Genomic DNA, 54,773 nt, shown 5'->3' on the forward strand with positions numbered 1-54,773 from the left:
CACCGACAACCACCTGATGCTGATCAGCCTGGTGAAGCAGGGGCTGACCGGCAAGGCCGCCGACGCGGCGCTCGGAGCGGCGCACATCACGGTGAACAAGAACGCCGTGCCGAACGATCCGCAGAGCCCGTTCGTCACCTCCGGCATCCGCATCGGCACCCCAGCGGTGACCACTCGCGGTTTCCGCGAGGGCGAGTGCCGAGAACTGGCCGGCTGGATCTGCGACATCCTCGACGATATCGACAATCCCGAGGTCGGCGAACGGGTCAGGGGCCAGGTCGGCGAATTCTGCCGGCACTTCCCGGTCTACGCTGATTGAACAGGAACGCCGCCGTGGTGGCGGCCAATCCGCAAGCGGAGACGAGCATGTCCCTGAGTGTCTTCGATCTGTTCAAGATCGGCATCGGGCCGTCCAGCTCCCACACCGTGGGGCCGATGCGTGCCGCCGCGCGCTTCGCCGAGGGGCTGAGGCGCGAGGGGTTGCTGGAGGCCACTGCCAGCGTCAAGGTCGAGCTGTACGGCTCGCTCGGCGCCACCGGCAAGGGCCACGGCAGCGACAAGGCGGTACTGCTCGGCCTGGAGGGCGAGCAGCCGGACACGGTGGATACCGCCGCGATTCCCGCTCGGCTCGATGCCATCCGTTCCAGCGGCGAGCTGCGCCTGCTCGGCGAGCGGCCGATCCGCTTCGTCGAGAAGGAACACCTTGCGCTGATCCGCAAGCCGCTGGCCTACCATCCCAATGGCATGATCTTCCGTGCCTTCGACGCCGCCGGCCTGCAGGTCCGCAGCCGCGAGTACTACTCGGTGGGCGGCGGTTTCGTGGTCGACGACGAGGCCGCCGGCCTCGACCGCATCGTCGAGGACCGCACGCCGCTGGCGTTCCCCTTCAAGACCGCGCGGCAACTGCTCGACCATTGCGTCCGCGAAGGCCTGTCGATCAGCCAGTTGATGGCCGAGAACGAGAAGGCCTGGCGCCCCGCCGAGGAAACCCGTGCCGGCCTGCTGCGTATCTGGCAGGTGATGCAGGATTGCGTCGAGGCCGGCTGCCGCAACGAGGGCATCATGCCCGGCGGACTGAAGGTCAGGCGCCGCGCGGCGGCGCTCCACCGCCAGTTGTGCCAGCGGCCGGAGGCCGGTCTGCGCGACGCCCTCAGCGTGCTCGACTGGGTCAACCTCTACGCCCTGGCGGTGAACGAGGAGAACGCCAGCGGCGGCCGCGTGGTGACCGCGCCGACCAACGGCGCGGCGGGGATCATTCCGGCGGTGCTGCATTACTACGCGCGCTTCATCCCCGGGGCCGACGACGACGGCGTGGTGCGCTTCCTGCTCACCGCGGCGGCGATCGGCATCCTCTACAAGGAAAACGCCTCGATCTCCGGCGCCGAGGTCGGTTGCCAGGGCGAGGTCGGCGTGGCCTGCTCGATGGCTGCCGGGGCGCTCTGCGAAGTGCTCGGCGGTAGCGTGCAGCAGGTCGAGAACGCCGCCGAGATCGGCATGGAGCACAACCTCGGGCTGACCTGCGACCCGGTCGGCGGGCTGGTCCAGGTGCCCTGCATCGAACGCAACGCGATGGCTTCGGTGAAGGCGATCAACGCGGCGCGCATGGCCCTGCGCGGCGACGGCCAGCACTTCATCTCTCTCGACAAGGTCATCCGCACCATGCGCCAGACCGGCGCCGACATGAAAAGCAAATACAAGGAAACCGCGCGCGGCGGCCTCGCCGTGAACATCATCGAATGCTGAACCGCGCCGCTGCGCCGGCGCTTCTTTTCTCTTTCCCGACAATCGATCGCGGCTCTCCGGCAGACAGGAGGCCGGGATGCCATGGAGTGAAACATGACCGCAGAAACCCTCGCCAAGACGCCCCTGCACGCCCTGCACCTGGAACTGGGGGCGAAGATGGTGCCCTTCGCCGGCTATGACATGCCGGTGCAGTACCCGGCCGGGGTGCTCAAGGAGCACCTGCACACCCGCGAGCAGGCCGGTCTGTTCGATGTCTCGCACATGGGCCAGATCCGCCTGGTGGGCGCCGATGCGGCGCTGGCCCTGGAAAGCCTGGTGCCGGTGGACATCCTCGACCTGCCGGTGGGCCAGCAGCGCTACGCGTTGTTCACCGACGAGCAGGGCGGGATCCTCGACGACCTGATGGTGGCCAACCTCGGCGATTGCCTGCTGCTGGTGGTCAACGCCGCCTGCAAGCACCAGGACCTGGCGCACCTGCGTCGTCACCTGGAAGACCGTTGCAGCGTCGAGCCGCTGTTCGAGGAGCGTGCCTTGCTCGCCCTCCAGGGACCGGCGGCGGTGCGGGTGCTGGAGCGCCTGGCGCCGCAGGTGGCGCAGATGACCTTCATGCAGTTCGCCCGCGTCGAGCTGCTCGGCCAGGACTGCTACGTCAGCCGCTCCGGCTATACCGGTGAAGACGGCTACGAGATCTCCGTGCCCTCCGCCCATGCCGAGGCCCTGGCGCGGCGCCTGCTGGCCGAGCCGGAAGTGGCGCCGATCGGCCTCGGCGCGCGCGACTCGCTGCGCCTGGAAGCCGGCCTGTGCCTCTACGGCCACGACATGGACAGCGCCACCACGCCGGTCGAAGCCAGCCTCGGCTGGGCCATTTCCAAGGCGCGCCGCGCCGACGGCGTGCGCGCCGGCGGCTTCCCCGGCGCCGAGCGGATCTTTGCCCAGCAGGCGCAGGGCGTTGCCAGCAAGCGCGTCGGTTTCCTGCCGCAGGGGCGGATGCCGGTGCGCGAGGGCGCCGAGATCGTCGATGCCCAGGGGCGGGCGATCGGCAAGGTCAGCAGCGGCGGTTTCGGTCCGAGTCTCAACGCGCCGCTGGCCATGGGCTACGTGCCGAGCGAGCTGGCCGGCCTGGGCAGCGAGGTGACGGCGATGGTGCGCGGCAAGCCGGTGACCCTGGTGGTCAGCAAGATGCCCTTCGTGGCGCAGCGCTACTACCGCGGTTGAGCACTGGCCCTCTCTCGCCTCGGCGGGAGAGGGCGGCGACCGGCCTCACGGGTGTTTCGGCCGCTGCCGTTGCAGGCCCAGCTTCTTGGCCCGGTGGAATACCGCTGCGCGGGTCTTGCCGGTCTGCTGCGCACACCATAGCGAGCCGCGCTGCTGGTAGTGCTGGCGCAACAGATCTTCCTCGGACTTGCTCCAGATCGCATTGTTGCGGTCGCGCCCGCTGTGCGGGGAAAGCTCCTCGGCCTTGCTGGCGACACTCTGGTAGCTGCGGCCGAGCATGTAGGCGCACCAGGCCAGGCTGCGCTTGCTGCCGTGGCGGCGGATGAACTCGACTTCTTCGCTGGACCAGGCGGCCGGTGCCTTCGGCGGCGCCTTGCGGTCCAGCGAGCGGGCGAGGGCGGCGCGGGCGCGCGCCACCGCCTGGTCGCCGGGATTGTTGCGGCGGGTCACGCCGAGGGCGCGGCGCCAGCGCCCCACCAGGCTCGGACTGAAACCCCACCAGAACTGCACCGACTCGGCGCATTCGGTACGTACCGCGCGCAGCAGGTCGCCGCAGAGAATCGGCGAAGGGCGGCCGCTGCGCTTGCGCGTCGGCCAGCGGAACAGGCCGTCGGTGAAGCCGCCGACCTCCACGGCGCCTTCCAGCTCGTCGACCAGCCAGTCGCCGGGGATCACCAGTGGGCTGGTGTAGGGCGCGCCGAGCAGCAGGTGGTTGATGGTAGCGACAGAGGTAGGGGTGTCTGCAGTCATGGGACGATCCTTGCTGATACCGGGCCAGCTGGGCTGGCCATATCCCTGAGAGCGGCGTCGCTGCGGCATGGCGGGCGACGGCGCGTTCGCTTCCCGTGGTTCGGGCGGTCTTCCGGCGGAGGGCGACTGCCTGTCGCGCCTCCTTGGGAACGGGCTGGAAGCCATGCTCATGGGCGGGCTCCACGATAGATGTGCCAGGCCAGCCGGCCGGGACGGGCGGCGATCGCCGCATCCACCTCGATGCGCGGCAGGTCCAGCGGGTCGCAACGGGTATCCACCAGGCCATTGCGCGCGCCGAAGGCGAAGCGGTAGCCAAGCCGACCGAGGGCGGCGCGCAGGCCGGGTTGCGCGGCGGGTGTGGTACGAGCTTGGCAGAACACCGGCAGGGGGGCGGCGCAATGCTGCTGGAGCTGGCGGTGGGCGCGGCCGAGACAGTCCTCGGCGCAAAGGCCTGCCGATGGGTGCGGCTCCTGTCCGCGCAGGCCGAAGCGAAGCAGGCCGCTGTTTTCCAGGCGGCGGACCCGCTCCCAGTCGCCAGCGCTGTACGGTGCGGGAACCGGGCAGGCCGCGTGCAAGGCCTGCTGCGAGGCCGGGTCGAGGCGTTCCAGCTTGCGCAGGAGGAGGTCGAGGTTGCGGCTGCGACGCTGGTCGTCGCCGGTGCGTTCGAACACCGCCATGAGTGCCGCGCCGCTGTAACCCTCCAGCAGTTCCAGCAAGGGTCCGGCGGCAGTCGCATCGGCCTGCCAGAGCGTCTCGGCCACCGCTTCGCGCCAACTGCGCGGGTCACCGCCGATGAAGGCGCTCGCCGGCATTTCGTAGCGTTCCAGCAGCGGATAGACCTGCTCGGCCAGTTCCGCAGGGTTGCCGTCGACGCTCAGGGCGATCCGCAGGCAGGCTGGAGCGGGGCCTTCGAGCAGGTGTTCCAGGGGCACGCAGAGGAAGTGCCGCTGTAGCCATAGCAACAGGGTTTCCAGGTCCTGACGATCGAGGCAGTGGCCTTGCCGGTGCGGCAGGGTCGCGCGCCGGCGATCCGCGACTACCGGTCCCAGGCGCAGCACGATACCGTTCTGGCGCAGCCGGCGCTGGCCTACGGAGGAGTTCAGGAACGTCATCCCGATCAGGCTTCGCATGGCTTCCCCCGGCTCATCGACGATCCGTCACCGGCGATCGTTCCCTGCGCGCGGCAGGGCTTTCGCCAGCCTGTCCGGAGGCTGTGCCATGGACTCCGGCCCCGGCAGTCGATTCGGTCATGGGCGAGCCTCCTGGGGTAATCCGCACAAACGTTTGCTGCGACCACGCAATGCGTGGCTCGAACCGGGGCTTGGCGAGGCCCCGGCGGTTGTTCGATAAGGACTGCATGGCACCGGATAACGCTACAAAGGATCGATATGATTCTTTTTTGACGCTATCACAGTCGATGGTCGGATTATTGACGCTCTGCCGCTGTTATAAAACCGTCAGGCTATGCGAAAAGGCCTGCCGGCTACGCGTCGAGGCCCGGAATGGCGTGCCTTTGCGGGGGAGATGAGGGCTCCGGTAGGCCTATGCGGATTGGTTATAAGAAATCCGATTTGAATGAGAATTGCCGACGAATGGTCGTTTGCACGGATGTCCGGTGGTTTTTCCCGGCTGCTTAGAACCTTTCGATTGGTTAGGTGTTGCCCAGGGTGCTGCACACAGACTCTCGTCTTCCAGTCAAGAGCCTTGGGATGCAGACTGTTTTTCAAATCATGACAACTTCTTAACGCGCATTGTTATAAAGTTGCGGGCGTTTGCGCCGGCCTGGCCGGTACCTTCGAGTTTTGCCTGGAGTGAAGATGAGAGTCGACCTGGACGCCGAGGGCGTCGCCGCCGAATCGCTGCCGCGTTTCCAGCAGGCGCCCCGGCAGTTGCGCCAGCTGTGGCGATGGGCAGCGGCCAGCGTCGCCTTGGCCGCCGCCTGCGCCGTGCTGGGGTTCTTCATCGGCCTGTTCGCCGCCGACTCGCTCTGGCCGCCGCTGCTGTACAACCTCGGCGCGGCCTGGCTGGTCCTGTTCGCCGGTCTGCACGCGGCCTACCGGGTCGCGGCCTGGCGTTGCGTGGTCCTCGGCGCGGAGGCCAGCGCGCGGCCTGCCTGGCTGTGCTGGCAGCGGGACGAACCCGACGCCACCGCCGACAGCGCCTATGAACGGCTGCTGGAGCGCCTGGGCCAGGCCATCGCCCACGGCCTGGCCCAGCTCGGGCACGCTGCGCTGTGGCTGGCGGCGAGCGCGGCGCTGGCGTTGTGCCTGGTAGCCGCCGGCTGGCGTCTCGACCTGCCGCCGGCCAGTTCCGGGCAAGCGGCCGACCTCGCCATCGGGATCTGCCTGCTGCTGGCCTTCGCGGTGCTGGTGCTGGAACGTCGCCTCGCCAGCCAAGGGCCGGTGCAGTGGCCGGAAGCCCCGGTCCTCGGGCAACTGGCGCGGGCGTTGATCGGTACCCTGGTGCTGGCCGCCCTCTGTCTGTTCCTGGCTCGCCAGGGACACCCCTGGGCCCCGCGCCTGGCGGTACTGCTCGGCCTGTTGCCGGCGGCGCTGGCGCTGGAGTTGCTGGGCAGGGCGATCCTGGCGATGTTCGCGCCGCAGCGTGCCGGCCTCGAACCGCGCCTGGTCGCCACCAGCCTGCTGGCCGACCTGTTGCGCTGGCCGCCGCGTCCCCTGCAGGGTCTGCAGCATGAGTTGCACCAGCGCTTCGGCATCGACCTGCGCCAGGTCTGGGCCTTCGGTTTCATGCGGCGGGCGTTCCTGCCGGTGCTGGCGGTGGTGTCGCTGAGCGGCTGGCTGCTCAGCGGCGTACGCGAGATCGGCATGGATGCACGGGGTGTCTACGAGCGCTTCGGCAAGCCGGTCGCGGTGCTCGGCCCCGGCCTGCACCTGGGGCTACCCTGGCCGCTGGGGCGGGTGTTGGCGGTGGATAACGGGGTGGTCCACGAGTTGGCCACCAGCGTCGCCGCCGGCGACGGCGGAGCCGAGCCGCTCGCGCCCGCCGAAGGTCCGGCCCCGGATAGCGCCAACCGCTTGTGGGACGCCTCCCACGTCAGCGAGAAATCGCAGGTCATCGCCAGCCTGGCCGACCATCGGCAGAGCTTCCAGATCGTCAACATGGACGTGCGCATCGTCTACCGCATCGCTCTCGACGACGCATCGGCGCTGGCGGCGACCTACCGCAGCGCCGACGTGCCGACGCTGGTGCGCAGCACCGCCAGCCGCGTACTGGTGCATGCCTTCGCCTCGCGGACCCTCGACGAGGTCCTCGGCGAGCAGCGTGCGGGCCTGGCCGAGCAGATCGGCCAGGCCGTGCAGGCCGATCTCGATCGCCTCGGCAGCGGCGTCGAGGTACTGGGCGCGGCGGTCGAGGCGATCCATCCGCCGGCCGGTGCGGCGAATGCCTACCACGCGGTGCAGGCCGCGCAGATCACCGCCCAGGCGCTGATCGCCCGCGAGCGCGGGCAGGCCGCCGCGCAACGCAACGAGGCGCAACTACAGGCCAGCGTGGCGCACGACCGGGCCAGCGCGCAGGCCCGCGAGACCCTGGCCGCCGCGCAGGCCGCCGACCGGCGCTTCGCCGCCGAGCGGGAAGGCTATGCCGACGCCGGCCAGGCTTTCCTGCTGGAGGCCTACTACCGCCAACTCGGACGCGGCCTGGGCAAGGCCAACCTGCTGCTCATCGACCACCGCATCGCCGGCGCCGGCGCGCCGACCATCGACCTGCGCAGCTTCGGCCTCGGCCGCCTGGATTCCCCGTCTTCGTCCCGTCCGTCCGCCGCTCCGGCGTCCGCGGCCGGGCAATCCGCACCATGAGGAGAGCGCTCTTGAGCCTCGGTCACTCCCACTCGCACAGCCACCACGAGCATCATCACGATCACGATCACGATCACGATCACGATCACGGCCATGGCGCACAGGCCGCGCCGCCCTGGCGCCGGCTGCTGGTCGCCGCGCTGCTGGTGCTGTTCGCCGTCGCCGCCGCTTGCCTGGTGCAGGTACGTTCCGGCGAGGCGATGGTCATCACCCGTTTCGGCAACCCGGCGCGGGTCCTGCTCGAACCGGGCCTGGCCTGGCGCCTGCCGTTGCCGTTCGAGAGCGCGATCCCGGTCGACCTGCGCCTGCGCACCACTTCCAGCGGCCTGCAGGACGTCGGTACCCGCGATGGCCTGCGGATCATCGTCCAGGCCTACGTGGCCTGGCAGGTCCAGGGCGACGCCGACAACGTGCAGCGCTTCATGCGCGCGGTGCGCAACCAGCCGGACGAGGCTGCCCGGCAGTTGCGCACCTTCGTCGGCTCGGCGCTGGAAACCACCGCCAGCGCCTATGACCTGGCCGACCTGGTGAATACGGAGGCGTCGCGGGTGCGTATCGGCGACTTCGAAGCGCGCCTGCGCGAACAGATCGACCATCAGTTGCTGGCGACCTACGGGGTCAAGGTGGTGCAGGTCGGCATCGAGCGCCTGACCCTGCCCAAGGTGACCCTCGGCGCCACCGTCGACCGCATGCGCGCCGAGCGCGAGACCATCGCCACCGAGCGTACCGCCGAGGGCCGTCGCCAGGCCGCGGAGATCCGTTCGGCGGCGGAGCGCGACGCCCGGGTGATCCAGGCCGAGGCTTCGGTGAAAGCCGCGGAGATCGAGGCCCAGGCACGGGTCGAGGCGGCGCGCATCTACGGCAAGGCCTACGCCGGTTCGCCGCAGCTATACAACCTGCTGCGCTCGCTGGACACCCTCGGCACCATCGTCAACGGCGATACCCGGCTGGTCTTGCGCACCGATGCCGCACCGTTCCGCGTGCTGGTCGACGGGCCGCCGGCGCTCCCCGCCGAAGCGCCGGCCAACGGGCGCCGGCCATGAGCGACGAAGCGCACGAGGGGCTGCGCAGCCCCTGGCTGCAGGCCGGACGCCTGGCGTTCCTCGCACTGTTCGGCGTGACCCTCCTGGCGGCGCTGGCCTGGGCGTTTTCCAACGTCCGCCAGATCGGCCCGGAGAACCGCGCCGTAGTGCTGCGCCTGGGCGCGCTGGAGCGCCTGGCCGGTCCCGGCCTGCTGCTGGCCTGGCCGCAGCCGCTGGAGCAGGTGGTGCTGCTGCCGTCCGCCGAACAGGTGATCGAACGCCGCGTCGAGGGCCTGCTGCGTTCCGAGCAGGCGCGTCGCGCCGACCTCGACGTCAGCCTGTCCAGCGACGCGCTGGCCGGCTCCGGCTACCTGCTGACCGGCGACGCCGGGGTGGTGCAACTGGACGTGCGGGTGTTCTACAAGGTCGACGACCCGTACGCCTACGTCCTCCAGGGTGCCCACGTGCTGCCGGCGCTGGACCGGCTGGTGGCGCGCAACGCCGTGCAGGTCTGCGCCGCGCGCGACCTGGACACCATCCTGGTGGCGCGCCCGGAGTTGCTCGGCAACGACAGCGCGGTCGCCGAGCGCCGCGAACGCCTGCGCGGCGACCTGGTGCAGGGCATCAACCACAGCCTGGCGGCGTTGGCCGCGGCCGGCAGCGGGCTGGGCATCCAGGTGGTGCGGGTCGACGTGCAGTCGAGCCTGCCGCGCAATGCGGTAAGCGCCTTCAACGCGGTGCTGACCGCCAGCCAACTGGCCGAGCAGAACGTCGCCAAGGCGCGCACCGAGGCGGAGAAACTCACCCAGGCCGCCACCGAGGGGGCCGACCGCACCCTGCAGCTCGCCCGCGCCGAGGCCGGCGAACGGCTGGCCCAGGCGCGCCGCGACACCGCCAGCATCGTTGGCCTGGCCCCGGCGCTGGGTGCGACCGATCCCGGCCTGCTCTGGCGCCTGTACCGCGAACGGGTGCCGGCGATCCTCGGCAAGGCCGGTTCGGTCGGCAGCGTCGATCCGCGCGACGATGGCCGCCTGATTCTGCAAGGTGGGCAGCCATGAGCCGCTGCCCGACGGTGCCCTTCGCGGGCTGTGAAACAATGGACGGACAAGCGAACGTGAAACGGCTACCCTGCGTCGGCATCAACCTTCGGTACGCGCTTCCGCCAGCGGAACGCGGCGCCGAGTCGAACAACCAGGCGAACGGGACGGGCAATGACGGCAGGCGGTATTCCATTCACGGGCAACGGTGCGCGGCTATCACCGGGCAGGGCCCTGCTGTGCGGGCTGGCGCTGTTGCTGTGCGGCGGCGAGGCGCTGGCGCGGCAGTTGCCGAGCGACATGCTGGTGGGCTTCGTGGCCAGCGCGCAGTACCCGGTCATCACCCTGAAGAAGCCCAAGCAGAGCCTGCTGCGCAGCGTGCTTACCCTGGGGCTGGGGAAGAAGACCGTCAGCTATTCGGTGGCGCCGTCGGTGCGCATCCGCACGGCGCAGAACCTGTTCATCGTCTATGGCCGCATGCCCCAGCTCGAGGGCAGTTTCGTCGGCCTGAAGAGCGACAACAACGGGCAGGTCAAGCAGATCTGGGAACTCACCGAGAAGGAAGCCCTGGACTACGTACGCCGGCCGGACGCGCGCTTCCCGCAATAGCCGCCGCGGCTCGCCCCGGGAGGTGCGCATGAGCGAGCCGTCCGCCCACGGCAGCCATGGCGGCTGCGCGCATCATCATCACCTGCCGTTCGGCGGCGGCCTGCTCAGCCGCGACGAGCAACGCCGCGCCGCCCGCCAGCTGAGCCTGGCGATGCTCGCCCTTGGCCTGTTGCTGCTCGGCCTGGCCTGGCGCTGGCTGGCGGCGGACCAGGCCGGGGTCAGCCAGATCCTGCTCGGCGTCGCGTCGCTGCTGGTGGCGCTGCCGGTGGCCCGCTCGGCCTGGGACAGCCTGCGGCATCCGAGCCTGCACGGCGTCACCGACCAGTTGATCGCGCTGGCCATGCTCGGCGCCTGGGCCAGCGGCGACCTGCTGACCGCCGCGCTGCTGCCGATCATCATGATCTTCGGCCACGTGCTGGAGGAGCGCAGCGTGATCGGCTCCCAGGAGGCCATCGCCGCCCTCGGCGAGCTGACCCGCAGCCATGCCCGGCGGATCGAGGCCGACGGCAGCCTGAGCGAGGTGGACAACGCCAGCCTGCGGCCGGGCGACCAGGTGGAAGTGCGCGCCGGCGACCGGGTTCCGGCCGACGGGCGGGTCCTGCAAGGCCAGGCCAGTCTCGACACCGCGCCGATCACCGGCGAGTCGGTGCCGCTCGAGGTGGCGCCGGGGATGGAGGTCTACGGCGGCGCGATCAACCTCGACGGCCTGCTGCGCATCGAGATAACCCGTACCGGCGAGGCCTCGACCCTGGGCAAGGTGATCGGCCTGATGCAGCAGGCCGAGCGCGCCAAGCCGCCGATCACCCGCCTGCTGGAGCGCTACGCCGGGCAGTACATGTTGCTGGTGTTGCTGATCGCCGCGGTCACCTGGTTCGTCACCAACGATGCCCAGGCCATGCTCGCCGTGCTGGTCGCCGCCTGTCCCTGCGCCCTGGTGCTGTCCGCCCCGGCCACGGCTATCGCCGGGATCGCCGTGGCCGCCCGCCACGGTATCCTGATCCGCAGCTCGGCCTTCCTCGAGGAGCTGGCGGACCTGACTTCGCTGGTGGTCGACAAGACCGGCACCCTGACCCATGGCAGCCTGCGCCTGCAGGCGCTGCGCCTGGCCGATGCCGCCGAGGAGGCGTCGGTGCTGCGCCTGGCCGCTAGCCTCGGCGCCGCCAGCAGCCATCCGGTGAGCCGAGCGCTGGCAGCCCTGGCGGCGCACGATGCCTATCATCCATTGAGCGATATCCGCGAACGCCAGGGGTTCGGCGTGGTCGCACGAACAGCGGCGGGCGAAGCCGCCCTCGGCCGGCCCGAACTGTTCCAGCAACTGGGCATCGACGCCAGCGAGGTGCCGGAGCATGAGGGACCGATCGCCGGAATCGCCCTGGACGGGCGCTTCCTCGGCTGGCTGCTGCTGGCCGACAGCGTACGCGCGGAGGCCGCCGAGGCCCTGGCCGATCTGCGCGAACTGGGTCTGGGCCGGCAACTGTTGCTGACCGGCGATCGCCGGGCGGTGGCCGACGCCGTGGCCAAGCAGGTGGGGATTCGCCAACTGGTGGCGCAGGCGTTGCCGGAGGACAAGCTGCGCCAGGTCGGCGCGGAGATCGGCAGCGGTTTCCGGCCGATGGTGGTCGGCGACGGCATCAACGATTCGCTGGCGCTGAAGGCCGGTGTGGTCGGAGTGGCAATGGGCGCCGGCGGCGCCGACATCGCCCTGGCCTCGGCGGATATCGTGCTGATCGGCAGCGACCTGCGCCGCCTCGGCACCTGCGTGCGGCTCAGCCGGCAATGCCGGCGGACCCTGCAGGTCAACGTGGCGATCGGCCTCGGCTGGACCCTGGCGATCGTCGCCGCGGCAGCCTTCGGCCTGCTCGGCGCGGCCGGGGCGATGGTCGCGGCGCTGCTGCACAACCTCAGCACCTTGCTGGTGCTGGGCAATGCCGGACGCCTGCTGCGTTTCGAGGAGCCCCTCGGGCAGCCCCGGCCGGCCGTGGAGGGACGCGAAGAGGAGGGTACACCGTGAGGCAGGCGCAAACGCGACGCAACGGCTGGCGCTGGCTGGCCCTGGCGGTCGGCACGCTGTCCGCGCTGAGCCTGGCCGAGGCGTCGATGGCGCGCTGGCCGGCGGGCTGGCAGGTCAGCGACCTGCCCGCCGCGCAGCCCGGCCAGGCCGGCGCCGGCCAGCGCCAGCGCGCGGTCAAGTTGCAGGCAGACGGCTCCCAGGCACTGGTGATGGAGGTGACGCGGATGCCCCTGCAGAGCGGGCAGGCAGTGAACCTGGAGAAAGTCCTCGGGCACATGCGCAAGCTGGTGCAGATCGAGTTCCTGCGCAACGGCCTGCAGACCGCCTGCACCTCGCCGCAGCCGTCCACCACCGGCGGGCTGGCGGCGCTGGAGACCACCTGCACCATTCGCCAGCGCGGCGCCGTGGTGATGAAGCAGACCTTGCTCGCCGCGGCCGGCAAGACCTCGGCCTATTCGCTGTCCTATGCCGGCCTGGCCGAGGCCTACGACGCCAGCCAGGCAGAAATCCGCGCGGTGCGGGAAAGCCTGCGCTTCGAATGAGCGAAATCGGACGCGGTCGGGGCGGGGGCTGGAGTGTCGGCGGATAACGCCTGCGGCGCTATTCGCCCTGCGGAGGGTTGCATTGGGGTAGGACGGATAACCGCTTGCGGTTATCCGCCTTGCGTCTGTCGCGGATCATTTCTTGCCGGTGTTCTGCAGGATCTGCAGGGCCTGGGTGGTGGCGGTGATGCAGCCTTTGGTGTCGCCGCTGGCCTGGTCCTGCCTGGCCTTGGCCTGGAGTTCCTTGACCTCGGTGACCCGCGCACCGGTGACCGAGGTCTTGCCGCGCACGGCGAGGATATCGTCCAGCTTCTGCAGGTTGGCGCCGCACAGGTCGGTGCTTTCGGCGGCTTGGGCGGTGCCGCCGAGCAGGGCGGCGGCGATGAGCAGGGTACGCACGATCATGGCAGTTCTCCTTTGTGGGCCGGGTGGCCGGACGGGGGAGAGACGACAGGCTCCTGGGAGTCTTCTCCGCATGCCCAGTATCTGACCGGAGCCTCGCGGGAATGGTTCGGTCGCTCAGCCGTTGCCCCAGGGCGGGATCGACAGCGCCTGCTGGAGATGCTGGATGAACGCCTTGACCTTCGGCGACATCGCCGCCGCCCGCGAATACATCGCGTAGATCACGTCGTCGAGTGGGCGCAGGCCGGGCGCGGCGTCCACCAGGCGGCCGTTCTTGAGGTCCTCGGCGACGATGAACAGCGGCAGCAACGCCAGTCCCTGGCCGCGCAGGGCGGCGTCGCGCATGGCCTGGCCGTTGTTGCTGCTGAAGCGTCCGCGTGGCGAGACGGCACGGGGCTTGGCGCCGGGGAACGCCGGTTCGAAGGTCCAGACCTGGCTCGGCGTGGCGTTGTTGTAGCCCAGGCACTCGTGCTGCATCAGTTGTTCGAGGGTGTCCAGCGTGCCGTGGCGTTCCGCGTAGTCGGGGCTGCAGCAGACCACCCGCTGGCTGTTGGCCAGCGGCCGGGCGATCAGCGAACTGTCGTCCAGGCGGGTGACGCGGATGCTCAGGTCGTAGCCTTCCTTCTCGAAGTCGGTGAGGCGGTCGTCCATCTGCAGGACGATCTCCAGGCGCGGGTGCTGGCTCATGAAGTCGGCGATGATCGGCGACAGCCAGAGGGTGCCGAAGCTCATCGGGGTGACGATGCGCAATTCGCCGCACAGGTCGTTCTCGCGCAGGGCGACGATCTCCGCGGCGTTGTTGAGTTCCTGCAGCGAGGCCTTGGCGGCCTTGTAGAAGAAATGCCCGGCCTCGGTCGGCTCGACGTTGCGCGTGGTGCGATAGAGCAGGCGGACGCCGAGGCGTCGTTCGAGATCGCTGACGCGCTTGCTGATCACCGACTTGGACAGGCTCATGCGCTCGGCCGCCGACGTCACGCTGTTGAGTTCGGCGACGTTGAGGAAGGCTTCGATATCGTCGAAGCGCAGGCTCATCGGTGGGCCCACGATACAGTGGCAATCGCTCGACGCATTCTCGGCTCCTCCTGGTCGTTTTCCTTGGGCTTTCTATCCGCTTGATTCGCAAGCTAAATCGATCCAGCCCTGAGCAAGCTTACCCAATCGAAAGGCGCCGCAGCGTTCGTTCTCAGCGAAAACGGTTTTCGCCTGGACGCGCTACCGGGAAGGCCGTCGGGGCTTTTACCCTGTAGCCGCGACTCGTCGCTCCGTGGCCGACCGCACCTGCCCGCCCCCGTAGGCGGCCACGGATTTCCTTGCGCCTTCTAGACTGGAAGCGAACCCGCCGCATCAACCCCGAACGAGAAACCAGCATGTCGAGTCGCTTCATCGCCGCCTGGTCCGCGGCCAACCGTTGCCTGGAGGTGCGGGGCCGGGCATGGAAGGGCTGAAACTCTACGCCCGCTTGCTCTGGCGGCCGCCGCGGGAAACCCTGCTGTTCGCCCTGCGCACCGTCGCCGCCGGGCTGCTGACCCTCTACCTGGCCTTCCTCTTCGACCTGGAGCAGCCGAAGTGGGCGCTGATGACCGTGGTCATCGTCAGCCAGCCGCTGGCCGGGATGGCTCTCAAGCGCAGCTTCGCCCAGGTCGTCGGTACCTTCGCCGGCGCCGTGGTGGCGGTGCTGATCATGGCGCTGTTCGCCCAGCAACCGTTGCCGTTCTTCGTCGCCCTGGGACTCTGGCTGGCGCTCTGCACCGCCGGCGGCACCTTGCTGCGCTACACCGATTCGCACGCCTTCGTGCTCAGCGGCTTCACCGCGGTGATCGTCGCCGTGCTGTCGATTCCCGATCCGGAAAACACCTTCATGCTCGCCGTGGTGCGGGTCACCGAGACCCTGCTGGGCGTCGCCTGCGTGGCCCTGGTCAGCCTGCTCAGCGCGCGTCCGCAGGCGGTGGCGAAGGGCTACTTCGCCCAGGTCGATGGCCTGATCCGCAGTACCGCGCGGCACGCCGCGGCGGTGATCCGCGGCGACGAGGGCGACGAGTCGTTCAACCAGCGGCAGATGCAACTGGTCGCCAGCATCACCGCGCTGGACGGCCTGCGCCGGCACCTCTATTTCGACGCGCCGAACCTGCGCCGCGCCGATGGCCTGGTGCAGTTGCTGGGCAACCTGCTGGTGCTGATGGCCTCGCGGCTGTTGCTGCTGCGCCAGCATCGCCTGCTGGTGCGGGCGCACTGGGTCGGGCCGTTGCCGGCGGATATCCAGGCGCTGCTGGATCGTGCATTGCGGGTGCTGGACGCGCTGGCCGAGCAGGGGCGGGCGGTACCCTCCGAGGTGCTGGAGGAGTTCCAGGCGGTGCGCCAGGCCTTCGATGCCGCGGCGACGCGCGCGGAGTCCTACGACGAGGCGCTGAGCCCGGCGCTGCGCCCGCAGGTGGCGATCCTGCGCTGGGAATACGCGCGGCTGTTCCAGCGCCTGGGCGAAGTGCTCGAACTCAACGATGCGATCCAGTCCGGCCGCCAGGCCAGCAGTTTCTACCGCCGTGGCCAGGCGCAGGCGCTGCACCTGGACTGGGCGCTGGCCTCGATGAACGCCGTGCGCGCTTTCGTCGCCTTGTCCTGCGCCGCCTGGCTGTGGATCACCAGCGCCTGGAACGGCGCCCTCAGCAGCCTGCTGCTGGTCGGCGTGATGTGCTCGCTGATGGCGACCTTCCCGCGTCCGCTGCTGGCGGCGCAGAACTTCCTGCGCGGGCTGCTGCTGGCGATCCTGATCTCGGCGGCGCTGCTGTTCGTGCTGTTGCCGGCATCCGCCGACTTCGAGTGGCTGGCGCTGTGGATGGCGTTGCTGCTGTACGTGGTCGCGGTCGGCCTGAGCAGCCCGCTGAGCGCCGGGATCGCCATGGGCATCGGCCTGGAGACCCTGCTGATGGTGGCGCCGCAGAATATCGCGGTCTACTACAGCAACGCTTCGCAGTGGTTCGAGTTCGTCGGCGGCTTCCTCGCCGCGGCGGTCCTCGCCGTGCTGGTGTTCGCCCTGGTCTATCCGTTCCGCGCCGACCCGCGCCTGCGCCGGCTGCTCTACCTGTCGCGCCAGGACGTCGCGGAAATGTCGCGTTGCGAGGCCAGCGAGGCGCAGCGCTTTGCCTTCGAGACGCGGATGATCGATCGCCTGGCGGTGATGGTCGGCCTGCTGCCGGCGAGCCAGGAGCCGGCTGCGGCGGAACGTTTCCAGTGCGCCCTGGGCTGCGTGGTGATGGGCGTGGCGTTAAACCGCCTGCGCGAGCCGCTGCATGACGCCGGGGTGGTACCGCTGGAGTTGCAGCCGCTGCTGGGCGAGGCGCTGCGCGAGGTCGCCGCCTACATAGCCGGCGGCGCGGACGCCCCGCGGCAGGACCTCGCCCTGGCCGCCCTGCGGCGTTTCGGCCGGGGCCTGGAGGCCTTGCTGGCGCAGCCGTCGAAGGACCTCGGGGCGACGCGGCAGCGCTTCATCATGAATGTCGCGGTACTGATCCTGCAGCAGTCGCTGCAACGCTATCGGACGCTGCTGGAGGAGGACCGCGGCGCACCGGCGGTCGTCGAAGAACCAGAAGAGGAGGGCGGACATGCCCGCTGATGTCGAGGTCGGGGGCGCCTACCTGCCGCCGATCGCCCAGGCGTTGCTGCTGGCCTGGCTGATCCTGCTGCTGCTCAACCCGCTGTTGCGGCGCTTCGGCGTGTTGCAGCGGGTCTGGCACGAAGCGCTGTTCCAGGGCGCGTTGTACTGCGCGATCTGCGCCGGTCTGATCCTGTGGATGGGAGAGATGTCCCGATGAACCTGTTGCAAGGCAAATGGCCGCGCCTGGCCACCCTGCTGGCGGTGCTGGTGGCGGCGGCGCTGCTCGTTGTTCTGCTCGCTCATCGGTTTCCTCTCCTCATCCTGGGCATGAAAATGGGGCGGATGCCTCCCTGCTCCGCCCCATTCACTTCACTGCGCGGTTATCAGTTCCCGCCGTGGCTGCGCTGGCCACCTTTCTTGCCAGCCTCGGAGGCCCGCTGCGGATCGTTCTTGAAGTTGCCGCCGCTGGCCTGGCCGCCCTTCTTGCCGGCCTCCGAAGCACGTTTCGGGTCTTCCGCGAAGTTGCCTTTACCACCTTGATGCTGTGCCATTTCTATTTCCTCCGAATAATCTCTTCAGAACAGATTTCATGGACGCATGCGTTGCGCATGCCCTAACTCTGAGAGGGTGTTTCGCCAGTGGTTCAGATTATTTTCAGCGAATGAAAGCGAAGCGCTTTGCCAGCATGTTTCGAGCGCAATCCATAGGGTTCAAAGATCCTTGCCTTATTCCATTGCCAGCATTGACAGGAATCCCCGAATTGCGTCAGATGAAAGCCCGCACATCTCGGAGGAGCACCATGAAACCCTACGAGCATCCGGCCTACAGCGATCCCGTGGTAAGCAACGAAGAACCCGATCGCGATTGCCATGAATGGAATTTCGAACCGGGAGACAGTGATCAGGAACCCTACCCCGAATATCATGGAGCGAATACCGAAGAATGCCCAGGCGGAGGCACTTAATTATTCTTTTCTATTGCAACCCCTGACATTCCGATAGACCCATTCAATAATTAATCGTCGAACTTTAAAACAAATGGAACTCGCCATGGAAAACAGTGACGAAGTGCGATTCCAGCACTATTTCATTTCTCTCGTCGAACAGGTGGCGAAACCGCTTTTCGTCGACTCCTGCGAAGAGGCGCGCAGCTACGGCCTGGACTGCAACGTGGACCTCGACCTCGACGAGGACGGCCATCCTCGCCTGCGCCTGGAAGTCGGCGAGCCGGGAGGCGAGAAAAGCCACTACAGCCTGCTGGCGATTCCCGGCGAGCGGGTCATCCATCGCCAGTACCTGGCCGGGGCCCAGGAATGGCACAGCCTGCCGGCCGAGCTGGCGTCGATCAACCCGATGGTGCTGGACAGCGAGCTGGCGGTATTCTTCCGCCGCGCCTTCGACCTTCGCCTGGAGGGCCCCGAACGCCGTCACCCGGCCGGCTTCTGGTAAGGCCCTTCATAGCTTCCAGATATCCCGGGCGTATTCGCTGATCGTCCGGTCGGCGCTGAACCAGCCGATCCGCGCCACGTTGAGCAACGCCGAGCGCCACCAGCGATCGGGCTCGCGCCAGACTTCCTCGACCCGGCACTGCGCATGCCAGTAGGCCTCGAAGTCGGCGCAGAGCATGAAGCGGTCGTCGTGCACCAGGCCGTCCACCAGCCCTTCGTAGCGGCTGCGGTCGTCGGCCGAGAACAGCCCGCTGCGGATCGCCTCCAGGGCTTCCTCCAGCCGCGGCGAGGCCGCGATCACCCCGCCCATCTCCAGCTCCCCGGCCTGCCGGCGCTGCTCCACCTGCTGGGCGCTGAGGCCGAAGATGAACATGTGTTCCAGGCCGATCCGCTGGCTCATCTCGACGTTGGCGCCGTCCAGGGTGCCGATGGTCAGCGCGCCGTTGAGGGCGAACTTCATGTTGCTGGTCCCGGAGGCCTCGAGCCCGGCGGTGGAAATCTGCTCGGAGAGGTCCGCCGCGGGAATGATCGCCTCGGCCAGGCTGACGTTGTAGTTGGGCAGGAACACCAGCTTGAGCAGGCCGCGCACGGTGGGGTCGTCGTTGATGGTGCGGGCGATGTCGTTGGCCAGCTTGATGATCAGCTTGGCCTGGTGGTAGCTGGCGGCAGCCTTGCCGGCGAAGATCTTCACCCGCGGCACGCGGTCGGCGGTCGGGTCGTTGCGGATCTCCTGGTACAGCGCCACGGTGTGCAGCAGGTTGAGCAACTGCCGCTTGTATTCGTGGATACGCTTGATATGCACATCGAACAGCGCTTCCGGTTCGATCGCCACGCCGAGGCTGTCCAGCACCAGGCGCGCCAGGGCGGTCTTGTTCTGCCGGCGCTGCTCGGCGAAGCGCGCCCGCAGCCTGGCGTCCTCGACGTGCTCCTCGAGGTCCGGCAGGCGCCGTTCCGGGGTGTCCAGCAGGTCGGCGCCGAGGGTCTCCACCAGCAGCTCGGTCAACCCCGGGTTGGCCTGGAACAGCCAGCGGCGGAACGACACGCCGTTGGTCTTGTTGCTGATGCGCTGCGGATAGAGGCGATGCAGGTCATGGAACACGGTTTCGCGCATCAGCTCGGTGTGCAATGCCGATACCCCGTTGATCTGGTGCGAACCGAGGAACGCCAGGTTGCCCATGCGCACCCGTCGGCCGTGGCCCTCCTCGATCAGGCTGACCGAACGCAACAGGTCGAAGTCGTGGATGTCCTGGGCACGCAGCGCGTCTATATGGAAGGCATTGATCAGGTAGATGATCTGCATGTGGCGCGGCAACAGGCGCTCCATCAGCGCCACCGGCCAGGATTCCAGGGCTTCCGGGAGCAGCGTGTGGTTGGTGTAGGACAAGGTCGCCACGCTCAGCGCCCAGGCGTCCGGCCAGGCCAGTTGGTGCACGTCCACCAGTTGCCGCATCAGCTCGGCGACGGCGATCGCCGGGTGGGTGTCGTTGAGCTGGATCGCCACCTGTTCCGGCAGGCTACGCAGGTCGTGATGATGGCGCAGGTGGCGGTCGAGCAGGTCCTGCAGCGAGGCTGAGACGAAGAAGTACTCCTGGCGCAGGCGCAGTTCCTGACCGGCCTCGGTGCTGTCTGCCGGATACAGCACCCGCGAGATGCTCTCCGCCTTGACCACGTCGACCACCGCGCCGATATGGTCGCCGGCGTTGAAACGGTCCAGTTGCAGGTCTTCCTCGGCGCGAGCGCGCCACAGGCGCAGGGTATTGACGCTGGCACGCCGCCAGCCGACGATCGGCGTGTCGTAGGCGATCGCCCGGATCCGCTCGTCCGGCCGCCAGATGGCTCGGCCACTGTGCTCGCTGTCGACCTGCACGCTGCCGCCGAAGTCGATGTAGTAGCTGACCTCGGGTCGTTCGAACTCCCAGGGATTGCCGAAATCCAGCCAGGTCTCGGTCTGCTCCTGCTGCCAGCCGTCGGTCAGCACCTGGCGGAACAGGCCATGCTCGTAGCGGATGCCATAGCCATGCGCGGGAATGTCGAGGCTGGCCATGCTTTCCATGAAGCATGCCGCCAGGCGTCCGAGGCCGCCGTTGCCGAGCGCCGCGTCCGGCTCCAGGGCAACGATCCGCTGCAGGTCGACGCCCAGCTCGGCAAGGGCCTGGCGGGTTTCCTCGAGCAGCCCGAGGTTGCCGAGGTTGTCCAGCAACAGGCGACCGATGAGGAACTCCAGGGACAGGTAGTAGACCCGCTTGCGCGCGGGCGCTTCACCTTGCGGGGTGGCCTCCTCCCAGTGGTCGATGATGTGGTCGCGCACCGCCAGGGCCACCGCTTCGAACCAGTCGTGCGGGCACGCGGTGGATGGGTCGCGGCCGACGCTGTAGCGCAGTTTGGCGAGGATGCTGGCTTTCAGGGTCTGGACCGCACTTGGGGTCTGGTCTTGGCTGTCGGGCATCGCCGGGCTTCCTTCCGGCCCGCCGCTGCAGGCCGGTGCTTGCGGGGTTTTCTCAGGCGCTCTTGCGTACCGGCACGGCGGCCGCCGCGCTTTCCTGGCGCAGGCGGTCGAGCAGGTCGTGGCCGGCCAGGGTCAGGTGGTGGACCACCCATTGCTCCTGGCCGGTCCAGGAATGCTGGACGCTGCCGCAGAGCAGTTGCGCCTGGTTGAGCAACTGCAAGTGGTAGGCCACCGCCTCGCGGCAATGACCGGGTAGCTCGCGTGCTTCCCAGTGCTGGCCGAAGCCAAGGCTTTCCAGATGCTCCAGCAGATCCCTGATCAACCCCCAGTCGCGTTTCATCGGCATGCTCCTTGTCTGCGTCGCGGCCGGCCGTTCCGGCTACCTAGAAGCGGAGTCGCGGCGGCCGCGATGGTTCATTCTTTTTCGCCGGCGGCCCGCCTGTCCGCACGACGGAACCGCCGGGCGCCGGCGTCAGTCGGGAGGAATGCCGTTGCCAACGGTCGGTGTGCGGACTGGCGCGAGAGCTGGAGCGCAGCTTCACTGAGCAGTGACCTTTCCCGTATCCCGGCAGGAGCGCTCCGATGCAGGCTTTCATGGTTCATTTCTCAGACGCCGGACAACCCGGCCGGACCGTGCTCACCACTTTCGCGCCAACCCTCAGCACCAGCGAGGCGCACGTTCGCCTGCAACTCTGCTATCCCCTGCTGTTCCCGCAGCGTCTGAGCGCGGTGCGGGTCTACCCCCTGCTGCCGGCGGCGGCACGCGAGTGAACGCGGCCGCCGGGGCGCCTCAGCCGTTGACTACCGTACCGCCGTTGACGTGCAGCACCTGGCCGCTGACGTAGGACGAGTCGTTACAGGCCAGGTAGACGTAGCTGGCGGCCAGCTCTTCCGGCTGGCCGGGCCGGCCCATCGGCGTATCCGCGCCGAAGTGGGCGACCTTCTCGGCGCTGAAGGTGGACGGGATCAGCGGCGTCCAGATCGGGCCCGGGGCCACGGCGTTGACGCGGATGCCGCGGTTGACCAGGTTCATCGACAGCGACCGGGTGAACGAGGTGATCGCGCCCTTGGTCGAGGAATAGTCGATCAGCTGGGGGTTGCCCTTGTAGGCGGTGATCGAGGTGGTGTTGATGATCGCCCCGCCCTTGCCCATCAGCGGCAGGGCCGCCTTGGTCAACTGGAACATGCCGAAGATGTTGGTGCGGAAGGTCTTCTCCCACTGCTCTTCGCTGATGTCCTCCAGGCGCGCCTGCGGATGCTGCTCGCCGGCGTTGTTGACCAGCACGTCGAGGCGCCCCCATTTCTGCCTTAGCGTGTCCACCACCTGGCGGCAGAAGCCGGCGTCGGCGACGTCGCCGGCGAACGCCAGGCACTGGCGACCGAGCGACTCGATGATCTCGCGGGTCTTCGCCGCGTCTTCGTTCTCATCCAGGTAGACCAGCACCACATCCGCCTTCTCGCGGGCGAAAGCCACCGCCACCGCGCGGCCGATACCACTGTCGCCGCCGGTGACCAGGGCCACCTTACCTTCCAGCTTGGCCGCCGGACGGTAATCGGCGGAAACGAACTCCGGCTTCGGCTGCATCTCGCTTTCGTGGCCGGGACGTTGGTCCTGGTGCTGCGCCGGCAGTGTCTGTCGCTGTTCGCTCATGGTGGTTTCCTCTCTGTCGGACGCCTCAGGCGCGTTCGCCGCGCAAGGCGCGTTGATGGAATTCGGGCAGGCGCCGCAGCGCCCAGCGGGTGGCTTCCCGGCGCATCCGCGCGGGGTCGCCGTGGAAGCGCTCGCGGCGCGAGAACAAGGCGAGGCCGGCGGGCAACCGGAAGGCCCAGGCGAAGCACACGGTACCGGGCGGGATGCCGTCCTTCGCTTCACTGCCGAGCAACCCCGTGACCGCCAGCGCGGCGCTCGCCGGACTGCGTTGCAGGGCCGCCCTGGCCATGGCCTCGGCGACCTCCACGCTGGTCAGGTTGAAACGCTCCAGCCAGTTCGGGTCGAGCCCCAGCAGGGCAAGCTTGGCCGCCGGCGAATAGACGACGAAGCCGCCTTCCATCACCTTGCCGCTGCCGGCCACCGCCGACAGTTCGGCGCTGATCTGCCCGGCAGTACAGGATTCCGCAGTGATCAGGCTGAGGTCGGCGCTACGCAGGTAGGTCACCAGACGAGAGGCCTCGTCCGCGAGTTGCAGGTCGGGCATGGCACGCTCCTCAGGGCGAGATCGGGTCGCTGGCGGGAAAGGTCTCCTTCAACGCGTCGTCCAGCTGGCGATCCTCCGCCACCTGGGGCCGGGTAGTGCCGCCACAGGGGCAATCGGCGTCGCGACACGGCTCGCCCTGGGGGTGGCCGCCGGCGCAGGCCGCGCAGCAATAGTGCTGGCCGTCGCGTTCGACGGCATCGGCGCCGGGCTGGCAGGTGCATTTGGGACAGGCACAGGTTTCGCTGTTCATGGGCAATCTCCAGTGGGGTTCACTTGCTGTGTTCCGGCGAGGTCACCGGGCGCAAGCCACGGGGGCCGGTCCAGCCCCAGAGGACCAGGCCGAGCACGGGCAGGAGCAGGATCAGCAGCGACCAGCCGAGCTTGCGACTGGCGGAGCTGTCGCTGCGGAGCACGCTGTTGATGGCCCAGGCATCCACCAGGAGCAACAGGACCAGCAGCGCGAGGATCAGGTAGGCGGTATCCATCGGGGGCCTCCTCGGCATCTCGTTGCACGGTGGAGGCCCTGTGCGCCGGGGGAGTTCCGCCTTTTTCGCGGACGGTCAGCCGCGCCCGAGCTGGCGCCGCATGGCCGCGCTGATGCGCTGGCGGGTGCCGGCGTAGTCGGCCCAGGGATCGTCGCCGGCGAGTTCGTCGAGGCGCTGCGGCAGACTGCGCAGGTTCCATTGGTTGGCGCCCTGCAGCGAGTCGAGTTCCTCGCGGAACACCGGTACCGACACCGGCAACCCTTCGCGGGCGCGCACCGAGTAGGCGGCCACGGTGCTGGCGCCGCGGCTGTTGCGCAGGTAGTCGACGAAGATCTTGCCGACCCGGTTGCGCGGCCCGGAAACCGCCGAGAAACGCTCCGGCATCAGGCGCGCCAAGTGCTGGGAGATGGCCTGGGCGAAATCCTTGACCTCGTCCCAGCCATGCCGGCGCTCCAGCGGCACCAGCAGGTGCATGCCCTTGCCGCCGCTGGTCTTGAGGAAGGCGCGCAGGCCCAGCTCGTCGAGCAACGTCAGGCTCAGCTGGGTCGCTTCGAGCATGCGCTTCCACGGCAGCGCCGGGTCCGGGTCGAGGTCGAGGACGAAACGGTCGGGCCGCTCCAGGTTGGCCAGGCTGGCGTTCCAGGTATGGAATTCGATGCTGCCCATCTGCACCGCGCCGACCAGCGCCTCGGCGCTGCGGATCTGCAACAGCGGCGGATGACCGGGATCGAGCGCCGGGTCGAGCTGGACGATGCCGGGGATCTTCAGGCGCGCCGCGTGCTTCTGGAAGAACAGTTCGCCGCCGATTCCGTCGGGGCCGCGCACCAGCGACACCGGGCGCTCGCGCAGGTCGCGCAGGAGCAGGTCGGCGTAGCGCGCATGGAACTCGGCGAGTTCCAGCTTGCTGGCCTGGATCGACGGGTCGATCAGCCGCTGCGGATGGCTGATGCGCACGCCGGCGGTGGCCGCCCGCGACGCACCGGCGCCGGCCTTGCGCGCGCCGCGCAGCGGCGGCGGGCCGGCGGGACGCTCGCCGGTCACCTCACGCGCCGGCTTGTCTTCGCGCAAGCCGTGGAACACTGCCTGGCGGATGATCCCGCCACGGGTCATCTGCGCATAGGAAACCTCGCACAGCTGTTGCGGGCGCACCCACTGCACCGACCCGGTCTCGCGCGCCGGCGGCACCTTCGCCAATGGGCTGGAACGGACCGCGAGGGGTTCCAGGCGCTCACGGACCTTCTTCAGGCTGGCCGCGGTGAAGCCGCTGCCGACCTTGCCGGCATAGCGCAGCCGGCGCTCCTCGTCAGGGCTGTAGAGGCCGAGCAGCAAGGCGCCGATATGCCGGCGAGAGCCCTTCGGCTCGGTATAGCCGACGATCACGAACTCCTGGCGCAACTGGCACTTCAGCTTGATCCAGTCGTTGCTGCGGCGCGAACGGTAGGCGCTGCCCAGACGCTTGCCGATCACGCCTTCGAGACCGAGCTTGCAGGCGCTGGCCAGCAGGTCGCGGGGGTCTTCCGCGAGCGTCGCGGAGAACCGCAGCGGGTCTTCGTCTCGCCCTTCCAGCAGCGCCTCCAGGCGCGCGCGGCGCTCCTCCAGGGCGACATCGCGCAGATCCTCGCCTTCGTGGTACGGCAGGTCGAAGAGGACGTACAGGATGTTCTCGCCGCGACCTTCCTCGAAGGCGTTCTGCAGGGCCTGGAAGTCCGGTCGACCCTCCTCGTCGAGGACGACCAGTTCGCCGTCCAGCCAACTGCGCTGCAGACCGAGCCCGGCCAAGGCCTTCTCCAGGTGCGGCAGGCGTTCGGTCCAGTCATGGCCGTTGCGGGTCAGCAGGCGCACGTGGCCGTCTTCGATGCGGCTCATCAGCCGATAGCCGTCCAGCTTGAGTTCGTAGGCCCACTCCCCTCGCGGAGGCTGCTCGACCAGGCTGGCCAGCTCGGGGGCGATCCACTCGGGCATCGGCGTCTTCCCCCCGCTCTTGCCGCGTCGCGCCGGCCTGGCCGCGGGCGTGGCGGCTTCGCCATGGCGGGGCAGCAGCGTACGCTCGCTGAGCACGCTGTCGGGACGCTCCTTCAGCACGTCGAAGCGATCCAGGCTGCGCGCCTCGCCGTCCTTGGCCTTGACCAGGAACCACTGGGGCTGCTTGCCGCGCAGGTTGGTGCGGATCAGGTGCCAACGCCCGGAGAGTTTCTCGCCATCCAGGGCGAAGCTGAGATGGCCCTTTTCCAGGCCCTCGCGCGGATCGTCCAGAGGCGTCCAGGCGCCTCGGTCCCAGACGATGACATCGCCGGCGCCGTAGTGCCCCTGGGGGATGCTGCCTTCGAAATCGGCATAGTCCAGCGGATGGTCCTCAACCTGCACCGCGAGCCGCTTCACCGCCGGGTCGAGGCACGGCCCCTTGGGCACCGCCCAGCTCTTCAGGGTGCCATCCAGCTCCAGGCGGAAGTCGTAGTGCAGGCGGCTGGCGTCGTGCTTCTGGACGCAATAGCGGAGCAGCCCGGTGCTGTCCTTGCGAGGCTTGCGGCCGCTGGGCTCCGGGGTCTGGCGGAAATCGCGCTTGCGGGCGTACTCGGCGAGCGGCTTGCTGCTGGGCATGGTGGGCTCCTCGGTGCTCAGACGCCGGGGCAGACCGGCGCGCTGTGCAGGACCATGTCGATGGCTTTCCCCAGTTCCTCCAGGGTCACCGGTTTGAGCAGCACCGGATAGGGTGCCGCCGGGTCGATGCCGACGCGAGCGCTGTCGCTGAGCAGGATCACCCGCATCCGCGGGCGCACCGGCAGGCTGGTTTCGATGAGCATGCTGCCGCTCAGAGGACCTTCGAGCTGCTCGCTGAGCAGGAACAGGTCGATCACCGCGTCCGAGGCCAGGTGGTCGAGGGCTTCGTCGCGACTCGCCGCGCTGAGCACCGCGTAGCCTCGATCGAGGAGGAATTCCTCGATCCGCCAGAGCTGGTCGGCGTGTTCTTCGAGGACCAGGACGATCTTGTTTTCTCCGTTCACCATGGTTCTCCCTGTCGGATTGTCAGGAAGGCTTCGCTGCAAGGTTCGCGCCGTCCGCCCCGCTTGCGCCGGAGCAGCGTGACCACGGCGATTGGGCGCGGACTGATCGCAAAGTGCGATCAGCAGAGTGCCCGGAAGGCGCCTGTTCATCGTGCAGATTGCCCGACCCGCGCGGACCGCTGGTAAGCCCGCCGGCACCAACCACGTCGACCGGGGTCCAGCCTGAGAGACCGCGAGCGAAGGAGCCAGCCATGCGCCCTGCCCCAGAAGACGCCGCAGACGATGCGTTCGACCAGCGCGAGTATCCGATCCCGGAGCGCCTGGAAAGCCAGCGCCGCGCCTGGCGTTTCGAACGGGCGGGCCTGTGGGTCCTGCTCGGGGTGATCCTCCTGGCGCTGACCGGGGTGTTCGCCGGCGGGCCTCTGAGTTCGCGGACGCTGGTCAGCGACAGCGGCAGGCTGACCCTGGCCTACGAGCGTTTCGAACGCAGCGGCGCCGCCAGCCGCCTGCGCATCGATCTGCGCGGCGCGCCGGGCACCGAAGTTGGCGTGCGCCTGGGCGGCGGACTGCTACAGGCGCACAGCATCCAGAGCCTGCAACCGCAACCGCTGCGCAGTCACAGCTGGCGGGGTGGCCTGGAACTGGAGGGAAGGCTCGACGAAGACGGTCGCCTGAGCCTGTTCCTGACGTTGTTGCCGAACCAGCTCGGCGAAGTCGCCAGTCGACTGGAGTTCGCCGGCGAGAGCCTGGCCTTCGACCAGTTCATCTACCCCTGAGTCATCCGTTCCGAGGAGGCGCACGATGGATTCCATACTGCGAGCCGCCGCGCTCTACCTGGTCCTGCTGGTACTCTTCCGCATCGCCGGGCGGCGTTCACTGACCGACATCACCACCTTCGACCTGCTGCTGCTGATGATCATCGGCGAAGCCACCCAGCAGGCGCTGCTGGGCGACGACTTCTCGCTGGTCAACGCGGTACTGGTGATCGTCACCCTGATCGTCATCGACGTCGGTCTGTCCCTGCTCAAGCTGCGCCATCCGAAGCTCGACACCCTGATCGAGGGCTCGCCGACGCTCATCGTCGAGTACGGCAGGCCATTGCACGCACGCCTGGCCGAGGCCCGCCTGCGCGAGGAAGACATTCTCCTGGCCGCCCGCGAGACCCAGGGCCTGGAACGCATGGAGCAGATCCGCTTCGCCATCCTCGAGAAGAACGGCAAGATCTCGATCATTCCCGATCGCGGCGACTGACGCTGCGCGCCTGGCGCATCAGCAGCGGCTGGATGCTCAGGCCGTGCACGCAGATGCTCAGGGCGACGAGGCTCAGCACCAGGTCGCTGGCGGTATGCGCTAGCGCCGTAGGCAGCCCCTGGTTCAGCGCGTAGCTGAGGTAGTACAGGCTGCCGATGCCGCGGATGCCGAACCAGCCGAGCAGGCGCCGCTGCGCCGGGTGCATCAGCCGCCGGCCGACCAGCAGCCAGACCATCGCCGGCCGGCACACGCAGAACAGCAGCAGCGCCAGCGGCAGCGCGCGCCAGTCCCAGTGCTGGTAGAGCATGGCGCCGAGCAGGGTCACCAGCAGCACTTCCAGCGAGCGCTCCAGCAGGTTGCCGAAGGAGAGCACGTCGAGCATCACCGCGCCGGCCGCCACCTTCGGGTGTTCGCTGCGGTCGGCGCCATACTCGATGGCGCCGCTGGCCTGCCCTGCCTCGCGCACGTCGGCGGCGGCCGCCTGCGCCTCGGCCGGTGCCGAGGCGCGCCCCAGCGTCGCCACCTCGGCGTGGCGCAGGCCGATCCCGGCGGCGAAGCTGGCGAGGAAGCCCCAGCCGCCCAGTGCGTCGGCGCCGACATAGGACAGCGCGATCAGCGCCAGGGCGAGGAAGTCGTTGGCCGACACCGAGGTGTCGGTGTGCCGCGCCCGCAGGTGGATGGCCAGGCGGCCGAGACCATGGCCCAGGCAATAGCCCACCAGCAGGCCGAGCGGAATCGCCCAGAGCACGTCGCGCAGCAGCCAGTCCAGGCCGCTGCGGTCGAACTCCCCGGGCAGGCCGCCGCCCTGACCGATCAGCAGCAGGGCGGCGATGACGAAGGGGAAGGCGATGCCGTCGTTGAGTCCCGCCTCGCCGGATACGGCGTAGCGCAGGCGGTCGTCGTCGCCGGCGTGGTTGACCTGGATGTCGCTGGCCAGCACCGGATCGGTGGGCGCGAGGATCGCCGCGACCAGCAAGGCCAGCCCCCAGTCCAGGCCGAACAGGAAATGCGCGCCCAGGGTAAGGCCGAGGATACAGCCGAGCAGGACTGGTCCGGCCAGCAGCCAGGCAGCGGTCCAGGCCGGCGAGCGCAACGGCAGGCGCAGCTTGAGGCCGCCGATGAACAGCGAGATCAGCAACGCCGCCTCGCTGAGGTGTTCGAACCAGCCGCTGATGTCCGCCAGGCCGCTGCGCCAGGCGTGCAGCCCGGCCGGGCCGATGGCCAGGCCGAACAGCAGGTAGATGAACGAGGTGCTGACCGGCAGCAGGCGCAGGTAGGCCGAGGCCAGGCCGAGCGTCAGCAGGATGCAGCCCAGTACCAGCAACCACAGGCTGAAACTCATGCCTGGCCAGGCTCCGCCCGCGGGGGCGTTACTTGGATGGGTGCGCCTTGGCCAGCGCGCGGGCCATCTCCAGGTGATGCTTCAGGGCCGGCAGATGGGTCTTGGCGAAGGCCTGCAGTTCCGGGTCGGTGAGGTTGTCTGCGGCCTGGGTGAAGAGTTCCACGGCTTTCTCGTGGGCCGCCACCTGGTTATTGGCGTAGGCCGGGTCGAAGGAGGCGTCGCGCAGGTCGAGCAGGGTCGCCTTGGCCTTGTCGGTCAGGCTGGCGTCGTCTTCGACCTCCAGTTTCTTGCGCTCGGCCAGGCTGCGCAGTTCGGCGTTGACCTTGCCGTGGTCGTCGATCATCTGCTTGGCGAATACCTTCACATCGGCGGCAGTGCTCTTTTCCAGCGCCATCTTGCCGGCTTCGATTTCCGCTACGCCGGCCGCCGAGGCCTCGCTGACGAAGGTCTGTGGCGCGGTCTTGTTCATGTCCTGGGCGTTGGCGAAAGGCAGGGCCAGGACCAGCAGGAGCCAGGCGGCTCCCTTGAGGGGAAGGCTGATTGCTCTGTTCATGGTCGACTCCGTTGGCGTGACAGGGAAAAAATGCCGGGACTTCGGCACAACGCACCTCGGCATCGTCGCTGCTGTGACGGCGCCGCCGGCCGACCGTTCAGATTTTTCGCCGACCGTGCCAGGCCGGGCGCCCTCCCCGGTCACCCCGGGCGGCTCGCCAGCGCCTCGATCCGCGCCCGGCTCTTCGGCCGGCGTACGGACAGCGGCGGTTCGACCCGCATCGGCGGCGCGATCGCGTTGCCCTGGAGATAGACGTCCCCGGTCGGCAGCCGGGCGAACGCATCGTCCTCCTCGAGACCTTCCAGGACCACGCAGGGCGCCAGTTCGCGGCACAGGGCCAGCAGATGGCGCAGCACTTCGGCGCCCTTCGCCGAGCGACGTGCTTCGCGGGTATACCGGCAATCGATTTTGATCACATCGGGACGGGCATCGAGAACGAAGTCCAGGTTGTTGTGCGCCGCGCCGAAGTCGTCTATCGCGATGCGCACGCCATGTTCGCGCAGGCGTCGGATGAACTCCCGGGTCGCGACTCTCTCGCCCACGGCGGTCTCGGTCAGCTCCAGCGTCAGCCTCCGTGCCACCTGCGGACGGGCGGCCAGCCATCGGCAGACCGCTTCCCACCAGGCATCCATCGCCGCGCTCTGGCGCGACAGGTTGCAGGCCAGGCGCAAGGTAGGCTCGGCGTTCAGCCGGTCGAGGACCGTGCCCAGCACGCAGCGATCGAGCAGGCGTACCAGGCCGAGCCGCTCCAGCGCCAGGATCAGTTCCTGGGTCGGCAACGGCGGCTCGCCGCTGGCGGCCGTAACCCTGAGCAGGGTTTCCCGGTAGAGCGGCTCCCATTCCGGATGCCCGGCATGCCGTACGGCCTGCCAGTCCAGGCGCACCCAACCGCGCGCCAGGGCGGCCTGGAAACGCCGGGCGAGGCGCAGGTCGCCGGCCAGGGAGGCGGCAACGGCCGGTGGGTGCTCGTGCTGGCGAGCCTGTGGGGAACCGTTCACTGTAGAGCTTTCCTTTCCTGGCGGCTGACGCCGTTGTCGTCGATCCAGTCGAACGCCACCTCGCCGCGCGTCCCGCCGTCCACCCGCCGCGGCAGGCCGAGGCGTCGTTGCGAGCGCGGAGCCAGCAGCGTTCCGGGCAGATCCAGGCGCGTCTCCCCTATCTCCAGCGCCAGCCCCGCCAGGGACACGAAGTACGGCGTCGGGTTGTCCACCCGCAGGGTCTCGTCGCGCAGCGCGAAGCCCAGTTCGGCGGCCGCGTCCTCGGCGTGCGGATGCAGGCCGTGCGGGCGGTACAGCACCTTCATCTGGGTTCGCAGGGTGACCGTGAGCCGGGGCCGGCCAGCGGCCTCGGCGGTGGCTTGCGGGGGGATCTCGTAGATGTTCAGCCAGTACAGCGATTCGCGATCCCGTGCCTGGGCCTGGCCGGTAGCCAGCAGGCGCAGGCTGCGCTGGCGTCCCGGCTCCAGGCGGAATACGGGCGGCAGCGGCAGGAACGGAGCCAGCGCGGTATCCGGTTCGCCGTCGAGGGCGCCGTCATCGACCCACGCCTGCACCAGCACCGGGTAGGGATTCTGGTTGACCAGCAGCAACGAGGCCTCGCGCTGGCCCTCCACGAACACCAGGCGGGTGCGCTCCGCGGTCACTCCGGCCTCGCTCGTCGGCGCGAGGCAAAGCATGGCCAGCAGCGCGAGCGCGCGCCTACTGGACACGGATAACCACCTGCGCCGTGGCCTCGACTCGCCCCGCCGTGACGCCGGGCTGGCTGCCGAGCGCGAGTTTCTCCAGGCGCGCGCGGAAGGTTTCGCGGTACAGGTCGATGCCGCCGCTACCGCCGTTGGCCTGGGTCGCGCCACCGATGGCGGGGTACCAGCCGGTGGCCTCGGCGTTGCTGCCGCCGGCGGAGTTCTCGTTGGCCAGGAGCGTCATCGGCGTGCCGTCGCGGTAGATGCGGATGCCGACCCCACGGGCAATGCCCGGCTCCCCGTAACGGTCGGAGAGCAGGTAGGACAGTCCGCCACTGGCGTTGACCAGGCCCAGCGCCGGGCTGGCCGCCAGGGCCCCGCTGGACACGCGGATGCCCAGCGCCGTGGCGCCGGCCCCGGTGCCGTTGGTCATGCCGCTCTGGCACTTGAAGGTGAGTTCGAAGGGCGCCTCGCGCACGCCGCCGCTATCGATCTCGGCCAGGGTGATGGACGGGAACTGCACGTGCGGGGTGACCGTCATCACCGCGCAAGTGGGATAGCGTTTCAGGGTCACGTAGCGGTACAGCCCGATGGCACCCGGCCAGTTGCTGTACCAGCCGCCCCAGTTGCCGCCCACGTGCGCCTGGCCGACGGTCGGCGCGGTCAGGCCCGGCCCCTTGATGGCGATGTAGGCCGCCGGCTGGGTGTAGGAATAGGGCTGCGAGAGGATCGTCGGCGAGTAGTAGCGGATCGCCTCCAGCGGCGCGCTGTACAGCTCGGCGCGTACCGCTGCGAGGTTCTTCGCCTTGACCAGCTGGAAGCCGCGCGAGTCGATGTCCAGCCCGGAGAGCTGGCGCTCCTTCCAGATCGGCGTGATGGTTTCCCCCGTCTCGACGTTGGTCAGGCGCAGCAGCACGTTGGGCCAGGCGGTCCGGTAGGCATCCTGCAGGCCGATGTCGTTGCCCACCGTGTCGGCGCCGGTGTAGTAGCCGCTATAGAGATCGTCGCCGTTGGTAGAAAACATCTCGTAGACGGCGTCCCCGGCGCTACAGCGGAAGAACACCCGTTCGGGGTCGTAGCCGCCGGTGGCGCCGTACTGGGTCAGCGGCGCCACCGCGCTGGCGATGAGCGTCGGATAGGGCTGGAAACTCTCGTCGCTGACGTTGACCACGCTGGGCAGGCCGAGCGAGCCATTGCAGGTGTCGCAGGCGCCGGTCCAGCTGCCGGCGGTACCTTCGCCTGGGCGGATCTGGGTGTTCGAGGTGGTCGTCTCGCTGCCTACCGAGGTGACCCGGTAGCAAGTCGCCTGGCCACTGGCGGGAAGCCCCAGCAACACGCCGAGGGCCAGCGCGGGCAGCAGGGGAAGCGTGCGGTTCATCTGGCGTTCTCCAGGTTGGAGTCGGTGGTGGCTGCCCGGCAGGTGCCGCGCAGGCGGATCAGCGCCTGGTCGCGAGACACACCGGCCAGGTCGTAGGGCAACTCGCAACGCTCCTTGCGCGCCGTTCCCCATTGCACCAGCAACCTGCCCCGCTGGTTTTCCGCGCGCGCATAGACCTGGCCGCCCTGCCCGACCATGCCGATGGCCGCCCCGCCGTCGTCGACCACCACGGCGCCGAGCGGCAGCACACTGCCGTCCTCGCGCCGCGCCTGGATCAGCAGCGGATGGCCGGTCAGCGTCCTGAACGTCACGCGCACGCTGGCACCGGCGTAGGGCGCGACCTTGCGCTCGGTTTCCAGCAGTTCGGCGTCGGGATCGATGCCAACGGGATCGAGTGAGATCGGGTTGTAGCGATAGGGCGACAGCGAGGGGGCCAGCGCATAGCCGTTGCCGTCGATGCGCGCGCCCTGCCCGCCGCGTATCGCGGCACCGCTGGCGCCCTTGGCCTCGACCAGGGCGAAGGTATCGCCGACGCTGGGGCCAAGGGTCAGCCCGTCGCGGTGGGCGACCAGCGCGCCACGGATGCCGCCGCTGTATTGCCGGTAGCGATCGCCCTGGGCATAGCCGGCATTCACGGTGGCCAGCGCCGCCTGCTTCTGCAACGTGCCGTTCCAGGTGGTGTCGGCGACCTCGCTGTCGCGGTTGGCGGACAGCGCGTAGCTCCAGGTACGCTCGTCGCCCAGCGTACCGTTCAGCCCGGTTTGCAGGCTGCCGCCACGGCTGTCGCCGGAGCGCCGGGTAGCCATGGCGCTGAGCGTCGGCGCCCGACTGGAAGAACCCAGCGGCATGGAGACGCTGAGGGTCAGGGTGTCGTTGCGCTGGCCGCTGCGCCGGTCGCGCCGGAGCAGCTCGACGCCAGGGTCCTGGTCGCCCTGCTCCTGGTAGTAGGTGGTGGTCTGCCGCGACCAGGCGAGGTTGTAGCTCAACTGCCCCCAGGTATTGGAGTAGCCGAACTGCAATTGGGTGTCGCGGCTCTTGCCGTCGTAGAAATCGCTGGAGGAGCCGGAAAGATAGAGGTTGCCGTAACCGCCGAGGGCCTGGCTCACCAGCAGGTTGAACTGGTTGCGCTGCTTGTAGCTGCCGGAATCCCAGGTGTCCCCGTGGCGCAGTGCGTCGCGCGAGCCGAGCACGTCGCCGAGTTCGCGGTAGCCTTCGGTGGAATAGCGGTAGCCGGCCAGGGTCAGGGTAGTGCCGGTGGGCTGGAAGGTCCGGCTGTAGTCGAGCCCGATGCGCCAGCCCTGCTTGCGCGCGCCATCCTCGACGCGTGCGCTGGAATAGGTGCTGTTCAGGCCGAAGGCGCCGAAGCGGGTGGCGAGGACGCCGCCGCCCAGCATGGCCAGGTAGTCGTCGGCGACACGCAGTCCCAGGTTGGCGGTCAGGGCGTTGCTCATGCCGCGCTGGTAGGTGAAGTCGGCGAACAGGTCGTCGCCGTCGCCATACTGGCGCGCCTGGCCCAGGGTGAAGCTGTAGCGCGACAGGCCGGGACGCATGGACTCCGGGACCGAGGCGAACGGCACGCTGAAGCTCGATACGCTGCCATCGGCTTCGAACACCTGGACATCCAGATCGCCGGCATAGGCGCTGTCGTAGAGATCGTCGATGACGAACGGACCGGGGGCGACATTCACCTCGCGGATCTTCCTGCCGTTCTGGCTGATCACCACCCGCGCCGCGGTGGCCGCGGTGCCGCGCACCTGCGGCGCATAGCGGCGCAGGGACTCGGGCAGCATGCGGTCGTCGGTAGCCAGGCTCAGGCCGCGGTAGCCGATGCTGCCGAGCAGGTTGCCGGCGGTGTAGCTCTCCCCCGCCGTCAGTTCGCTGCGCCAGGCCGGCAAGGCGCGCTGGGCATAGGTGCGGATGCTGTTCCACTTGCGCCTGGCCTGCCCGTTGTAGCGGGAATAGGTGTAGTTGGACTGGTGGCGCAAACGCCACAGGCCGAGGTTGATGCCGCTGTTCAGGCCGACATAGGCGTAGTCCGATCGTCCCGATTCGCCGCCGCGGTATTCGGAGCGATAGAGGTTGGTGTCGTAGTTGACGAAGCCCATGCTGTCGCCGGCGTCCCACTCCTCGGGGCTGACGTAGCCGCGCGGCTTGAGGTCGAGCAAGGCTTGCGGCACCGAGAGATCCAGGCGCAGGCGGGCGACGTCCAGGCTGAACCGCGAGCCGGGCAGGCGTGCACCGAGAAAGGCGCAGTGGCGCCCGTCGCCGCTCTTGCGCGGATCGTCACCAGGCTTGGCACCGAGGCGCTGGCGCAGGAAGTCTTCGTCGAGGCAGGGCTCCACCGCGCCGCTGGCGGGGTTGGCGCGGAAACTCACTTCGCTGCGGCTGGCGAAGCGCTCGTTGAGGTAGACATCGACGTGATAGCGACCCGGATCGATCCGACCGTCCTGGTTGAAGCGCGACAGGTCGCCGCCGCCCAGGGAAGAGCCGAGCAACAGGCGATCATCGAATTCGTAGCCGGGCTGGGCATGACCGAAGGCGCTCGCCGCCAGCGCCATGCCGCCCGCCATCAGGGCCGTGCCGGTGCGGCAGCGGCGTTCATGGCGATAGGTCATGACGGATATCCATATGGGCGCCGTAGTCGTTGATCAGCAGCGCGTGCAGGCGCACGCGTCCCGGCGGCAGGGCTTCTCGGGTTTCGGCCTGCCATTCGGCATGGCTGCGCGGCTCCAGCATGCCGCTGCGCAAGCGCCAGCGGCGCTGGCCGACGCTGAGCGTGGCGCTGGCGAACGAGGCGTAGTAGCCGCTCGGGTTGTCCACCCGCACCGCCCAGCCGGCGCTGCGCCGGACCAGTGCGAAACGCAGTTGCCCGGGCAGGTCCTCGGGACGGCCCTGGATGCCCGCCGGGCGGTAGAACAGCTTCAGGCGATTGCGCAGCATCAGCAGCATCTGGTTCCGATCCGCATGGCTGCTGTTGCGTGGCGGGATCTGCAGGACGTTGAGATGGAACAGCGATTCGCGATCGCCCGGCAGGCCCTGCCCGGTGTAGACGATGCGCAGCGTCTGGCCGCTGTCCGGGGCCATGCGGAATACCGCCGGGTTGACCAGGAACGGCGCGTCCGCCTGGTCCGGCGGCGCGTCCGGGGCGTCGATGTCGACCCAGGCCTGGACGACGTTGGGAAACGCATCGCGATTGCTCAGTTGCACGGTCTTCTCCCGTGCCTCGCCGGGATAGATCACCCGGGTCCCGGTCACCACCACGCTTGCCCGCGCCTGGGCGATGCTCGCCAGCAGGACGAGCAGAAGCGCCGATGTCCTGCCGGATCGGTACGAATGTCTGGGCATGCGGCTTACCTGGCCGGGCACGGTCCAGCGACCGGGCCCGGCTTTAGTGCTGGGAAAAGGAAGGGGCGGCGCATGCGCCGCCGGCATTCACTCGTAACGCAGCGTGTAGGTCACGGCGCCGAGTACCGGACCGGGCGTCACGGTCGCCGCTTCGGAGACGTACTGCACCGCGTAGTCGTAGCTGGTGCTGGTGGCTCCGTTGGCGAGCACGATATCGCCGGCGGGCACCGCCGCGCCGCCGGCCAGGTCGACCGGGTTGCCGCCGACGCTATCGAGCAATTGCAGCGCCACGCCCGTCGCGCCGCTGGCGGCGGTGTTCACCAGGTTCCCGGCGGCGCTGGGGTTGGTGGCCTGGAACAGGGTGGTGAAATGCTCGTCGGCCGTCGGCGCGACGCAATCGGTGAGTTGCAGGGTGAAGGCGGTTTCGCCGGCGCTGCGGCCCACTGCGCCATCGAGGGCGCTCACCGGTACGCTGTCGAGGATCACCGTGGGGTCGGTGAAGCCGTTGACCGCGACCTGGCAGGTCTGGTCGGTCACTTCGCCGCTGAATGTGATAGTGTTTGCCGCCATCGCGGTTCCCGAAGCGGCAATTGCCGCAAAGGCCAATACCACTGCGCATGGGTTCGAAGTTCTGGTCATGCCTATGTTCCTTGTGTGAGGCAATAATCGTCCACCCGCCTTTTATTTCGGCCGGGAACGCGGTAAAGACTCGAACGAGTTCAAATCGATAATCAGTGGTGCGAACCACCGATATAAGTATCCCGTGCACAGGCGTCGAGGTGAACGCCGAACGGCGGACTTATAAATCCGTTCGAGTGCCCGCCATTCGGGGAATTGCCTCGTTTCGCAGGGTACCGCCGCCTCTTCGCGCTATCCGTCGACATTGCAACGCTTGTATTTCCGACTATGGAACTCTGGCATCCGGCCTCTCTTGCTTGTCTTCGCCAGTTTGGACTTATAATAAAAACCGTCATCCGTGTAATGCATGGATGGTGCCATGCAGTTAACTTCCAAGTTGGAAGTATGCACTTCCCTGTTATTCAACGAATAATTACCGTCGACTTTTCCCGGGCAATTTTCATGTTCACCCGCAGGCGCTTCTCCTTGCGCAGCAAGCTTTTTCCGCCGCCGCTCAGAAGTCCGGTGCGCAGACGAGTGCCAACGGCGGCGTGCGCACTCTCGTTGCAAGTGGGCGCTGCGCCGATGCTGTTCGGAGAATCCGTCTTGCGACAAGTCAACAACTCGAACCACGGCTTCGCCTAGCATTGAAAAAGTTCCTGCACGACAGTTGTCGGGCCTGTTGGTCGTCGCTCTGCCAAGTGCCTGGACATATTTCCGTTATCCACTGATTCGGAGTCCAACGTCGCCGAACGTGCCGGCTGCCGCGACTCTCGAAAAAATAGCCTGGAGAAACTCCGAAACAAACATTGCACATGGACCGTCGTCGCAACGGTCTCCCTCAATAGTTATTAAAAGAAGAGGTTCGCACCCATGGCAGGCAAGCATTACCAGGATGCCGATGTGCATGCCGCAACCCTATCCCGCCTCCGACTGGTATTCCGGAACTTCGAGCGCGTCTGTGTCGCCTTCTCCGGCGGCAAGGACAGCTCGGTCACCCTGCAATTGGCGCTGGACGTGGCACGCGAGTTGGGACGCAGCCCGGTGGACGTACTGTTCATCGACCTGGAGGGGCAGTACCAGGCCACCATCGATCACGTCAGCGAGATGCTCGGGCGTCCCGACGTACGCCCCTGGTGGGTCTGCCTGCCACTCAACCTGCGCAACGCCTCCAGCCTGGAGGAACCCTACTGGTGCTGCTGGGAACCCGGCGCCGAGGCCGACTGGGTGCGCCCGCTGCCGAAGCAGCCGGGGGTGATCAGCGACCCGGGGTTCTTCCCCTTCTACCGCTACCGCATGGAGTTCGAGGAGTTCGTCGCCGGCTTCAACGCCTGGCTGTCCAGGGAAGAGCCTACCGCGTTCCTGGTCGGCATCCGTTCGGACGAATCGCTCAATCGCTACCTGGCGGTCAAGCGCAGGAGCCGGACGAAACAATGCGCCTGGACGCCGCCGGGCGGCTCCGCGCCGCTGGCCTGGAGCGCGCGCGACCGGGCCAACCCGCAGGCGGTGAGCTTCTTCCCGATCTACGACTGGCGTTTCGAGGACCTCTGGCGCTGCGTCGCCGACCATGGCTACGCCTACAACCGCCTCTACGACCAGATGTACCGCGCCGGCGTGCCGTTCTCGCAGATGCGCATCTGCCAGCCCTATGGCGACGACCAGCGCAAGGGCCTCGACCTGTTCCACCGGATCGAGCCGCGCACCTGGTTCCGCGTGGTCCGGCGCGTCGCCGGCGCCAACTATGGGGCGCGCTATTGTCGCCAGCGCTTCCTCGGCTACCGTGGCGGCCTTGGCCTGCCACCCTCCTTCGGCACCTGGCGCGAGTACAGCCAGTTCCTCCTGCGCAGCATGCCGCCGCCTCTGCGCGGCATCTACCAGCGGCGCATCGAGCGTTTCATCCTCTGGTGGAAGCAGCACGACTATCCCCTTGCCATCTGGCCGGACGCGGGGATCCCGGCCCTGGAGAATCGTCGCAAGCAGCCTTCCTGGCGGCGTATCGCGCTGTCCCTGCTGAAGCAGGACATGGCCCGCTCGCTGTCCTTCGGCTTCTCCCAGGCCGATATCGACAGACTGGTCCCCGGTCGGGAGAAGCGCTCGTGATCCGCCCGCAAGACTGCGAGATCCTGCAGTGGCGCTCGTTCGACGACGAGGCCGCCTTCTTCGCCAGCATGGGCCGCTTCTTCGCCAGCGCCCGGGTGCGCCGCGAATGCGGCGGCTACCCGCTGAGCGACGGTCCCTACCACCGCTGGTTCGTGCTCCGCCGCCAGGGGGACACGCGGATACTGGGGTTCGTCAGCCTGGAGCAACATCCCGACGTGGTTCGCCTGCGCGATGCCTACCTGCGTGCGGAAGCGCGCGGTCGCGGGCTGTTCCGCACCCTGCGCGAGCGGGTCCTCGGGCATGTCGACCAACTCGGGCTGGCCTGTACCACCCGCGCGCCCCAGGCCTGCGCGCGCCTTCTCGAACCGCACGGCTTCGCCGTGCATTCCACCCGGGGTAGCTGGGTGACGCTCATGAGGAAAGCCCATGGCACAGACAAAGACACTGACGGAGCGAGCCGAGGCGCTGTTCGGCGAACTGCACGGGTTGCCGCTTGCCGAGCGGATTGAAGCCATCAACCGGATCCGCCGGCTGCTCCACGCGCACAGTCCGTTCGCCGAAGAGCCGGTCGATTGCGTACAGTGGGTGCGTGCCGAGCGCGTCGCAGGCAACGACTACAACCCCAATACCGTCGCGCCACCGGAGATGCGACTGCTGAGGCTGTCCATCGAGTCCGACGGATTCACCCAGCCCATCGTCGCCTATCCGCAGGCCGACGGGCGCTACGAGGTGGTCGACGGCTTTCACCGCCTGCGCGTGGGCAGCGCCAAGGGCGCGCTGCGCCAGCGTCTGCACGGCTACCTGCCGATCGCCGCGATACGCGCCGGGCGTGAAGGCGACAGCGAGCGCATCGCCGCCACCATCCGCCACAACCGAGCACGCGGCGTGCACGGCGTATTGCCGATGACGGCGATCGTGGTGACCCTGCTCAAGGCCGGCTGGAGCGAGGCCGACGTGGCCCGCGAACTGGGCATGGACAATGACGAGGTGCTGCGTTTCAAGCAGGTTTCCGGATTGCCCGAGCTGTTCCGCGAACACGTGTATTCCCGCTCCTGGGAGTAGCGGGCGGCGCCGTCGGCCGCACCGCTCGCCCAGGCTCAGGCCGCGCCGGTGGTCAGGCTGATGTGCTTGTATTCGACGAAGTCGTCCAGGGCGGCGACCCCGTTCAGCCGGCCGAGGCCGGACTGGCGGTAGCCGCCCTCCTCGAATTCGTCGTAGACCTTGGCCCAGTCGTTGATCCACACGGTGCCGGCGCGAATCTTCCGCGCCACCCGGAAGGCACGCGCGACATCGCGGGTCCAGACCCCGGCCGCCAGCCCGTACTCGCTGCGGTTGGCCAGGGCGACGCCCTCCTCCTCGTGCTCGAATACCTGCAGGGTCAGCACCGGTCCGAAGGTTTCCTGTTGCACGATGTCCAGGTCCGGATCATCGACCTCCAGCAGGGTCGGACGGTAGAAGGCGCCGGCCGCCAGCTCGCCCTCGATTACCGGGCCGCCGCGGACCACCACCCGCGCGCCGGCGGCGATGGCCTGGCGTACGGCTCGCTCGACGCGCTCGACGTTGGCCTTGTCGATCAGCGGCCCCATGTCGCTGCGCGGGTCCGCCGCCGGCCCCACGCGCAGGTTTTCCAGGCGCTGCGCCAGGCGTTCGCGTAGCCGTTCGGCAACGCCGCGCTGCACCAGCAGGCGCGAACCGGTCATGCAGAACTGCCCGGCGAACACCGTCAGCGACTTCTCCAGCACGGGCAAGGCGGCGTCCAGGTCGGCGTCGTCGAACACCAGGTGCGGTGTCTTGCCGCCCAGTTCCAGGCCGAAGCGCTTCAGGTGCCGCGCGCCGGCGGCGGAAATCGCTCGGCCGGTGGCGCTCGAGCCGGTGAAGCTGATCACCGGCACCTCGGCCGCGTCGATCAATCGCCGGGCGCCTTCGGAACCCGATTCGCTGAAGATGTTCACCGCCCCGGCAGGCAGCGACGGCGCTTCGGCGATGATCCGCGCGACCATGGCGTTGGTCTGCGCGGTCTGCCCCGGCATCTTCACCACCGTGGTGGTACCGGCGGCCAGCGCCGGCGCCAGGGAGCGGATCATCAGCACCACCGGTGAATTCCACGGCACGATGATGCCGGCGACGCCCATCGGCTCGCGCAGCACCAGCGACACCACGTCGGGGCGCGGCGTGCCGCTGGCGCCCCGTTCGCTGCGCGCCAGGCCGGCGTAGTAGCGCAGCTTGCCCGGCACCATGCCGACCTCGAAGGCAGCCTCGGGCTTGATCTTGCCGTTCTCCAGGGCAAGCAGGTCGATCAGCGCATCGGCATGCCGCTCGAAGGCCGCGGCGATTTCCTCCAGGGCTGTCGCGCGCAGCGCGTGGTCGTCCTTCCAGGGACCATCTTCGAAGGCGCGCACAGCGGCGGCGATCGCCGCATCGGCCTCGGCCCGCCCGCCGTCGGCGTAGGTGCCGATCGGCTGGCCGCTGGCCGGGTCGAAGGATTGTCCCCGCTGCGCGGAATCGAGCCATGCGCCGTCGATCCAGTGTCTGGCGTGTCCGTTCATCTGCAAGTTCTCCTGGGTCGGTCAGGCGATGCGCTGCGCGAGGTGCTCGGCAACGGCGATGGTGGTGATGTTGGTGGCCACCGAAATGGCATCGGGGAAGATCGAGGCGTCGATCACCCGCAATCCTTGCAGGCCATGCACCCTGCCCTCCAGGTCGACCACCGCCCAGCGCTCGCCGGCGCGGCCCATCGGCGCGCTGGAGGTCGGGTGGTGGTAGGTATCGAGGGTGGCGCGGATCGCCGCTTCGATCTGCGCATCGCTGCGTGCCTCGGGCCCCGGCCCGAGTTCGGCGTGGATCAGCCCGGCGAGCGGTTCGCTGCGGCCTATCCGGCGCGCCAGCTTGACCCCTTCCAGCAACCGCGCGCGGTCTTCGGCCTCGGCGAGGAAGTTCAGGTCGATCAGCGGCGCGACGGCCGGGTCGCGGCTGGCCAGGCGCACACTGCCCAGCGATTGCGGCCGGGTCAGGGCCACGGCGAGGACGAAGCCGACCCCGGTCGGGCTCATCTCGGCGGGGAACAGGTGGGTGGCGGTGATGTGCAGGTCCAGCTCGCCGTTCTGCGCCCGCGAGCTATGGGTCCAGAGCTTGGCGCCGATCACCGGCGACTGCGCGCCGATGCGCTCCGGCCGGGCGGCATAGGCGTTGTAGTAGAACGGATGGTCCTTGAGCCGGCGGCCCACCGGCAAGTCGGCAAGCAACGGGATCGACAGCGCCTTCAGCTCGTCGGCCGGGCCGACACCGGAGCGCAGCAGGATCGCCGGGCTGCCGTAGGCGCCGGCGCTGAGGATCACTTCGCCGGCGTGGATTTCCTCGCCGGAGGCCAGGCGCACGCCCACCGCGCGCTTGCCTTCGAAGAGCACCCGGTCGACCAGCGCGTCGCCGCGGATCGACAGGTTGGCGCGAGCGCGCACGGCGTTGTCGAGGTAGGCCATGCCGGTGTTGACGCGCACACCGTTGACGACATTCATCGGGTACGGCCCGACGCCGTTGGCGTCGGCGCCGTCGAAATCGGCGATGGCCTTGAAACCGTTGGCCAGGGTGGCGTCGACGAAGGCCCTCTGCATCGGCGAGAGATCGGCGCGGCTCAGTTGCCGCACCGGCAGCGGTCCGTCCCCGCCGTGCAGGGCCGGGTCGCCGCCCTGGCGGGTCTCCAGGCGGCGGAACGCCGGCAGCAGGTCGTCGTAGGACCAGCCCGGCAGGTTCCAGCGGGCGAAGTCTTCGCGCCGCGCGCGGATCGCCACCGCGCCGTTGATCGCCGAGCTGCCGCCGAGGACCTTGCCGCGGATCGCATGGATCGGATGCCCGATCGCCCCCGGTTGGGACTGGTAGCCCCAGTCGCTGGAGGGGTCGCCGCCGACGCTGTCGCTGCTGGCGATGATCCTGGGGTAGTCCCAGGCCGGATAGGCCTGGCCGGCTTCCAGCAACAGTACCCGGCGGTCGCCGCGCTCGCTCAGGCGCCGGGCGAGGACCGCGCCGGCGGAGCCGCCGCCGACGATCAGCACATCGATCCTGCCGCCATCGAAGGCCTTGCGGGGCGTTTCCGCCGTGGCGCTGGCCACGCCGGGCGCGCCGCCGAGCAGCGAGCCCAGGGCGAGCGCGGCGGAGCCGGCGACGGTCTGCGCCAGCAAGGTGCGGCGCGCCGGGTTTTCGGGTTGGTGCATGGGGTTCTCCCGTATCCAGATCGATTGACGGGAGCAACGCTATGCCCGGCGCGCCCTCGGCGACAGACAGCGGAAGGCGAACCGCTGGTTCGGTTTTTCCGAACTCAGCCCGGCGGCAACAGGCCACGCTCGATGAGCGCGCGGTCCCAGGGTGCCGGATCGCCGATTTCCTCTTCGAGGAACTGGCCGAGGACGAGGATCTTCCGGGGCGTCCGTTGGGTCTTGCGGTAGACCACGGAAACCTGCCCGCCGTCCGGCGAGTAGCCAGGCAGGACCGGCAGCAGCTCGCCGGCCAGCAAGGCATCGGCGGCCAGGAAGCTCGGCAGGATCGCCAGGCCGAGCCCGGCGCGCGCACCTTCGAGCAACTGGTGCCCGGAGTCGGTGCGCATCCTCACCCGGATGCGGAACGAGGCCGGTTCGCCGTCCACCGGCAGACAGAGCATGCCGCCGGGCTCGCGGTTGTAGTAGACCAGCCCGTCGTGCGCCTGTAATTCCTCGGGATGCTGCGGCACGCCATGCCGCGCCAGGTAGTCGGGACTGGCGCAGAGCAGGTGGCGGTTGGCGGTGATCGGCCGCGCCACCAGGCAGGAGTCGTCCAGCCGGCCCATGCGCAGGGCCATGTCGAAGCGCGGTTCCTGGAGGTTGACGAAACGATCGTCGGCCTGCACGTCCACCCGCAATTGCGGATGGCGCTCGGCGAAGCGCGCCAGCAGCGGCGCCAGGTAGCGCGGAGTGAAGGCCAGCGGCGCGGAGAGGCGCAACTGGCCGCGCAGGTCGTCGTCGGCGTCGAGCACCGAGGCTTCCGCCTGCTCCAGCTCCTGTAGCAGGCGGCAGGCATGTTCGTAGTAGGTGCGACCGGGGTCGGTGAGACTCAGCGGCCGGGTGCGGTTCAGCAGCACCCGGCCCAGGCGCCTCTCCAGTTGCTGGATACGCTGGCTGACTTGCGACTTGGTGGTGCCCAGGCGGCGGGCGGCCTCGGAGAAGCTATGGGCGTCGACCACGCTGACGAAGGTGGTCATTTCGGCAAACTTGTTCATCGGTGTCCTTCTGCGATCCGCCCCCGCGGACCCCGATCATACGCTTTCCGCCGCCGCTATCCGCGCCTCGGCGACCCGACGCAGGCGGTGCATGGACTCCTCCGACTCGCGTTCGATGCGACGGCGCAGCAGGAACAGGTTGGCCAGGCGCATCGACCAGCCGTCGAAGCGGTATTCCAGGGTGCGCACGAAGCGGGTGCCGGCCGCGCTCGGCTGGCATTCGTAGCTCAGGCGCAGGTGCAGCCCCCGGTCGCCACGGGCGTTGGCGCGCCACAGGTGTCCCGGCTGGTACTCGACCACCGTCCAGGACAAGTGCCCGGCGCGGCCGCCGGCGTGAATGTCCTCCTCGAAGCGCGCGCCGGCCGGCAGCGGGCCAGCGGCGCCGTCGACCCGCAACGACGAGGGATGCCATTCCGGCCAGAGCCCCGGGCTGGCGGCGTAGGCGAGGGTCGCCTCGGGCCCGCGGGCGATCTCGATTCGGTGCTGCATGCGGGTCATGGCGTGCTCCTCGGCGGTTTCCGCTTCCCAGTGGAGGGTACCGTAGCACCAGTCCATCAACGGGAAGACCAGGTTGAAGTTGTGCGTCTGCATCAGCTCGCGACGGTGATGCAGTTCGTGCAGGCGGCGCATGTGGCGGATCCACGGCAGACGGCTGAGCGGATGCTCCGGCGGCAGGTGTTCGCAGGCGTGGAAGATCTCGTAGCTGAGGTAGCCCAGCAGCAGGGTCGCGGCGAACAGCGCGGCGAGGTTGTCGTTCAGCAGGCCGAGCAGGCTCCAGGCGAGCAGCGCGCCGAGGCTGAAGACCACCACCAGCCAGGCCGGGAACAGGATCACCCGCCAGTCGCGGGCCTGTTCGTAGCGCATCTGGCCGGCGACGAAGAAGCTGTGGTGGTCGCCGGTATGGCGCTTGTAGAACATCCGCCCCAGCGGGTGCTTGTGGTGGCCGAGGGACTTGTGGATGCGGTACTCGCCCCAGTTGAAGAACACCAGCGCGGCCGGCACCGTCAGCCATTCCAGCAGGCTCGGCTGCTGGAGTCGGGAGAGGAAGAAGACGATCCAGGCGCCGCCGTAGGCGAGGACGAAGCCGGCGTGCAGCCAGGGGTTGTAGCCGGGCCGGATGGCCGCGCGGTACTGCTGGCGAAAGGGTTGGGGATCGAAGGACATGGTCGGCATCTCGCGTGTGATTGTTATTGGCTGGGCCGCGAACCGGGCCGATCCGCCGGGGCGGAAGGGCTTGCATTCGAGTGTAGCGATGCCAGTCTTATCAGGGTAATGGATAAATAGAATGAGGATTATTCATGAAGCTGAACTTGCAGCAGCTCGACCTCAACCTGCTTCTGGTCTTCGATGCCCTGATGCGCGAACGCAACCTGTCGCGCGCGGCGATCCGCCTGCATCGCAGCCAGCCGGCGGTGAGCAACGCCCTCGCCCGCCTGCGCGAGCAGCTCGACCAGCCGCTGTTCCGGCGCACCGCCAAGGGCCTGGAACCCACCGCCGCCGCCCTCGCCCTGTACGTGCCGGTGCGCCAGGCCCTGCATCTGCTGCAGGCCGGCCTTGGCTCCCAGGAAACCTTCGATCCGCACACTGCGCGGACCTTTCGCCTGACGATGAACGACTATGCCCAGTTGCGCCTGCTGCCGGGCCTGGTGACCCGCCTGAAGACCCTGGCCCCGCGGGTGACGCTGGAGGTACGTCCCGACGAAGGCGCCTCGATCCCGGCGCAACTGGCCAGCGGCGAACTCGACCTGGCGATCGACTACCTGTACTTCGACGAGCCCGAGCTGGCCTACCGGCCGGTCGGCGAGGAACGCCTGGTGGTGATCGGCCGGCAGGGCCATCCGGCCTTCCGCGGCGGCCTCGACCGCGCGGCCTACGAGGCCGCGCAGCACGTCTCGATCCTGCCGCGGGTCGGGCGCGGCAGTCCGCTGGAGATCGTCCTCGGCTCGGCCAGGGTGCAGCGCCAGGTGCAATTGCTGGTGCCTCACTACCTGACCATCCCGGCCATCGTCGCCAGCACCGAGCTGCTCGGCACCGTGCCACGCCGCCTGGCCGAGCGCTTCGCCGGCAGCCATGGTTTGCAACTGGCGGACGTCCCCTTCGAGATGGCCCCGGTGCAGGTCAACCTGATCTGGCATCGCCAGCAGGAAGCGACGCCCGGCCTGCAATGGCTACGCGAGCAGATCGTGCAGATCGAACAGGGCTGAGTCATAGGTTGCGCGCGAGGATCAGTCTTCCGTCACTTTCGATCATTGAGCGAGGCCTTTCCCGCAACCTATGGTGAGGCTCCGCCCCGCAACCGGCCCCAGGCCGCCCCGGGGATACAGTCCAGCACCCGCCAGAGGAGCCACCGTATGACCAGCCTGCCGCTCGAAGCCAACGCCGCCGCCACCCTCGCCGAATGGCACGGGCTGATCGCCCGCCGCGACCTCTCCGGGTTGCCGCGCCTGCTGCACCCCGACGCCGTGTTCCGCTCGCCGATGGCGCACAAGCCGTATGCCGGCGCACCGGTGGTCTCGATGATCCTGAATACCGTGCTCACGGTCTTCGAGGATTTCGCCTATCACCGCCAGTTGGCCAGCGCCGACGGCCGCAGCGTGGTGCTGGAATTCAGCGCACGGGTCGGCGAACGCGAACTGAAAGGCATCGACATGATCCGCTTCGACGACGACGGCCGGATCGTCGACTTCGAAGTGATGGTCCGTCCCATGAGCGGCCTCCAGGCCCTCGGCGAGGAGATGGGCCGGCGCCTGGCCTCCTATCTGGCCGCGAGCAAGGCCTGAGGCGATAGCCTTTGGGCCAAGGCCCGACGCTGCCTTTGCCAAGAGCGCAGCGTCGGCCCGCCGCGGCGAACTCCCGACATGGGTGCAACGCCCCCGCCCTCCCGCGTTCAGCGTCGACCCAAGCCACAGCGAAGGGGCTTGGGTAGTTCCGCAGCGAACCGGGCGAGGACATTTCCCAGCAAAAACGCCAGGTCGGTACTTCGCGAACCCGCGTCCATCGCGGCCATGACCCATATCAAGGACATCGGACGGCAATTCCGCCACTGTCCTGGCATCCGTCCGTTCTTTCCTGCCCCGTGCCGCCCCAGGGCCTCCACCGTGAGGATGCTCCATGAGCAAGATGATGAAAGCCGCCGTATTCATCCAGCCCGGCCGTATCGAGCTGGTCGACAAGCCGATTCCCGACGTGGGGCCGAACGATGCATTGGTGCGCATCACCACCACCACGCTCTGCGGCACCGACGTGCACATCCTCAAGGGCGAGTATCCGGTCGCGCCCGGCCTGACGGTGGGCCACGAGCCGGTCGGGATCATCGAAAAGCTCGGCAGCGCGGTGGTCGGCTACCGCGAAGGCCAACGTGTGATCGCCGGTGCCATCTGCCCCAACTTCAACTCCTATGCCGCCCAGGACGGCGTACCGTCGCAGGACGGCAGCTACCTGGTGGAATCCGGCCGTTGCGCCTGCCATGGCTACAAGGCGACCGCCGGTTGGCGCTTCGGCAACCTGATCGACGGCACCCAGGCCGAGTATGTGCTGGTTCCCGACGCTCAGGCCAACCTTGCCCCCATACCCGATGGTCTCAGCGACGAACAGGTGCTGATGTGTCCGGACATCATGTCCACGGGCTTCAAGGGCGCGGAGAACGCCAACATCCGCATCGGCGATAGCGTGGCGATCTTCGCCCAGGGTCCCATAGGCCTGTGCGCCACCGCCGGCGCCCGGCTGCTGGGCGCCAGCACGATCATCGCCATCGACGGCAACGCCCATCGCCTCGATATCGCCCGTGGAATGGGCGCCGACGTCACGCTGAACTTCAGGGAGTGCGACGTGATCGAGGAAATTCTCAAACTCACCGGCGGGCGCGGCGTGGATGCCTCGATCGAGGCACTCGGTACGCAATCGACCTTCGAGACCGCCCTGAGGGTGCTCAAGCCCGGCGGCACCCTTTCCAGCCTCGGGGTCTATTCGGAAGACCTGACGATTCCGTTGTCGGCCTTCGCCGCCGGCCTCGGCGACCACCGGATCAATACCGCGCTGTGCCCCGGCGGCAAGGAGCGCATGCGCCGACTGCTCAATATCGTGGCTTCGGGCCGGGTCAACCTCGGGCCTTTGGTCAGCCACGAATACCGCCTCGACGACATCGTCGCCGCTTACGACCTGTTCGCCAACCAGCGTGACAACGTACTGAAGGTGGCGATCAAGCCGCACTGAGACCGTCATCCTATACTGCTGGACGGAGGTGGCGAACCCGTCGCGAACGACGAAGCGGGTTCCACCCATGGCGTCGGCGGCGCCCTTGCGCCGTCGCTTCGCGGGGGAATGGAGAGAAACCGTCCATGAACCGAGCCAGGCTCTACCTCTGCTGCGTCACGCTGCTGGCGCCGGTCATCGCCGGCGCGGCGACTGCCGACTACGTCTACGGCATGCCGCTGGACGTGGCCAGGGTGCTGAGCGTCGACGAGGCGCCCAGCGATACCTGCCAGGTGGTGCGCGCCACCCTGGTATACCTGGACTCCCACGGCGAGCGCCAGGTGTTGCACTACCTGAAGCAGGCGCGTACGTGCAGCAACGAATGAAACCACGATAGGAAAGGACGAACGGTCAGGGTTGTCGTTTCATTTCACGAAATTTTCACCCCTGACATGGATACTGGAACCAGCTGAAGGACCAGCGCCCCATTGCATAGAGCCCACCATCGAGTGGGCTTTTTGCATTCCGGGCCGCGTATCGCCTGGCCTTGGGTTCAATCCCGCTCTTCCCTGCGCAGCAGTTCGCGCTTGCGCTCCACGCCCCAGCGGTAGCCGGAAATGTCGCCGTCGCGACGTACCACCCGGTGGCAGGGAATCGCCACCGCGATCCGGTTCGCCGCGCAGGCCTGCGCCACCGCGCGCACCGCTCGCGGCGCGCCGATCCGTTCGGCGATCTGCGCGTAGCTCGCCGTGCTGCCCGGCGGTATTTCCCGCAGTGCCTGCCAGACCCGTTCCTGGAACGCCGTACCGCGTACGTCCAGCGGCAGGTCCAGTCCCAGTTGAGGCGACTCGACGAAGCCCACCACCTGCGCCACCAGCCGTTCGAAGTCGGCGTCGCCGCCGAGTAGCTGGGCGCGCGGGAACTGGTCCTGCAACTCGCGCAGCAATGGCTCCGGCTCCTCGCCGAGGAGGATCGCGCAGATGCCGCGCTGGCTCTGCGCCACCAGGATCGCGCCCAGCGAGCATTGGCCGATGGCGAAACGGATCGCCGCGCCGGCGCCGCCATCGCGGTAATCGCGCGGGCGCATGCCGAGGCGTTGCGACGAGGACTCGTAGAAGCGGCTGTTGGAGTTGAAACCGGAGTCGTAGATCGCCTCGGTCACCGAGGCGGACGCCTGGCCCAGGCGCTCGCGCAGGCGCCGGGCACGATAGGCCGAGGCGTAGGCCTTGGGCGTCAGGCCGGTTTCGGCCTTGAACAGACGATGGAAGTGGAACGGACTCATGCCCAGTCGGGCGGCCAGCGCCTCCAGTGCCGGCGGCGTCTCCGCCGTCTCGATCATCCGGCAGGCCTGCGCCACCCGCTCGGCGCGCTGCTCCGCCGCCAGGCTGCGGTCGCCGGCGGCGCGCCGGCTGGGCCGATAGCCGGCGGCCTCGGCGGCCTCGGCAGTGGCGAAGAACTCGACGTTCTCGCGCCTGGGCCGACGCGCCGAGGAACTCGGGCGGCAATAGACCCCGGTGGTCTTCACCGCATAGACGAACGCCCCGTCCGCCGCCGCGTCGCGCGCCAGCACGGCGGCCCAGCGCTGTTCGTCGGTGTGGTAGGCGTTGCAAGGATCGAGCTGCTGGCTCATGGCGTTTCCCCTGTGGGAGCGGATGATGCCCGCAGACTAATTCGCCATTCAAGCGCAAGAACTCCGGTTCTTGCGCTTGAATTCGAGCAAGGCCATGTGCCCGGCTTCGGCAGGTGCGGAAGGCCGTCGGCTTGCCTACCCATCGCCAGGCGCCATAATGGCCCGCTCGAACCGGCGGAAGGATTGGGAACATGGCGTTCAAACGGATAGCACTGGCCTACTGCGTGCAACTGGATCGGGTGATCTCCATCGCCAGCGCCCGCCGCGAATACTTCTCCCAGGCCGAGCCGCGCAAACGCTTCGATTTCCTCTGCTCCAGCGAAGGGTGCCGGGCACAGGGGATCAAGGTATCGGCGAGCAACTACGACAAGCTGCCGCAGGACACCCGCAAGGCCGCGCACTTCAGCAAGTTCCCGCACTCCACCCATCTGTCGGATTGCGAATGGTTCGTCGAGGAGGACGAGGACGCTCTGCGCCCGGGCGAGTCCGCCGAGGATGCCGGCCAGCGGCGCATCCGCGACAAGCTGGATGCCTACGTCGAGGAGTTCGACCCGGCCATTGCCGAGGAGGCCGCGCCGCCGCAAGCGGACCCGGACACCGAGGAACACCCGCCGGCCTCCGCCGCAGTGCGCACCGACGCTCCCGCCGCGCCTCGGCAGAGAACGCAACGGCCACGGCGCACCCGCGATTTCGAACTGCTCGTCGACACCTTCCGCCAGGCCCGCGCCGAGCTGCCGGCGGAAGAGTTCAAGCAACTGGACATCCGCATCAGCGGCCTCGGCCGGATACCGCTGCGCGCCTATTTCCAGCACATCGGCTATGCCACCCCGGGCAGCGCCGGCAAGGTATTCTACGGCGGCGCCGACCTGGTCCGGCGCTACGGTGCGCCGAGCCGGCCGCAGGGCTTCCGCTTCAAGTTCCGCGACCGCATCGACGGCAAGCCGGTATTCCTCTACGTCGCTCCGGAAACCTTGCAGGGCTATCCGCATCGGCGCTACCTCGAAGACATCCTCGGTTGCGCCGAAACGGTGCGCTACTTCACCCTCTACGCCCTCGGGCGGCTCATCGAAGCGCCGAGCGGCAAGAGCTACAGCCTGGAGCCGGATGCCCTGCGCCACCTGGCGATCATCCCCGGTCCGGCGAAGGACGACGCCCCTCAGAGCTCGTCGTAGAGTCGGTCGCTGACCAGCATGTGCCCCGGCGCGTGACTGATGTACAGCTCCGGCTGAACCTCGGCGAGCACCGCCTGGGGCGTGACCCCGCAGGCCCAGAACAGCGGGATCTCGTCCGCCGCGAGGGGCACCGGGTCGCCGTAGTCGGGCCGCGCCAGGTCGCGGATGCCGATCAGCGCCGGATCGCCCAGGTGCAGCGGTGCGCCATGGGTCATAGGGAAGCGGCTGGTGACCTGGATCGCCCGGATCGCCTCGGCGGCCTTCAACGGCCGCATCGATACCACCGTGGGCCCGGCCAGGCGACCGCTCGGCCGGGTAGCGATGGAGCTGCGGTACATCGCCACGTTGCGCCCCTGCTCGAGGTGGCGCAGGCCGATGCCGGCGTCGAGCAACGCCTGTTCGAAGGAGAACGAGCAGCCGATGGCGAAGGCGACGAAATCCGCTTCCCAGAAGGTGCCGATGTCGCTCACCTCGACGGGCTCCTGGCCGCGCCGATGCACCCTGTAGCGCGGCAGGTCGCTGCGCACGTCGATATCCGCGCCGAGCCTGGCGAAGTGCGGCGAGCCGGGTTCGCTGACGTCGAGCAGCGGGCAGGCCCGGGGGTTCAGGGCACAGAAGCGAAGGAACTCGTCGGCCCAGGATTTCTGCAGGATCACCAGGTTGGCCTGCAAGTGGCGCTGGCCGAGGCCGCTGGTATGGCCGGTGTAGTCGCCGCGGCGGATCAGTTGGCGCAGGACCGGCGGCGGCAGTTGCGCGAGTTCGTGGAAGGTCGGTTCGGGCATGGCGGCTCCGTGCGCTGGCGGACGTCGTTGTTGGCAGGTTTGTAGAAGCGGACGGCGGTCAGCGTCCAACGAGATTTTTCCGCCAGGGGCGATCGGAAAATCCGAATCAGCGCGAACGCAGCCGCCCCACTCCTTTCTTCAGCGGCGCCAGGAGCATGCACTCCGGGCCGACGTTGGCCGCGTAGTCGGCCAGCACCGCCTTGCTCAGCTCCACCACTTCGTCCACCAGTTCCAGGCCGGTGCCGCCGCGCCAGGACACCACCACCGGCAGGTTCGGCGGCGGCGGGCCGAGGCGCAGCAGGGTCAGTTCGCCGCGTTCCAGTTCCTGGCTGACCAGCGCCGGCGGCAAGGCGCCGACGCCGAAGCCGTCGCGCAGCAGGCGGGTCATCGCCGCCACCGAGTTCACGCAGTTCAGGCGCGGCGCCGCGACGCCGTTGGCGTGCAGCAGGCCAAGCACGTCCTGGTGCGGCCGCGAGTGCTTGGAGAAGGTCACCACCCGCTCCCGCGCCAGGTCCGCCAGCGAGGCGTAGTCGCGGTGGTAGATCGAGCCGGTGGAAACGATCCAGCGCAGCGGATAGCTGCCCAGTTCGAGGTTCAGCACCGACTCGTGGCGCAGCGAGTCGGTCTGGAAGATCAGGTCCAGGTAGCCCTTCTGCAACTGCTCGGAGAGGTTGCGCGCGGTGTCCGCCATCAGCTCGATCTCCACCGCCGGGAAGGTTTCCGTGACCCTGGCCACCAACGGGCTCAGCCAGGTGTGGATGACCGTGTCCATGGCGCCGATACGAATCCGTCCCTGGGTGCTGGCTCCGGTGTCGAGCGACTGCTTCAGCGCGTGCATGGTGTCCATCATCCGCTCGGCGTAGGCCAGTACCTTGTCGCCTTCCGGGGTCAGGGTCACGCCACGCGAGTCGCGGACGAACAGTTTCACGCCGAGTTCGTCCTCCAGCACGGCGATCCGGCTGGAAATGGAAGCCTGGGTGCTGAACAGCTTCTCCGCGGTGAGGCGGAAGCTCTTCAGGCGCGCGACCCAGACGAAGGTCTCGAGGAATTTCAGGTTCATGTGGCGGGTACCGACGGGCAAGGGACACAAGGTGGCGGGAGCGAGCAGCTTCCATGCCAGCGCCCACCTTCCGGCGGCACATGATCGACGCATGACGGCTTGCTCCGCCATCGAAATTTCTTATCCCCGGCGGCCGCATAAATTAGTTGGACGCTCGCTGGCCAGCCTCGAAGAATGCGACCACCGGGTGCGACGGCGCCCACCGAATCTTCATAACACCAATAACGACGATCGGTGCCCCCATGGAAAAACACATGACCCTCGACGCCGGCCCGGACGCTTCCCGGGACGGTCATTTCGGCTGGTATCGCGCCCTCGACAAGCAGGAACGCCGGGCCTTCTGGAGCTGCAAGATCGGCTACGGCCTGGACGGCATGGACACCCAGATGCTGAGCTTCGTGATCCCTACCCTGATCGCCCTGTGGGGGATCGGCACCGGCGAAGCCGGCTTCATCCACACCATGACCCTGCTCGCCTCCGCCGCCGGCGGCTGGATCGCCGGGATCCTCTCCGACCGCATCGGCCGGGTGCTGACCCTGCAACTGACGGTGCTCTGGTTCGCCTTCTTCACCTTCCTCTGCGGCCTCGCGCAGAACTACGAGCAGTTGCTGGTCGCACGGACCCTGATGGGCTTCGGCTTCGGTGGCGAATGGACCGCCGGCGCGGTACTCATCGGCGAAGTGATCAAGGCCCGCGACCGCGGCAAGGCGGTCGGCCTGGTGCAGTCCGGCTGGGCCATCGGCTGGGGCCTCACCGCCATCCTCTACTCGCTGATGTTCAGCCTGCTGCCACCGGAAGAGGCCTGGCGCGCGCTATTCATGCTCGGCCTGTTGCCGGCGCTGTTCGTCCTGGTGGTACGCCGGCTGGTCAAGGAACCGGAGATCTACCGCGAGGCCAGGCAACGCAACCAGGGCGCCGACAAGGTCAGCTTCTACGAGATCTTCGCCCCCGGGATGCTCAGCATCACCCTGCGCGCCTCGCTGCTGACCACCGGCGCGCTCGGCGGCTACTACGCCATCACCGCCTGGCTGCCGACCTTCCTCAAGACCGAACGCGGGCTGACCGTGCTCGGCACCAGCGGCTACCTGGCGATGGTGATCCTCGGCTCCTACGTCGGCTACGTGGTCAGTGCCTTCCTCACCGACCTGATCGGGCGCAAGAAGAACTTCGTCCTGTTCGCCGTCGGCTCCTTCACCGTGGTCCTGCTCTACACCCAGTTGCCGGTGAGCAACGGCGCCATGCTCTGGCTCGGCTTCCCGCTCGGCTTCTTCGCCTCGGGCATCTTCAGCGGCATGGGCTCGTTCCTCACCGAACTGTTCCCAACCCGCATCCGCGGCTCCGGCCAGGGCTTCTGCTACAACGCCGGGCGCGCCATCGCCGCGCTGTTCCCGATGCTGATCGGCATGCTCGGCCAGAAGCTCTCGCTGGGCCTGGGGATCGGCGCCTTCGCCGCGGTCTCCTACGGCGTGGTGATCCTCGCCGCCCTCAGCCTGCCGGAAACCCGCGGCAAGCAACTGGAACTCTGAGCCGTCGACCGAGGAAATCCCAGCATGCATCCCACTCCCCGCCTGGCTGCCGCGCTGCTCGCCGGCAGCGGGCTGGGCTGGCCGCTGCTCGCCCAGGCCGACCTGGTCGAGGACAGCCACGCCAGCCTCGAACTGCGCAACTTCTACTTCAACCGCGACTTCCGCCAGAGCGGCGCGCGCGACAACGCCGACGAATGGGCGCAGGGCTTCCTCCTGCGCCTGGAGTCCGGCTTCAGCGAAGGCACCGTCGGCTTCGGCGTCGACGCCATCGGCCTGCTCGGCTTCAAGCTCGACTCCGGCGGCGGCAGCGGAGGAACCGGGCTGCTGCCGGCCGACGGCTCCGCCGGCGGCTCCCAGGATGACTACGCCAAGCTCGGCCTGACCGCCAAGGCACGGGTCTCCAACAGCCTGCTCAAGGTCGGCGCGCTGCACTTCAAGAGCCCGCTGGTCTCGGCCAACGACACCCGCCTGCTGCCGGAACTGTTCCGTGGCGCGCTGCTCGACGTGCAGGAGATCGACGGCCTGACCCTGCGCGGCGCGCACCTGGACCGCAACAAGCTGAACAGCTCCAGCGACTACCAGGTGTTCA

General features: G+C 68.5%; 51 protein-coding genes and 3 pseudogenes (1 of these 54 running past the window's edge). 26 read left to right on the plus strand and 28 right to left on the minus strand.

Annotated features, from left to right (window positions below; genetic code table 11):
• The 3 genes and pseudogenes from glyA to gcvT form a co-directional block, all read left to right on the plus strand.
• Window positions 1-319 (plus strand): annotated as a pseudogene (gene glyA, locus HMPREF2716_RS23325) (serine hydroxymethyltransferase); the annotation flags it as partial.
• 47 nt (window positions 320-366) lie between these two features.
• Window positions 367-1,743: an L-serine ammonia-lyase gene (locus HMPREF2716_RS23330; RefSeq protein WP_003112071.1), complete on the plus strand. Its 1,377-nt coding sequence runs from the start codon at window positions 367-369 to the stop codon at window positions 1,741-1,743.
• A 93-nt stretch (window positions 1,744-1,836) separates the two neighbouring features.
• Window positions 1,837-2,958 (plus strand): glycine cleavage system aminomethyltransferase GcvT, encoded by a 1,122-nt coding sequence (gene gcvT / locus HMPREF2716_RS23335; RefSeq protein ID WP_016263445.1) that lies wholly within the window; start codon window positions 1,837-1,839, stop codon window positions 2,956-2,958.
• A gap of 45 nt (window positions 2,959-3,003) precedes the next feature.
• On the opposite strand, the gene HMPREF2716_RS23340 is transcribed toward gcvT, so the two are convergent.
• Window positions 3,004-3,879 (minus strand): hypothetical protein, encoded by an 876-nt coding sequence (locus HMPREF2716_RS23340; RefSeq protein ID WP_003119384.1) that lies wholly within the window; start codon window positions 3,877-3,879, stop codon window positions 3,004-3,006.
• On the minus strand, window positions 3,876-4,838 hold the full coding sequence (locus tag HMPREF2716_RS23345) for a polysaccharide deacetylase family protein (protein ID WP_003113080.1): 963 nt from the start codon (window positions 4,836-4,838) through the stop codon (window positions 3,876-3,878). Before HMPREF2716_RS23345 ends, HMPREF2716_RS23340 begins: the two co-directional genes overlap by 4 nt.
• 687 nt (window positions 4,839-5,525) lie before the next feature.
• Between HMPREF2716_RS23345 and hflK the strand changes: the two genes are divergently transcribed.
• From hflK to HMPREF2716_RS23375, 6 genes are all read left to right on the plus strand, one after another.
• Window positions 5,526-7,526 (plus strand): protease modulator HflK, encoded by a 2,001-nt coding sequence (hflK, locus tag HMPREF2716_RS23350; protein WP_023517698.1) that lies wholly within the window; start codon window positions 5,526-5,528, stop codon window positions 7,524-7,526.
• Between the two features lie 11 nt (window positions 7,527-7,537).
• Complete coding sequence (hflC, locus tag HMPREF2716_RS23355; protein ID WP_023087473.1) at window positions 7,538-8,569, plus strand: protease modulator HflC; 1,032 nt, start codon at window positions 7,538-7,540, stop codon at window positions 8,567-8,569.
• Complete coding sequence (locus HMPREF2716_RS23360) at window positions 8,566-9,606, plus strand: SPFH domain-containing protein (protein WP_023118524.1); 1,041 nt, start codon at window positions 8,566-8,568, stop codon at window positions 9,604-9,606. The genes hflC and HMPREF2716_RS23360 overlap by 4 nt, the downstream gene beginning before the upstream one ends.
• Window positions 9,607-9,759: 153 nt before the next feature.
• Window positions 9,760-10,194, plus strand: coding sequence for a hypothetical protein (locus HMPREF2716_RS23365; protein WP_017149069.1), 435 nt, complete (start codon window positions 9,760-9,762; stop codon window positions 10,192-10,194).
• 28 nt (window positions 10,195-10,222) lie between these two features.
• Window positions 10,223-12,205: a cation-translocating P-type ATPase gene (locus HMPREF2716_RS23370; RefSeq protein WP_033863104.1), complete on the plus strand. Its 1,983-nt coding sequence runs from the start codon at window positions 10,223-10,225 to the stop codon at window positions 12,203-12,205.
• On the plus strand, window positions 12,202-12,747 hold the full coding sequence (locus HMPREF2716_RS23375; protein ID WP_003102966.1) for a DUF4946 domain-containing protein: 546 nt from the start codon (window positions 12,202-12,204) through the stop codon (window positions 12,745-12,747). Before HMPREF2716_RS23370 ends, HMPREF2716_RS23375 begins: the two co-directional genes overlap by 4 nt.
• A 135-nt stretch (window positions 12,748-12,882) precedes the next feature.
• On the opposite strand, the gene HMPREF2716_RS23380 is transcribed toward HMPREF2716_RS23375, so the two are convergent.
• A complete protein-coding gene (locus HMPREF2716_RS23380; protein ID WP_003102968.1) occupies window positions 12,883-13,152 on the minus strand; it encodes a hypothetical protein in 270 nt (89 codons plus the stop codon).
• Window positions 13,153-13,266: 114 nt separating this feature from the next.
• On the minus strand, window positions 13,267-14,181 hold the full coding sequence (locus tag HMPREF2716_RS23385; RefSeq protein ID WP_003089677.1) for a LysR family transcriptional regulator: 915 nt from the start codon (window positions 14,179-14,181) through the stop codon (window positions 13,267-13,269).
• Window positions 14,182-14,581: 400 nt separating this feature from the next.
• Here HMPREF2716_RS23385 and HMPREF2716_RS23390 point away from each other — a divergent pair, with 400 nt between their 5' ends.
• From HMPREF2716_RS23390 to HMPREF2716_RS29900, 3 genes and pseudogenes are all read left to right on the plus strand, one after another.
• Window positions 14,582-16,756, plus strand: coding sequence for an FUSC family protein (locus tag HMPREF2716_RS23390; RefSeq protein ID WP_014603847.1), 2,175 nt, complete (start codon window positions 14,582-14,584; stop codon window positions 16,754-16,756).
• Window positions 16,746-16,955, plus strand: coding sequence for a DUF1656 domain-containing protein (locus HMPREF2716_RS23395; RefSeq protein WP_003116901.1), 210 nt, complete (start codon window positions 16,746-16,748; stop codon window positions 16,953-16,955). Before HMPREF2716_RS23390 ends, HMPREF2716_RS23395 begins: the two co-directional genes overlap by 11 nt.
• Window positions 16,952-17,023 (plus strand): annotated as a pseudogene (locus tag HMPREF2716_RS29900) (hypothetical protein); the annotation flags it as partial. The gene HMPREF2716_RS23395 and the pseudogene HMPREF2716_RS29900, both read left to right, overlap by 4 nt.
• 98 nt (window positions 17,024-17,121) lie before the next feature.
• On the opposite strand, the gene HMPREF2716_RS23400 reads toward HMPREF2716_RS29900, so the two are convergent.
• Complete coding sequence (locus tag HMPREF2716_RS23400; RefSeq protein WP_003088912.1) at window positions 17,122-17,289, minus strand: con-10 family general stress protein; 168 nt, start codon at window positions 17,287-17,289, stop codon at window positions 17,122-17,124.
• A 498-nt stretch (window positions 17,290-17,787) separates the two neighbouring features.
• Between HMPREF2716_RS23400 and HMPREF2716_RS23405 the strand changes: the two genes are divergently transcribed.
• A complete protein-coding gene (locus tag HMPREF2716_RS23405) occupies window positions 17,788-18,186 on the plus strand; it encodes a hypothetical protein (protein ID WP_003100818.1) in 399 nt (132 codons plus the stop codon).
• A 6-nt stretch (window positions 18,187-18,192) separates the two neighbouring features.
• On the opposite strand, the gene HMPREF2716_RS23410 is transcribed toward HMPREF2716_RS23405, so the two are convergent.
• Window positions 18,193-20,631, minus strand: a complete 2,439-nt coding sequence (locus HMPREF2716_RS23410; RefSeq protein ID WP_003100816.1) for a glycogen/starch/alpha-glucan phosphorylase — start codon at window positions 20,629-20,631, stop codon at window positions 18,193-18,195.
• A 52-nt stretch (window positions 20,632-20,683) separates the two neighbouring features.
• Window positions 20,684-20,971 (minus strand): DUF2513 domain-containing protein, encoded by a 288-nt coding sequence (locus HMPREF2716_RS23415; RefSeq protein ID WP_003100808.1) that lies wholly within the window; start codon window positions 20,969-20,971, stop codon window positions 20,684-20,686.
• Window positions 20,972-21,213: 242 nt separating this feature from the next.
• Between HMPREF2716_RS23415 and HMPREF2716_RS23420 the strand changes: the two genes are divergently transcribed.
• On the plus strand, window positions 21,214-21,402 hold the full coding sequence (locus HMPREF2716_RS23420) for a hypothetical protein (protein WP_003088902.1): 189 nt from the start codon (window positions 21,214-21,216) through the stop codon (window positions 21,400-21,402).
• 19 nt (window positions 21,403-21,421) lie between these two features.
• Here the strand turns inward: HMPREF2716_RS23420 and HMPREF2716_RS23425 are convergent, their stop codons facing one another.
• From HMPREF2716_RS23425 to HMPREF2716_RS23450, 6 genes and pseudogenes are all read right to left on the minus strand, one after another.
• On the minus strand, window positions 21,422-22,282 hold the full coding sequence (locus tag HMPREF2716_RS23425) for an SDR family oxidoreductase (protein WP_003100806.1): 861 nt from the start codon (window positions 22,280-22,282) through the stop codon (window positions 21,422-21,424).
• Window positions 22,279-22,826: pseudogene (locus HMPREF2716_RS23430) on the minus strand (CinA family protein). Before HMPREF2716_RS23430 ends, HMPREF2716_RS23425 begins: the two are co-directional and overlap by 4 nt.
• A gap of 10 nt (window positions 22,827-22,836) precedes the next feature.
• A complete protein-coding gene (locus HMPREF2716_RS23435; RefSeq protein ID WP_003120196.1) occupies window positions 22,837-23,076 on the minus strand; it encodes a metallothionein in 240 nt (79 codons plus the stop codon).
• Window positions 23,077-23,095: 19 nt separating this feature from the next.
• Entirely contained in the window at window positions 23,096-23,311 is a 216-nt protein-coding gene (locus tag HMPREF2716_RS23440) for a PLDc N-terminal domain-containing protein (protein ID WP_003088893.1), read from the minus strand.
• Between the two features lie 75 nt (window positions 23,312-23,386).
• Window positions 23,387-25,909: a DNA ligase D gene (ligD, locus tag HMPREF2716_RS23445; RefSeq protein ID WP_009876372.1), complete on the minus strand. Its 2,523-nt coding sequence runs from the start codon at window positions 25,907-25,909 to the stop codon at window positions 23,387-23,389.
• Between the two features lie 17 nt (window positions 25,910-25,926).
• Entirely contained in the window at window positions 25,927-26,316 is a 390-nt protein-coding gene (locus tag HMPREF2716_RS23450) for a response regulator (RefSeq protein ID WP_003102170.1), read from the minus strand.
• Between the two features lie 248 nt (window positions 26,317-26,564).
• On the opposite strand from HMPREF2716_RS23450, the gene HMPREF2716_RS23455 reads away from it, so the two are divergent.
• The gene (locus HMPREF2716_RS23455) at window positions 26,565-27,089 is read left to right on the plus strand and encodes a hypothetical protein (protein WP_003088874.1); all 525 of its coding nucleotides are present in this window, start codon (window positions 26,565-26,567) and stop codon (window positions 27,087-27,089) included.
• 25 nt (window positions 27,090-27,114) lie between these two features.
• Window positions 27,115-27,564 carry a DUF421 domain-containing protein gene (locus HMPREF2716_RS23460; protein ID WP_023518626.1) on the plus strand — a complete coding sequence of 150 codons (450 nt, stop codon included), beginning with the start codon at window positions 27,115-27,117 and terminating at the stop codon, window positions 27,562-27,564.
• On the opposite strand, the gene HMPREF2716_RS23465 is transcribed toward HMPREF2716_RS23460, so the two are convergent.
• From HMPREF2716_RS23465 to HMPREF2716_RS23500, 8 genes are all read right to left on the minus strand, one after another.
• The gene (locus HMPREF2716_RS23465; protein ID WP_003142470.1) at window positions 27,542-28,906 is read right to left on the minus strand and encodes a cation:proton antiporter; all 1,365 of its coding nucleotides are present in this window, start codon (window positions 28,904-28,906) and stop codon (window positions 27,542-27,544) included. The genes HMPREF2716_RS23460 and HMPREF2716_RS23465 overlap by 23 nt on opposite strands.
• Before the next feature lie 28 nt (window positions 28,907-28,934).
• Window positions 28,935-29,459 carry a DUF4142 domain-containing protein gene (locus HMPREF2716_RS23470; RefSeq protein WP_003088871.1) on the minus strand — a complete coding sequence of 175 codons (525 nt, stop codon included), beginning with the start codon at window positions 29,457-29,459 and terminating at the stop codon, window positions 28,935-28,937.
• Between the two features lie 140 nt (window positions 29,460-29,599).
• The gene (locus HMPREF2716_RS23475) at window positions 29,600-30,457 is read right to left on the minus strand and encodes an EAL domain-containing protein (RefSeq protein ID WP_070622023.1); all 858 of its coding nucleotides are present in this window, start codon (window positions 30,455-30,457) and stop codon (window positions 29,600-29,602) included.
• Window positions 30,454-31,167 (minus strand): fimbrial biogenesis chaperone, encoded by a 714-nt coding sequence (locus HMPREF2716_RS23480; protein ID WP_003113635.1) that lies wholly within the window; start codon window positions 31,165-31,167, stop codon window positions 30,454-30,456. Before HMPREF2716_RS23480 ends, HMPREF2716_RS23475 begins: the two co-directional genes overlap by 4 nt.
• Window positions 31,157-32,518 (minus strand): fimbrial protein, encoded by a 1,362-nt coding sequence (locus HMPREF2716_RS23485; RefSeq protein WP_003113634.1) that lies wholly within the window; start codon window positions 32,516-32,518, stop codon window positions 31,157-31,159. Before HMPREF2716_RS23485 ends, HMPREF2716_RS23480 begins: the two co-directional genes overlap by 11 nt.
• Window positions 32,515-35,133, minus strand: coding sequence for a fimbria/pilus outer membrane usher protein (locus HMPREF2716_RS23490; protein WP_003102159.1), 2,619 nt, complete (start codon window positions 35,131-35,133; stop codon window positions 32,515-32,517). The genes HMPREF2716_RS23485 and HMPREF2716_RS23490 overlap by 4 nt, the downstream gene beginning before the upstream one ends.
• Window positions 35,117-35,863, minus strand: a complete 747-nt coding sequence (locus HMPREF2716_RS23495) for a fimbrial biogenesis chaperone (protein ID WP_003088863.1) — start codon at window positions 35,861-35,863, stop codon at window positions 35,117-35,119. Before HMPREF2716_RS23495 ends, HMPREF2716_RS23490 begins: the two co-directional genes overlap by 17 nt.
• Before the next feature lie 87 nt (window positions 35,864-35,950).
• Window positions 35,951-36,502, minus strand: a complete 552-nt coding sequence (locus HMPREF2716_RS23500) for a fimbrial protein (protein ID WP_003120281.1) — start codon at window positions 36,500-36,502, stop codon at window positions 35,951-35,953.
• Window positions 36,503-37,354: 852 nt separating this feature from the next.
• Between HMPREF2716_RS23500 and HMPREF2716_RS23505 the strand changes: the two genes are divergently transcribed.
• The 3 genes from HMPREF2716_RS23505 to HMPREF2716_RS23515 are packed head-to-tail and all read left to right on the plus strand — an operon-like array spanning window position 37,355 to window position 39,643.
• Entirely contained in the window at window positions 37,355-38,581 is a 1,227-nt protein-coding gene (locus HMPREF2716_RS23505; protein ID WP_023518829.1) for a phosphoadenosine phosphosulfate reductase, read from the plus strand.
• Entirely contained in the window at window positions 38,578-39,090 is a 513-nt protein-coding gene (locus tag HMPREF2716_RS23510) for a GNAT family N-acetyltransferase (protein WP_003102153.1), read from the plus strand. The genes HMPREF2716_RS23505 and HMPREF2716_RS23510 overlap by 4 nt, the downstream gene beginning before the upstream one ends.
• Window positions 39,008-39,643, plus strand: a complete 636-nt coding sequence (locus HMPREF2716_RS23515; protein WP_003088853.1) for an IbrB-like domain-containing protein — start codon at window positions 39,008-39,010, stop codon at window positions 39,641-39,643. The genes HMPREF2716_RS23510 and HMPREF2716_RS23515 overlap by 83 nt, the downstream gene beginning before the upstream one ends.
• Before the next feature lie 35 nt (window positions 39,644-39,678).
• On the opposite strand, the gene HMPREF2716_RS23520 is transcribed toward HMPREF2716_RS23515, so the two are convergent.
• The 4 genes from HMPREF2716_RS23520 to HMPREF2716_RS23535 all read right to left on the minus strand — a co-directional run bounded on the left by HMPREF2716_RS23520 (window position 39,679) and on the right by HMPREF2716_RS23535 (window position 44,996).
• The gene (locus HMPREF2716_RS23520; RefSeq protein ID WP_023518828.1) at window positions 39,679-41,127 is read right to left on the minus strand and encodes an aldehyde dehydrogenase family protein; all 1,449 of its coding nucleotides are present in this window, start codon (window positions 41,125-41,127) and stop codon (window positions 39,679-39,681) included.
• A gap of 21 nt (window positions 41,128-41,148) precedes the next feature.
• Window positions 41,149-42,786, minus strand: coding sequence for a GMC family oxidoreductase (locus HMPREF2716_RS23525; protein ID WP_003102147.1), 1,638 nt, complete (start codon window positions 42,784-42,786; stop codon window positions 41,149-41,151).
• 104 nt (window positions 42,787-42,890) lie between these two features.
• Entirely contained in the window at window positions 42,891-43,823 is a 933-nt protein-coding gene (locus HMPREF2716_RS23530; protein ID WP_003102145.1) for a LysR family transcriptional regulator, read from the minus strand.
• A 36-nt stretch (window positions 43,824-43,859) separates the two neighbouring features.
• Entirely contained in the window at window positions 43,860-44,996 is a 1,137-nt protein-coding gene (locus tag HMPREF2716_RS23535; RefSeq protein ID WP_073650831.1) for an SRPBCC family protein, read from the minus strand.
• A 125-nt stretch (window positions 44,997-45,121) separates the two neighbouring features.
• Between HMPREF2716_RS23535 and HMPREF2716_RS23540 the strand changes: the two genes are divergently transcribed.
• From HMPREF2716_RS23540 to HMPREF2716_RS23555, 4 genes are all read left to right on the plus strand, one after another.
• Complete coding sequence (locus HMPREF2716_RS23540) at window positions 45,122-46,027, plus strand: LysR family transcriptional regulator BsrA (protein WP_003142490.1); 906 nt, start codon at window positions 45,122-45,124, stop codon at window positions 46,025-46,027.
• 147 nt (window positions 46,028-46,174) lie between these two features.
• The gene (locus HMPREF2716_RS23545) at window positions 46,175-46,603 is read left to right on the plus strand and encodes a nuclear transport factor 2 family protein (RefSeq protein WP_003102139.1); all 429 of its coding nucleotides are present in this window, start codon (window positions 46,175-46,177) and stop codon (window positions 46,601-46,603) included.
• 331 nt (window positions 46,604-46,934) lie between these two features.
• Window positions 46,935-48,035, plus strand: a complete 1,101-nt coding sequence (locus HMPREF2716_RS23550; RefSeq protein ID WP_003113628.1) for an NAD(P)-dependent alcohol dehydrogenase — start codon at window positions 46,935-46,937, stop codon at window positions 48,033-48,035.
• Window positions 48,036-48,160: 125 nt separating this feature from the next.
• Window positions 48,161-48,400, plus strand: a complete 240-nt coding sequence (locus tag HMPREF2716_RS23555; protein ID WP_003102137.1) for a DUF2790 domain-containing protein — start codon at window positions 48,161-48,163, stop codon at window positions 48,398-48,400.
• Between the two features lie 167 nt (window positions 48,401-48,567).
• On the opposite strand, the gene ada is transcribed toward HMPREF2716_RS23555, so the two are convergent.
• A complete protein-coding gene (gene ada / locus HMPREF2716_RS23560; RefSeq protein WP_003122790.1) occupies window positions 48,568-49,644 on the minus strand; it encodes a bifunctional DNA-binding transcriptional regulator/O6-methylguanine-DNA methyltransferase Ada in 1,077 nt (358 codons plus the stop codon).
• A gap of 191 nt (window positions 49,645-49,835) precedes the next feature.
• Here ada and HMPREF2716_RS23565 point away from each other — a divergent pair, with 191 nt between their 5' ends.
• Window positions 49,836-50,816, plus strand: coding sequence for a hypothetical protein (locus HMPREF2716_RS23565; protein WP_023518826.1), 981 nt, complete (start codon window positions 49,836-49,838; stop codon window positions 50,814-50,816).
• Here HMPREF2716_RS23565 and HMPREF2716_RS23570 read toward each other — a convergent pair.
• Both HMPREF2716_RS23570 and HMPREF2716_RS23575 read right to left on the minus strand, forming a co-directional pair.
• Window positions 50,801-51,598: a putative hydro-lyase gene (locus HMPREF2716_RS23570; RefSeq protein WP_016263526.1), complete on the minus strand. Its 798-nt coding sequence runs from the start codon at window positions 51,596-51,598 to the stop codon at window positions 50,801-50,803. The two genes, HMPREF2716_RS23565 and HMPREF2716_RS23570, sit on opposite strands and share 16 nt — an antisense overlap.
• A 106-nt stretch (window positions 51,599-51,704) precedes the next feature.
• On the minus strand, window positions 51,705-52,658 hold the full coding sequence (locus tag HMPREF2716_RS23575) for a LysR family transcriptional regulator (protein ID WP_003102114.1): 954 nt from the start codon (window positions 52,656-52,658) through the stop codon (window positions 51,705-51,707).
• 254 nt (window positions 52,659-52,912) lie between these two features.
• On the opposite strand from HMPREF2716_RS23575, the gene HMPREF2716_RS23580 reads away from it, so the two are divergent.
• Together HMPREF2716_RS23580 and HMPREF2716_RS23585 are read left to right on the plus strand one after the other, a co-directional pair.
• Window positions 52,913-54,184 (plus strand): MFS transporter, encoded by a 1,272-nt coding sequence (locus HMPREF2716_RS23580; protein WP_003102111.1) that lies wholly within the window; start codon window positions 52,913-52,915, stop codon window positions 54,182-54,184.
• A 24-nt stretch (window positions 54,185-54,208) separates the two neighbouring features.
• On the plus strand, window positions 54,209-54,773 hold the 5' end (the start) of the coding sequence (locus tag HMPREF2716_RS23585; protein ID WP_023089102.1) for an OprD family porin. Its footprint extends 665 nt past the window's final position; only the first 565 of its 1,230 coding nucleotides appear in the window; its start codon is at window positions 54,209-54,211; the stop codon falls past the right edge of the window.

It is taken from the genome of Pseudomonas sp. HMSC076A11, from assembly GCF_001810205.1.
Taxonomy (GTDB): Bacteria; Pseudomonadota; Gammaproteobacteria; order Pseudomonadales; family Pseudomonadaceae; genus Pseudomonas; species Pseudomonas aeruginosa.

Excerpts from the sequence above, each read along its gene's own strand:
- HMPREF2716_RS23330 (WP_003112071.1), top strand. The coding sequence starts at position 367 with ATGTCCCTGAGTGTCTTCGATCTGTTCAAGATCGGCATCGGGCCGTCC.
- gcvT (WP_016263445.1), top strand. The coding sequence starts at position 1,837 with ATGACCGCAGAAACCCTCGCCAAGACGCCCCTGCACGCCCTGCACCTG.
- HMPREF2716_RS23340 (WP_003119384.1), bottom strand. The coding sequence starts at position 3,879 with ATGAGCATGGCTTCCAGCCCGTTCCCAAGGAGGCGCGACAGGCAGTCG.
- HMPREF2716_RS23345 (WP_003113080.1), bottom strand. The coding sequence starts at position 4,838 with ATGCGAAGCCTGATCGGGATGACGTTCCTGAACTCCTCCGTAGGCCAG.
- hflK (WP_023517698.1), top strand. The coding sequence starts at position 5,526 with ATGAGAGTCGACCTGGACGCCGAGGGCGTCGCCGCCGAATCGCTGCCG.
- HMPREF2716_RS23360 (WP_023118524.1), top strand. The coding sequence starts at position 8,566 with ATGAGCGACGAAGCGCACGAGGGGCTGCGCAGCCCCTGGCTGCAGGCC.
- HMPREF2716_RS23365 (WP_017149069.1), top strand. The coding sequence starts at position 9,760 with ATGACGGCAGGCGGTATTCCATTCACGGGCAACGGTGCGCGGCTATCA.
- HMPREF2716_RS23370 (WP_033863104.1), top strand. The coding sequence starts at position 10,223 with ATGAGCGAGCCGTCCGCCCACGGCAGCCATGGCGGCTGCGCGCATCAT.
- HMPREF2716_RS23380 (WP_003102968.1), bottom strand. The coding sequence starts at position 13,152 with ATGATCGTGCGTACCCTGCTCATCGCCGCCGCCCTGCTCGGCGGCACC.
- HMPREF2716_RS23385 (WP_003089677.1), bottom strand. The coding sequence starts at position 14,181 with ATGAGCCTGCGCTTCGACGATATCGAAGCCTTCCTCAACGTCGCCGAA.
- HMPREF2716_RS23390 (WP_014603847.1), top strand. The coding sequence starts at position 14,582 with ATGGAAGGGCTGAAACTCTACGCCCGCTTGCTCTGGCGGCCGCCGCGG.
- HMPREF2716_RS23395 (WP_003116901.1), top strand. The coding sequence starts at position 16,746 with ATGCCCGCTGATGTCGAGGTCGGGGGCGCCTACCTGCCGCCGATCGCC.
- HMPREF2716_RS23400 (WP_003088912.1), bottom strand. The coding sequence starts at position 17,289 with ATGGCACAGCATCAAGGTGGTAAAGGCAACTTCGCGGAAGACCCGAAA.
- HMPREF2716_RS23405 (WP_003100818.1), top strand. The coding sequence starts at position 17,788 with ATGGAAAACAGTGACGAAGTGCGATTCCAGCACTATTTCATTTCTCTC.
- HMPREF2716_RS23410 (WP_003100816.1), bottom strand. The coding sequence starts at position 20,631 with ATGCCCGACAGCCAAGACCAGACCCCAAGTGCGGTCCAGACCCTGAAA.
- HMPREF2716_RS23415 (WP_003100808.1), bottom strand. The coding sequence starts at position 20,971 with ATGAAACGCGACTGGGGGTTGATCAGGGATCTGCTGGAGCATCTGGAA.
- HMPREF2716_RS23420 (WP_003088902.1), top strand. The coding sequence starts at position 21,214 with ATGCAGGCTTTCATGGTTCATTTCTCAGACGCCGGACAACCCGGCCGG.
- HMPREF2716_RS23425 (WP_003100806.1), bottom strand. The coding sequence starts at position 22,282 with ATGAGCGAACAGCGACAGACACTGCCGGCGCAGCACCAGGACCAACGT.
- HMPREF2716_RS23435 (WP_003120196.1), bottom strand. The coding sequence starts at position 23,076 with ATGAACAGCGAAACCTGTGCCTGTCCCAAATGCACCTGCCAGCCCGGC.
- HMPREF2716_RS23440 (WP_003088893.1), bottom strand. The coding sequence starts at position 23,311 with ATGGATACCGCCTACCTGATCCTCGCGCTGCTGGTCCTGTTGCTCCTG.
- ligD (WP_009876372.1), bottom strand. The coding sequence starts at position 25,909 with ATGCCCAGCAGCAAGCCGCTCGCCGAGTACGCCCGCAAGCGCGATTTC.
- HMPREF2716_RS23450 (WP_003102170.1), bottom strand. The coding sequence starts at position 26,316 with ATGGTGAACGGAGAAAACAAGATCGTCCTGGTCCTCGAAGAACACGCC.
- HMPREF2716_RS23455 (WP_003088874.1), top strand. The coding sequence starts at position 26,565 with ATGCGCCCTGCCCCAGAAGACGCCGCAGACGATGCGTTCGACCAGCGC.
- HMPREF2716_RS23460 (WP_023518626.1), top strand. The coding sequence starts at position 27,115 with ATGGATTCCATACTGCGAGCCGCCGCGCTCTACCTGGTCCTGCTGGTA.
- HMPREF2716_RS23465 (WP_003142470.1), bottom strand. The coding sequence starts at position 28,906 with ATGAGTTTCAGCCTGTGGTTGCTGGTACTGGGCTGCATCCTGCTGACG.
- HMPREF2716_RS23470 (WP_003088871.1), bottom strand. The coding sequence starts at position 29,459 with ATGAACAGAGCAATCAGCCTTCCCCTCAAGGGAGCCGCCTGGCTCCTG.
- HMPREF2716_RS23485 (WP_003113634.1), bottom strand. The coding sequence starts at position 32,518 with ATGAACCGCACGCTTCCCCTGCTGCCCGCGCTGGCCCTCGGCGTGTTG.
- HMPREF2716_RS23490 (WP_003102159.1), bottom strand. The coding sequence starts at position 35,133 with ATGACCTATCGCCATGAACGCCGCTGCCGCACCGGCACGGCCCTGATG.
- HMPREF2716_RS23495 (WP_003088863.1), bottom strand. The coding sequence starts at position 35,863 with ATGCCCAGACATTCGTACCGATCCGGCAGGACATCGGCGCTTCTGCTC.
- HMPREF2716_RS23500 (WP_003120281.1), bottom strand. The coding sequence starts at position 36,502 with ATGACCAGAACTTCGAACCCATGCGCAGTGGTATTGGCCTTTGCGGCA.
- HMPREF2716_RS23505 (WP_023518829.1), top strand. The coding sequence starts at position 37,355 with ATGGCAGGCAAGCATTACCAGGATGCCGATGTGCATGCCGCAACCCTA.
- HMPREF2716_RS23515 (WP_003088853.1), top strand. The coding sequence starts at position 39,008 with ATGGCACAGACAAAGACACTGACGGAGCGAGCCGAGGCGCTGTTCGGC.
- HMPREF2716_RS23520 (WP_023518828.1), bottom strand. The coding sequence starts at position 41,127 with ATGAACGGACACGCCAGACACTGGATCGACGGCGCATGGCTCGATTCC.
- HMPREF2716_RS23525 (WP_003102147.1), bottom strand. The coding sequence starts at position 42,786 with ATGCACCAACCCGAAAACCCGGCGCGCCGCACCTTGCTGGCGCAGACC.
- HMPREF2716_RS23530 (WP_003102145.1), bottom strand. The coding sequence starts at position 43,823 with ATGAACAAGTTTGCCGAAATGACCACCTTCGTCAGCGTGGTCGACGCC.
- HMPREF2716_RS23535 (WP_073650831.1), bottom strand. The coding sequence starts at position 44,996 with ATGCCGACCATGTCCTTCGATCCCCAACCCTTTCGCCAGCAGTACCGC.
- HMPREF2716_RS23540 (WP_003142490.1), top strand. The coding sequence starts at position 45,122 with ATGAAGCTGAACTTGCAGCAGCTCGACCTCAACCTGCTTCTGGTCTTC.
- HMPREF2716_RS23545 (WP_003102139.1), top strand. The coding sequence starts at position 46,175 with ATGACCAGCCTGCCGCTCGAAGCCAACGCCGCCGCCACCCTCGCCGAA.
- HMPREF2716_RS23550 (WP_003113628.1), top strand. The coding sequence starts at position 46,935 with ATGAGCAAGATGATGAAAGCCGCCGTATTCATCCAGCCCGGCCGTATC.
- HMPREF2716_RS23555 (WP_003102137.1), top strand. The coding sequence starts at position 48,161 with ATGAACCGAGCCAGGCTCTACCTCTGCTGCGTCACGCTGCTGGCGCCG.
- ada (WP_003122790.1), bottom strand. The coding sequence starts at position 49,644 with ATGAGCCAGCAGCTCGATCCTTGCAACGCCTACCACACCGACGAACAG.
- HMPREF2716_RS23565 (WP_023518826.1), top strand. The coding sequence starts at position 49,836 with ATGGCGTTCAAACGGATAGCACTGGCCTACTGCGTGCAACTGGATCGG.
- HMPREF2716_RS23570 (WP_016263526.1), bottom strand. The coding sequence starts at position 51,598 with ATGCCCGAACCGACCTTCCACGAACTCGCGCAACTGCCGCCGCCGGTC.
- HMPREF2716_RS23575 (WP_003102114.1), bottom strand. The coding sequence starts at position 52,658 with ATGAACCTGAAATTCCTCGAGACCTTCGTCTGGGTCGCGCGCCTGAAG.
- HMPREF2716_RS23580 (WP_003102111.1), top strand. The coding sequence starts at position 52,913 with ATGACCCTCGACGCCGGCCCGGACGCTTCCCGGGACGGTCATTTCGGC.